Origin of the sequence: Zavarzinia marina (assembly GCF_021568905.1) — a bacterium.
In the GTDB taxonomy this organism is placed as follows: Bacteria; Pseudomonadota; Alphaproteobacteria; order Zavarziniales; family Zavarziniaceae; genus Zavarzinia; species Zavarzinia marina.
On the sequence record NZ_JAKGSB010000002.1, the window covers coordinates 1 to 57,671 of the forward strand.

A 57,671-nucleotide genomic window follows, 5' to 3' on the forward strand; every position below is an offset into this window, starting at 1 on the left:
CGGCAGCCGCTCGTCGAATTCCGCGTGATACTTGCTGTCGAGATAGTCCCGGTATTTCTCCGGCGGCAGGCCAGCATGCCCGTCACCCGATATCACAAGAAAGCGGTCCATCTCTTCCTCCGATTATCATTTGGCCGGCATGACCGGCTTTTCTGATCTGAAGCCTAGGCGCTCGGCCCGCCAGCGGGAAGGCGACAGGGGCGAATTGACCGTTCTCGACCGTGAACAATGGCGCCTTCGGAAACCTTAGGCGTTACTATTTCAGATAGCTCATGTTCATGGGCAGGATCAGGCCGCCGTCGACCACCAGTTCGGCCCCGGTGATCATGGCCGCCTTGTCGCTCATGAAGAACAGCACGGCCTCGGCGATGTCTTCGGCGCTGCACATGCGGCCAAGCGGCACGTCGCGGGTCATCGCTTCCTCCATCGCCTCGCGCCCGCCGAACAGCAGGGAGACGGGTTCCAGCATGGGCGTGCTGACATAGCCCGGAATGACCGTGTTGCAGCGGATCGGCGGGTCGAACAGCGCCCCTGACAGCGCCGCCGATTTCGACATCATGCGCACCGCCGCCTTGGTGGTGTTGTAGGCGAAGGAGGCGGCATGAGCATGCACGCCCTGAACCGACGAGACGTTGACGATGGCCCCGCCCCGCCCGGTCGCCGCGATCGCCTGGATGCCGTGCTTGCAGCCGAGGAAGGTGCCGGTCTGATTGACGCCGACGATGGTCTGCCAATCCTCCATCTCGAGGGCGGCGACACTGGCGGTATGGCTGATGCCGGCGGCGTTGAGGACGAAGTCGAGGCCGCCGAAGCGGGCGGTCGCAGCCGCCGTCGCGGCCGTCCAGTCCGCCTCATCCGCGACGTTGAGACGGACGTAGAGCGCCCCCTCCCCCAATTCGGCGGCGTAAGCCGGGCCCTTGGTCTCGTCCAGGTCGGCGATCACGACATGGGCGCCGCGATCATGGAAGCCCCGGACCACGGCCCGCCCGATGCCGGAAGCGCCACCCGTGACCAGGGCGACGCGGCCCGCGAAATCCTGTCCGCTCATGACGGCCTCACGGGACGAAATTGGCATGGCAGGTGCCGATGCCCTGGATCGAGACGCGGATGGCGTCGCCCGCCACCACCGGGATCAGTGCCGCCAGGGAGCCGGACAGGATCACCTCCCCCGCCTTCAGGGGAATGCCGCGCGCGCCCAGGGTATTGGCCAGCCAGGCCATGGCGTTGACCGGCGAATCCAGGGTGGCGGCCCCGGCCCCGGTGCCGACGATGCGGCCGTTCTTCTCGATGATCATGCCGGCGAGCGCGAGATCGAGGCGGCTCGGGTCGACCAGCCGGTCGCCCAGCACGAAGACCCCGCAGGAGGCATTGTCGGCGACCGTATCGGCGATCGCGATCTTCCAGTCGGTGATCCGGCTGTCGACGATCTCCAGGCAGGCGATCACCCCCTCGGTCGCGCGCAGCACGTCGGCATTGGTGACGCCCGGCCCCATCAGGTCGCGCTTCAGGACGAAGCCGATCTCGCCCTCGGCCCTTGGCTGGATCATGGTCGACATCGAAATGTCGCCCCGCTCCGGCACCGCCATGTCGGCCAGCAGCATGCCGAAATCGGGCTGGGTCACGCCCAGCATGCTCTGCACCGGGCGCGAGGTGACGCCGATCTTCTTGCCGATGACACGATTGCCGCCGGCGATCCGATGCGACAGAAACGCGGTCTGGATCGCATAGGCGTCGTCGACCGTGATCTCGAAGCCCCGGCCGGTCAGGGGCGAAACGGTGCGGCGCGCCACCAGGGCCTCGTGCAACTCGAGACCCAGCGCCGCGACTCTATCCTGGTCCATCGCTGCTGCTTTCAAGGAAACGCCGGCGGCCGGTGCGGCCGCCGGCGAAGGGAAACGATCAGACGCCGCGCCGCTTCAGTTCGGCCGGGGTGTAGTCGCCCGGATCGCGACCGCCCTCGTTGAACTTCGGCTTGTTGCGGATCTCGTTGGTCAGGCGATCGGCCATATAGGCGCCCGAGACCAGATCGTGATAGCAGCACACGCGGGTCATGAAGATCTGCGCCGCGTAATCGTAGGACACGGTATTGAGGGCGAAACGATAGAGCTCGCCCCGCGCGTCATACATGTCGGCCAGCAGCGGCAGATGGGTATCCTCGTCCGCATAGATGGTGCGCGCGCCGTAGATGTGACGGATGCCGTCCTTCAGCTTCGCCCGCAGTTCCCAGACGCGGTGCAGTTCCCAGCGCATGAAGTCCGGGTTGAGATGCGAGGTGCCGAGCATCTCCTTGTAGGACGCATTCGGATCCTCGACCTTGTAGTTGTTGTAGGGCACGAAGATTTCCTTCCGCCCCACCAGTTCCCAGGTATAGCGCTTGGGCGACTGGGTCCACAGGCGGGTGTCGTCGACCGTGTGGAAGCCGCCCGGGCCGAGCGGATAGTCGCCCGAGACTTCCGGCGCCTGCTTCACGCGCCGCGTGCCGGGGATGTACTGATAGGCGAGCGTCGGCGTGTTGTCGAAGTCCCAGGCCTCGATGACCAGGGCGATCGAACCGCGCTCGCGCTCCGGCTTGGTGGTTTCGCGGAACACGAAGGACGACTGGGGCGAGCCGTCGATGCGCGGCACGCTCGGGTCATAGGGCGGGGCATAGATGTCCCACTTCTGCGCGCCCCAGGCGATGTTGCCGTCGGGATAGACCACCGCCTCGTCATAGGTACCGGTCTCGGTGAAGGCCTTGGTGGCGGTGATGATGTTCCAGATCTGCTCGATGCCCGATTTCGGGAACGGGAAGGCGGCGCCGGCCTTCACGTTGGTCACGCCTTCCTGGCTCGGCGTCAGCGCCGAAAGCTGGGCGTTCTGCTTGATCTGCTCGTGGGTCCAGTCGTTGTAGCGGAAGTCGCGATGGCACGGATAGACGTGCATCTTGAAGGTTTCCGGATAGCGCTTGAACATTTCCTGCTGGCCAGCGGACAGCTTGTCGGCGTAATTCGCGACGTTCTGCGCCGTGATGGTGAACAGCGGCTGTTCCGAGGCATAGGGATCCGGCAGCGGATTGCCGGTGCCGGCGAAGGAAATGCCCGGCGGCGTGCCCAGCCATTTTCCCGACCAGGGTGCGATGGAACCGTCGGCGTTGCCTTCCTTGATCGCGCCCATGGGCGTCAGCGAGGCGCCGAGCTGGCCGATCTCGTCGGCCGTGGCCTTGCCGAAGGCGAATTTCGGCATCGCGGCGAGCAGGCCGGCGGTCCCGACACCCTTGACGAAGGTTCTGCGATCCATGGTGTCTCCTCCGTTGTCCGTTATTGGTCAGAACGTGTATTTGGCGGTCGCGATGACATAGTCGCGATCCACGAGCGGTGTATAGGTCGAATCGTAGTCGCCGAAGAAGGCATTGTAGACGACGCCGATTTCGAGATTGTTGAGGTAGCGGAACTTCACCCCCGCCGAAACCCGCACGTCGCCCGCGCCCGACAGCGAGCCGAGCGCGCCGCTGTAGGCCGGATCGCCGAAGGCGATGCCGAAGGTGACGGGAACATACATGTCCCAGCCGCCCGGGAAGACGTCGGTATAGGCGAATTCCGCGAGCCCCTGGAAGCCCCAGGACGTCTCGTCGCCCGAGAGCTTGTTGAAGGCGTTGATGTTGTTGCCGTTGCCGTCCTGCAGCGGCTGGCCGTCGCTGTCGTAGAGATAGAGCGTATCGTGCCGCACCACATGGTTCACGCTGACTTCGCCGAGCAGCGTGAGCGAGTCCCAATAGGGCGAGGAGCCGAGCACCGAGAGCGCGTTCAGATTGGCCTGCCAGATGTCGCCGCGCACCGGCTGCGGCGCCTTGATGCCCGAGATGTAGCCGTCCACCAGCAGCGGCGCATCCTGGCGATAGGCGAAGTCGAAGCCGAAGTTGATGGCGCCGACCGACGTCGAGGCGCTGAAGCCGTAGAGCTTCACGTCGTCGAAATAGGTGATGGTCGAACTGTAGGGCAGATAGAGCGGGGCGACGGTGCCGACGATGTCGTCGATCGACCCCGTGACCTGGTCCTCGATGCCGCCGCAATCCTGCCCCAGCAGGCCGCAGACGAGATCGGTGACGGCGCCGAACACGGTGCCGGGCCGGAACACGTCGGTCCGCGGCGTGTCGATATCGAGGACCGGCAGCGGGTTCTTCTCGTGATACTTGATGAAATAGACGCCGGTGTTGATGGCATCCGTCAGCAGATAGGTGAAGCCGATGCCCCATTGCGCCGAATTGTTCGGCTTCTTCTCGCCGATCACGGGCACGTCGAAGCGCTGGTCGTCGGGATTGCCGACCCCGAGCACGTTCTGGCTGAGGATGTTCGACAGAAGCTGCGCGACCTGCTGGGGAATGGCCAGCGTGTCGCAATTGGGGATCGACTGGCTGAGCGTGCAGGCCGAGGCATATTGCTGGATCACGCTGGGGAACGGATTGACCGAGCCGTAGGCGAACTGCGAGCCGGGGCCGACCAGATCGGCGCGGCTGAAGTAGGAGCCGACGCCGTCGAGCTGCGTATTCTCCCAGTCGAACTGATAGTAGCCGATCAGGCTGAGGCGGTCGGTCACGCCCCAGTTCAGGGAGACCTGCGGCGTGGGCAGCAGGATGTCCTTCACTTCCGCGGCCGGGCTGTTGGCGCGGGTGGCGTCGGCGACGCCCTGGGCAAAGGACGTGTTGCCGAAGAACAGGCTCTCGCCCCAGGAGACGACATGGCTGCCGACCTTCAGGCTGAGGCTGGTGTCGAAGACGTCGAAATTGCCGTAGGCGAAATAGTCGAGGGCGCGGAAACGGCCGCCATTGGCATAGCGCGTCTGGCCGGTGAACTCGTCCGGCGGGCCTTCGTACTTGTTGATGCCGTCCGGATAGGAGACGTCGTTGGAATTCTTGTCGTGATAGACGAAGTCGTAGAAGGCGTTGCCGCTCGCCTTGAAGCCGATGTTCTCGTAACGGAAATTGGCCTCCATCAGGGCGGAGAAGGCATTGGTGATCAGGTCGCCCTTTTTGAAGTTCCGGTTCGGATCGTCGAAATTATAGACCTTCGGGGTCTCCGTGCTGACCTGCAGCACGGGCAGCAGCGGCACCTGGGGCAGGATGAAGACCGTGGCGTATTCCGTCTCCGGATCCATGGTCTTCGGGCTCGGATCTTCCGCGCGCATGCCGATCGAATAGGCCGTCGTCATGTTCACCGACAGGGTGGCGCCATTGTCGAATTCATAGACTTCCGCGAGCGCGAAGCCGCTGGCGCCGAGCAGGCCCGTCAGAAGTGCCGTCTCCAGCACCGTCCGGGCCGCGGTCCGCCGCCTCATGTGTCTACCACCCTTTCGTATCATTCTGCGGTCCCCCCGAGCCTGCCATCCGCCGCCCCATTCGGGCGATCTTTCCGTTCCGTCGATTAGGTCGCGGCGCTCTCCGTCGCCCAACCCCCATTTGCACCCGAAGCGCAAAAATACCCCCGCCCCGGATCGAACTGCCGCGTCAGGCCCGCTCCCGTCCGAGGAAGGCGATGCATTCGGCGTTGAAATAGTCCCGGTCCTCGATCATCACCCAATGGCCGCACTGGTTGGAGATGATGACCTTGGCTTCCGGTACCCCGTCCGCCAGGATCTTGGCGTGGGCGACCGGCAGGAACTTGTCGTGGGTGCCCCAGAAGGCGAGCACCGGGCATTTGATCTCGTGCAGGCGATCGGCATAGACGCCGACCTGCATCGAGGCATAGACCGGGATCGGCTGTTGCAGTGCAACCGGGTAACGTTCGGCGACCGCCTCGTCGGTGACATGTTTCGGATCGTGCACCAGGTGACCGAGGAGATCCCGGAAATCCGGCTCGTTGAACGGCCGGTTGGAGACGAACTGCAGCATGCGCAGCACGCCCGGCATGGTGAAGGCATATTCCTGCGGTTCCTGCAGGCCGCCGGGCGCCATCAGGATCAGCTTCGGCACCAGTTCGGGAAAGGTCAGGGTGAACTGCAGGGAGATGGCGCCGCCCAGGGAATTGCCCAGCGGAACCACCTGGGTGACACCCAGGGCATCGACCAGGGCCTTCATGCAGGCGACGTGGAGATCGGTGGTGTATTCCGCGTCCTCGGGCATGGACGAGAGGCCGTAGCCCAGGTAGTCGGGCACCAGGACGTGATAGCCGGCCTCGGCGAAGACGCCCATGTTGCCCTTGAAATTCGAATAGCCGCTGGCGCCCGGGCCCGAGCCGTGCAGGCAGAGGATGGTCGGCTTCGCCGCCGAGGGCGTGCCCACCTCGTGATAGTGCAGCCGTCGCCCGCCTTCGAGGTCGAGGTATTTTCCGACGGGAATGGGGGTCTGCGCGCTCACGATGTCTCCTCCGCTCGATGCCGGCTCAACCCGACTTGGGTGCACCATCGCGCCGATGGCGAACCCCTGCATGGTCCGTACAGACTAGATCGCGGATCCGGCGGTAAACCGTTGGCAAAACAGTGTTTTCACGGCGCCACCAAAACGCCGAAGGGGCGCCGGAGCGCCCCTTCGAAACCTGCCGTCCGGCCGCCTTCAGCGCCCGGAGGCGACCGCCGCGTCGACCGCCGGCTCCTCCGCCGCCTCGGGCTCCAGGCCCTTCGCCGGCATCAGCCAGGCCGCCAGCGCGGGCAGGAGGAAGATCGCGCCGAAGACGTTCACCAGGAACATGAAGGACAGCAGGATGCCCATGTCGGCCTGGAACTTCAGGGCGGAGAAGGCCCAGGTGAAGACGCCGACCGACATGGTGATCGCCGTGAACAGGGCGGCGGTGCCGCGCTGCTTCATCGCCTCGTAGAAGGCATCGCGCAGGTTCCGCCCTTCGTGCCGCAGCTCGTGGATCAGGCGCTCGTAGATGTAGATGCCGTAATCGACACCGACGCCAACGCCGAGCGCGATGACCGGCAGGGTCGAGACCTTCAGTCCGATACCCAGATTGGCCATCAGGGCGTTGCAGAAGATCGAGACGATGGTCAGCGGCACGATGATGCAGATCACCGCCTGCCACGACCTGAAGGTCAGGAAGCACAGCAGCGAGATCGCCCCGAAGATCGAGAGCAGCATCTCGAGCTCCGCCTCCTCGACCGCCTCGTTGGTGGCGGCGGTCACGCCGACATTGCCCGACGCCAGCAGGAAGCGGACGTTCGGCGTGTTCTCGGTGGCGAGGTACTTCTGCACTTCCTCCATCACATGGGCGACCAGGGCGCCGTCGTGGTTCTTCAGGAAGACGTCCACCTTCATCGCCTGACAGCCCTCGGTATTGAGGCCTATGTCGGGGTTGTAGGCATAGCCGCCGACGGCGAGCCCGCGTTCGGTGCGCGGCAGGCCGGCCCAGCGCGGATTGCCCTCGTTCATGCCGGCGATCACCATCTTGCCGATGGCCGGCACCGACAGCACCGACTGCACGCCATTGATGCCGCGCGCGAAGAGATCGAAGCGGTCGACCGCCGACATCACGTCGTGGGACAGGCAGGCTTCGGTGAAGCCGTCCGTCTCGACGATCACGGTCAATATGTCGGTGCCGATGTCGTAGCGCGACAGGATCGCCGCATTGTCGACATTGTAGCGATCGCTGGGCCAGAGTTCCGGCGCGCCCTGGCCGACATCGCCGGTCTTCAGGTCGCGGGCATAGATCGCCGAAATGACGGCGAGCACGGCCCAGAGGACGAAGATCACCGCCGCCGGCTTTCGCGTCGCCAGGGTCGAGAGCGCCCACCACGACTTCCGCACCTCGACGCCGTCGTCGACCGCATGGGCGCTCTTCTTGGCCGAACTCTCGAGCCTCACCAGGGACAGCAGCACCGGCAGGATCAGCTTGTTGGTGACGATCATCAGCATGACGCCCATGGAGGCGGTCATGCCCAGCTCGCGCACGATGTCGATCTCGATGCGCATGATGACGAGGAAACCGAGGCCATTGGTGATGAGCGCCAGGGCCCCAGGCACGAACAGGGCCTGGAAGGCGAGGCGCGACGCGTCGACCGAGGATTTGCCGGCGATCACCGACTGTTTCCAGGCGTTCGTCATCTGCACGGCGTGGGAGACGCCGATCGAGAAGATCAGGAAGGGCACCAGGATCGAGATCGGGTCGATGCCCGCGCCGACCATGGGCAGCAGCCCGCCCAGCCAGATCACCGGCAGCAGGGCGACCACCAGCGACAGGCCGGTCAGCTTCCACGACCGGCAGTAGAGGTAGAGAAGCACCGTCGTGATCAGGAACGAGATGCCGAAGAAGGCCATGACCCCCAGCAGGCCGTCGACGATCGCGCCGACGATCATGACGAAACCGATGACGTTGACCTCGATATTCTCGTTCTCGTATTTGGCGCGCATCTCGTCGAGCTTGTGGGCGAGCTCGTAGTAGTTCACGCGCACGCGCTCGCCGCTCACGTTCTCCTGGATCTCGAACATGATCATGGCGTCGCGGCCGTCGTTGCCGACCAGGCGGCCGATGATGCCCGCGTCCTCGACGTTGCGGCGCACCTGTTCCAACTGTTCCGGCGTCTTGTTGAAGATTTCGGGAATGATCGGGGCGCCGACGAAACCTTCCTCGGTCACCTTGGTGTAGCGGACCGAGGGCGAGAACAGCGAAGTGACGCGGGTGCGGTCGACATTGGGCAGGAAGAAGACGTCGTTGGAGAGCTTCTCCATCTCCGTCATGAATTCCTCGTTGTACATGTCGCCGTCGCCCTTCCAGTGCAGGTTCAGCACCACCCGGTTGTGACCGGGGAAGATGAAGGCGTATTTGGCGAAAGCCTGCATGAACGGGTGATGGATCGGGATCAGCTTGGCGAACCCCGGATCGAGCTGGATGTTGCGCGCCTCATAGCCGAGGAAGCCGGTGATCGCGAGGGCCAGCACCAGGACGACGAAACGCATGCGCAGAAGGAGGTTGGAGGTCGCCTCGACCATGCGGCGGGTGAAGCTGGTCGACTGATGCGCGCCCGACTGATGGGCCTTGGTTGCCGCCATGATCATTGCCCCCCGGCGAGCGCCGCGACCGGGCGGCCCAGCGTGAATTGCGAGATACCCTTCTCGCCGCCGAACAGGAGGCGGTCGGGCGCGATTTCGAAGGCGGTGGTCAGGCTTTCGCGCCCGCCTTCCCGCTCCACGCGGAAACTGGCGCCGCCGTCCTCGGACAGCAGGATGGTGTTGCCCTGGCCGAACACGACGAGGCGCCCGTCGGCCAGCTTCAGCCCGCCGAAGAGCGAGGTCTCGACCCCGCTGTCGACAGCGGCCCAGGTCTCGCCGAAATCGTCGCTGCGGAACATGTGGCCGCGCATGCCGAACATCAGCCAGCGCCCGCCCGAAACCGCGAGCACGCCGTAGAGCGAACCATTGTAGGGAAGCTGCATGGGCTGCCAGGTCTCGCCGCCGTCGGCGCTGCGCAGGCCCTGGGCGAATTCGCCCGAGATCATGATGTGGCCGGCGCCGTCGCAGGCGATGTCGTTCAGATGCGGCCCGTCGGGCAGCAGTTCATCGAGGTCGACGAGATCGAAGCTCTCGCCCCGGTCGGTGGAGCGCAGCAGCTTGCCGAAGGAACCGACGGCGAAGATCGGGCCCCGGGCCGTGCGGCAGACGTCGAACAGCGGGTCGGAATATTCCGGATTGAAGCGGACCGTGCTCCAGGTCTCGCCCTTGTCGGAGGAGCGCAACACCAGCCCGTCGTGGCCGAGGGCGAGGCCGAGATCGTCGTCGATGAAACGGACGTTGGTCAGGGTGGAATCGACCCGCTTCCAGGCGTCGGGCGGCGCGACCTCGGCATCGCGCCACGAGGCGGCGCGATCGTCCGAGATGAGGATGTGGCCGCTCTCGCCGACCGCCACCAGACGCGTCCCCACTTCGGCGAGACCGTTGACGCGAAGGCGCGAGGCGTTGATCGCGGTCGCCGGAAACTCGGGCAGGCTGCGCGGATAGAAGGCATAGACGGCGACCACCGCGATGAACGCCGCCATGAGTATTCCCAGAGCTCGACCGGCCATATGACCCCATTCCTCCCTATCGCCCCGTTTTCGGGGCGCCGCCGTTTTGCGCAATGATCGGGCGCGCCCATGCCGGACGCCATAGGCCCGACGCGCCCAGGCCACAAATCCGCCCCGTAACGGTTAAACCCCCGCCCACCGTGGCGGAAACCCGGCGGCCCCGCCGGATACCGGGATCGGGGGGCGCCGCCGGACCGGCCGAGGCTCGGATGGCCACCCCGGCGGTGCCCCCCGTCCCTCGGACCGTCCGGCAGGCGGATCCGGCCGGTCCGATCTCGCCCTCAGCCGCCGAGGCGATGACCCCAATGACTGGTCGCCGTCGTCTCGAAGACCTGATGATGGGTCCAGTCCTTCACCAGCCCGCCCCAGCCGTATTCGAGCGCGAAGCCGCCGGGGGTCATGATGTAGAAGGAGATCATCTCGTCGTTCACATGCTTGCCGAGGCCCATGACCACCGGCACCTGATGCGAGGACACGCGGTCCAGCGCCTTGCCGACGTCGTCGAAATCCTCGACCTCGATCATCACGTGGATACAGCCCGACGGGCTCGGCATTTCGGCCAGGGCCAGGGAATGCTGGCGCGGGTTGCAGTGATAGAACTGGATGCGCATGGGCGGCATGCCCGGCACCATGGAGATCTTCAGGATGTCCGACAGGCCGAAGCCCACGGTCTCGGTCCAGAAGGCGTGGGTGTCGTCGAAGGTCTCGAAGGCCGGCAGCACGACATGGCCGAGGCCCATGCCCTCGGTGACGAAGCCGGCGACGCCGATCGGCGAGTGGAAGCGCGCGAAGTCGGAAATCGGCCCCCAATAGACTTCGTGGACATTGCCCGCCGGATCGGTGAAGGCGAAATATTCCTGCACGTGGCGCAGCTTGGCGCCGTCCTCGTCGCCGTCGGTCAGGGCGACGCCCTTGTCCGCCAGATAGGCGCGCATGGCGCGGAAGGCCGGCTGATCCTGCACCTCCCAGCCCGACGCGATCAGGCCGTCCATCTCCTTCGGCATGACCAGGAAGCGGAACTGCCGCCCGTCCATCTTCAGATGCAGGTTGCCGTCCGTGGTTTCCGCGACCATCAGACCGAGAACCTCGGTCGCGAACTGCCGCCACTGGCCGAGATCGCTCGAGCCGACGAGCACATAACCCAATTCACGGATGTACACGCTTCCCTCCCCACACCGTTTCAAGGTCCGCACCGTTTCCGGGACCGTTACTCTTGTCGTCTCGTCACCCTAGATGAACGGCGCAAGCGATCATCGTCTGCATGGACTACCATGCGGTTCGGTGCCCCTATTCGGGGAAGGAGACTTTCACCTTGGGGCTGAGCGGCAGCGACTGGCAGGCCAGGACCCAGCCCTCCTCGAGGTCTGTCTTGTCGAGGACGCTGTTCTTGGTCATCTTCACCTCGCCTTCCTCGAGCTTGCACATGCAGGCGCTGCAACTGCCCATCCGGCAGGAATAGGGCGCGCTCACCCCCGCCTCCAGCAGCACGTCGAGAAGATGGCGGTTGGCCGGCCAGGCCAGGGTATGGGTCTCGCCGTCCAGCACGACCTCGGCTTCCGCTTTCGGGCCGCTCTCGGCTTCGGCCGCGGCGGCGGCGGCTTCCGCCTCGATCGCGGCGACGGCGGCGATCGGATCGCCGTCGAGGGAGATGAATTTCTCGAGATGGATGCGCGGGCGCGCCACGCCCTCGGCCGTCAAGGCGGCGACGACGGCGTCCATATAGGGGCCGGGGCCGCAGATGAAGGCGTCGTGGCTCGGGGCATAGGGCCGGATCAGGGCCCCCAATTGCTCGACCGAAGGCAGCCCCTGCACCGTCTCGATCCAGTGCAGCACCGTCAGCCGGTCGGCGTGCAGCGCCGCCAGCTCGCGCAGCTCCGCGCCGAAGATCACCGATTTCTCGTCGCGATTGGCGTAGACGAGAACGATGTGCCCCTTTCCGCGCAGCAGCGCGGATTTCAGGATCGAAATCACTGGGGTTACGCCGCTGCCGCCGGCGAACAGCAGCAGATCCCTGTCGAGGCTCTTCGGCGTGAACACGCCCGCCGGCGGCAGCACCTCGACAGTGGCGCCCGGCACCAGATTGTCGCACACCCAGTTGGAGGCGCGGCCGCCCGCGACGCGCTTGATCGTGACCTTATGTGCCTCGCCGGTGAAGGGCGAGCTGGCCAGCGAATAGCAGCGCGCCACCATCGCCCCCTCGTCGCCGACCCTGAGCGTCAGGAACTGCCCGGGCTTGTAGGCGAAGCGATCGCGCAGCTCGACCGGAACCTCGAAGATCACGGATCTGGCATCCGCCGTCTCCTCGACGATCTCGGCGACCTTCAACGAATGATATTGCAGCGGCTGCATCACTTCCTACCCCGGAACCTCTTATGGCGGAACCCGGCGTCGAGGCCGGGTTCCCTTGTGCGCGATCAGCGCAGCATCAGATGAAGTAGTCGGTGTTGTCGAGCCCCAGCATCACGCCGCCCCAGTTGCGGCCGATGGAATCGACCTGGGCCGCCGCATGGGCGCGTCCGGTCTGCAGGTCGCCGAGGATGCGGCTGAACGGCAGGGCCTTGGTGAAGACGGCGGCGCCGCCGCCCGCCTTGAAGATGCGCTGGGCGATGTCCACCACCCGGTCCGGCGCCTGGGCGGCCTGGAAGCGGAACTTCATGCGATCCTCGATCGCGGTGAATTCGCCCCGTTCCGCCTGGTCGTACATCTGGTCGATGTTGCGCCTGAGGACGAGCTTCAATTCGTCGATCGCGGAGACCGCCTCGGCCAGGGTGAGCTGTGCGCTGCCGTCCTCGGCGGTCTTGGCGCCGGTCACGGTGACGCGCTTCGCCGCGTATTTGGTGAAGGATTCGACCATCGCCTGCAGGGCACCGATGCCCGAGGTGGTGACGGAGCGGATGAAGATCTGGGCGAACGGCATCCTGTAGAGGGGCGCCGTGTTGACGGCATTGCCCGGGCTCATGCACATCAGGGCGTCGGCCATCTTGTGGGTGCGGTATTCCGGCACGAAGACGTCGTTCACCTTGATGTCGTGACTGCCGGTTCCCTTGAGACCGTGGGTGTTCCAGGTATCCACGATCTCGTAGTCCTTGCGCGGCAGCAGGAAGGTGCGCGCGTCCATGTTGCCGGATTCGGGATCGACCATGCCGCCGAGGAAGATCCAGTCGCAATGTTCGCAGCCCGAGGAAAAGCGCCAATGGCCGGAGAAGCGGTAACCGCCCTCGACCGGCGTCGCCTTGCCGGTCATCATGTAGGTCGAGGAGATCAGGACCGAGCTGTCGTCGCCCCAGACGTCCTGGGCCGCCTGGTCCTCGAACAGTGCCATCTGCCAGTTGTGGCAGCCGATCACGCCATAGCACCAGGCCGCCGACATGTCGCCCTCGGCGAGCGTCATCAGGACGTCGTAGAAGACGTTCGGATGCATTTCGTAACCGCCCCAGCGCTTGGGCTGAAGCACGCGGAACAGGCCGGCCTTCTGGAAATCGGCGATGGTCTCCGCGGGCAGGCGGCGCGCCGCTTCGGTCGCGGCCGCGCGTTCCTTCAAGACCGGCACGATTTCGCGGGCCCGGCGGATGATCTCTTCCGCGTCGGGGGCGGTCAGGGTGACGTCGCTGCTGCCGTCCATGGGGTGTTCCTCGATCCAGGTTCCGGTTCGCGGCGGCCGCGAAAAACCGGCCGCCCTCAGTGGATGGGATCATGGGAGTCCCCCCGATGGGCGACATCGTCTGTCCGGACTAAGGGCCGATCCGGGCGCCGCGACGCGGGATTCGCGCGATTCCGCCGCCTTTCCGATCACCTACAAGCGGACGATGGCGGCCTTGCCTCGATGCGCGAACATCGGCTCTATTGATGCCCGGACGCGCCGAACCTCGGCGTGTCCGGCAAGCCGCGAGGAACAGTGCAGATGGCCGAAACGATCCCCTCTCCCGCGCCGACGGCGGCCCCGGCGCTCGACCTGGTCACCGCCTTCAAGGGCGCCATGCGCCGGCTGGCGGCGACGGTGACGGTGGTGACCACCGGCGCCGGCGGGGAACATCAGGGCATGACCGCCACCGCCGTGACGTCGGTCACCGCCGATCCGCCCGCCCTTCTCGTCTGCGTCAACCAGAGTGCGTCCATGCACCCGAGCCTGGAGACCGGCACCCGCTTCTGCGTCAACCTGCTGAACGAAAGCCATGCCGAGGTGGCGGGCGCGTTCGGCGGCAAGCTTCAGGGGCCGGAGCGCTTCACCGCCGGCCATTGGGCCGTGAACGACCATGGCGTGCCCTATCTGACCGATGCCCAGGCGAACATCTTCTGCCTTGTCGACGCGCTGATGATCTACGGCACCCATACGATCTTCGTCGGCAAGGTCGACGACGTCCGCCTGTTCGGCGACATCGCGCCCCTGATCTATCAGGACGGCCGCTTCGTGAAGGCGGGCTGACGCCGTTCCCCTTCTCCCATTCCCCTGCCCCCGGTTCCCCTTCCGGCGCGCGCCGTGCTAGCCTGAGGACCTGTGCGGCGTGAGGTTTCGATGGGCAGGATCAGGGGCATTGGGGTGGCGGCCGGCATCGCGCTCCGCGCCATCGCGTCGCCCCGGCCCGAAGCCCCGGACCTCGACCGCCGCCTCGCCATGTTCGTCGCCGACGCGCCACTGTCGGCGCCGGTCGCCATCCATTGGAACGAACACCAGATCCCCGTGATCGAGACGGCGGACGAGGGCGATCTCGCGGTCGGCGTCGGCCTCGTCCATGCCCATCTCCGCCTCGGCCAGATCGAATTGATCCGCCGCCTGGCGACCGGCCGGGCGGCGGAGATCGTCGGCCCCCTCGGTCTCTCGATGGATCTGCGCACGCGCCGCCACGGCTATGACCGGGCGGTCGATGCCATCGCCGCCGGCCTCTCGCCCGACAGCCGCCAGTGGATCGAGGGGTTCCTCGCCGGCTACAATCATTATCTGACCCATGGCCCCGAATTGCCGCCGGATCTCCGCATGCTCGGCATCGGGCGCGAGGCCTGGGGCCTCCGCGATTTCCTGACCCATGTCCGGGCGATGTCGGCCGACTGGTCCCTGAAGGCGACCGAACTTCTGCTCCGCGCCCGCGACCGGCTGGCGGCGCCCGAATGGCACGATCTCTGGCAGCGGCTGCTGGATGCGGGCGCCCCCGCCCCCGGCGGCGTCCGGGGCAGCAATGCCTTCGCGGTTTCGGGCGCGCGCAGCGCATCGGGTTCGGCCCTGATCGCCAGCGATCCCCATCTCGACCTGATGCTGCCCAACCTCTGCCTCGTCGTCGGGCTGCATGGGCCGCGCACCCGCGCCACCGGCCTGATGATGCCGGGCGTGCCCTTCATGCCGGTCGGGCGCAACATGGACATCGCCTGGGGCAGCACCAACCTCTATGCCCGCACCACCGACGTCTTCGACGCCCGCGGCCTGCCCATGACCGAGGCGACGGCAACCGTCGCGGTGCGCGGCGCGAAACCCGCCGTTCTGCGCTGGCGCGAATGCCCCCTCGGCCCGATCGTGAACGACGAGGGCGTCCGGCCCCACCCCGCCCCCGTCGCCATGCGCTGGATGGGCCACGCGCCGAGCGACGAGACCGGCGCCCTGCTCGCCGTCGCCCGCGCCCGCGACTGGGACGGTTTCCGCGCCGCCCTCGACGGTTTCGCCGTGCCGGGCCTCAACTTCGTCTTCGCCGACACCGGGGGCCGCGTCGGCCAGCTCCGCGCCGCCCATGTCCCGCGCGGCCGCGCCCGCCGGCCCGACGATCTGGTCCTGCCGGCCGCGGCGGCCTGGGATCCCCTGCGGCCGGCGACCGCCGCGGACCTGCCCCGGGTCTTCATGCCCGACACCGGCTTCGTCGTCTCCGCCAACGAGGCGCCGCCGGCGGAAGGCCCGGCCATCGGCCTGTTCTTCCCGCCGGACGATCGGGCACTGCGCCTTGGCGACCTGCTCGGCCGGGCGGCGCCGCTCGACATCGCCGGTCTGCGCGCCATCCAGGCCGACGTCTTCCATGCCCCCGCCCTGGCGGGCCGGGATTTCCTGCTGTCCCGCCTGGGGCCCGGACCGAAGCCCGCCGCGACGGCAGCCCTGATCGGGCGCATCGCCGCCTGGGACGGTCGCTACGACAGCGAATCCCTGGGTGCCACCGCCTATGAATTCACCCTGGCCCGGCTCGTCGGCCGGGTGCTGGCGAAACGCCCGCTCGCCGAATACGACGCGATCCGCCACAGCCGCACCCTGATCTTCCGCGATCTCGCCGCCCTGCCCGCGCCCGATCTGGAACGCGCCCTGGCCTGGGCGCTGGCCAAGGCGGCGAAGGCGATGCCGGCCGATGCCCGCTGGGGTGCCGTCCATGCCGTCGCGCCCAGGCATCCCCTCGCCGCCCTGCCTCGGATCGGCCGGCATTTCAGGGCACCGCGCGCTCTTGCCGGCGGCGCCAACGATACGGTCGCGAAAAGCGCGCAGGGCCTCGTCACCGGGCGCCACGACGTCGGCTTCGGCGTCGCCGCGCGCCATGTCTCCGACCTCGGCGATCCCGATGCCAATTGGTTCCGCCTGCTGGGCGGCCAGGACGGCTGGATCGGCAGCACCACCGCCACCGACCAGATCGCGGGCTGGCCGGCCGGCGCCGACATCCAGGTGCCGCTTCGGATCGAGACGGTGCGCCGCCTGTTCACCCGGCGCCTGGTGATCCGGCCGCGCCGAGCCGCCCTCAGTGAATGACGGTGCCGCCGGATCCCGCATCATCGTCGGGGAGATCGTCGTCCATCGGATCGTCTTCCTCCTCCGGGTCTTCCTCGTCGGGATCGAAATGGCCCGCCATGGGGCCGGCCTGATGGTGGGCGATCCGCCAATGGCCGTCTTCCAGCAGGAAGACGTTGGTCGCCGCCAGGGCCTGGCCGCCGATCACCTCGACCGCCAGCACGGTGGCGATGCCGGGACCGAGCACCTGCACCGTCTCCGCCCCGCAGGAGACGCGCGGACTGCCCGGATTGGACAGGATTTCGGCCCAGGACTTCAAGATCTGGCGGCGTTCGGTCATGGGCGGCCAGCCCGGATGGACGCAGGAGACGGGCCCCCGCAACACCCAGAGCGACAGCATGGCGGCGACGTCGCGCGCCCTGAACGCCGCGTAGAAATTTCGATTGGCGGCCGCGACGGCGGCCTCGACAGGATCGGTCATGCCAGTCACTCCCGGCGCGGCGGCGAGGTGCCGCGCCCTTTCCGGTCCTTCGGTCCAGGCCGTCTATCCTAGACCCAGGGGGAGCGACATAATAGACACGGCGCGCCGGACCATGGTCTGCTGGCGCCACGCACATCCGGACCGGGCACCATGAAGCGTCACCTAAATCTACCGTTGTTTCTGTTTCTCGCGGCCTTCGCCATCCTCGCCCCGGGCGGCGGCCTTCGCGCCGATTCGGCCCCGCTACGCAAATATCCGGGCGATGCCGCGCCGCTGCCCGGCACGGTGGACCCGCGCTACAAACCCTCGCCCGAGGCGCTGGAAGCCCTGAAGACCCTGCCGCCGCTGCCGCTCGCCGCGATCGGCGTGGTCGACACCGAGGGCGGCTTCTGCACCGGCACCATGGTCGGGCCCAAGCTGGTGCTGACCGCCGCCCATTGCGTCTTCAACTCCTTCGGCCGGGTGCGGCTGCCGAAGCGGTTCCTGGCCGGCCATTCGGAAGACAGCACGCTCGCCACCGCCAAGGTGGTGGAAGCCTATCTGCCGCCGGGCTTCAGCCCGGGCCGGTTCAAGAAGACGATCGAGATCGACGGCCTGGACTGGGCCCTGCTGGAACTGGATCAGGATATTTCGCGGCTGACCGGGATCGTCGACATCGCGGTCTTCGATCGCGGCCAGTACAAGCGCCTGATCGGCGGCGCACGCGGTTTCGTCCAGGTCGGCTACGGCCAGGAAAAGGGCGACCGGGTCACCATCAGGGCCGGCTGCGGCGTGATCGAGGCCTGGGACGACAATACCTTCGGCCATGTCTGCGGCACGGTCCACGGCGATTCGGGCGGTCCCGACCTGGTGTTTCTGGACGGGCGCTGGCAGATCATCGGCATCGAATCGGCCGAGGTGAACACGGATGCGATCGAGGGCCTGGACGTCGCCGTCTCGGCCCGCGCCTTCGCCGGCGAGGCCGCCCGCCTGCGCTGAACGCTTCGGCTCTGACAGGCAGACAACCGTCAGGAGCCGACAACCGTCAGGGGCCGACGACCGTCAGGGATTGCGCGCCATCAGCGCCTTGGTGCAGTCCGGCGCCCCGCTCAGGCTGGCGCGCATCGCCAGCTCGTCGTCCGACAGTTCGAGATCGAAGCCGATCATGGCATAGCCCGGCGGCCGCTCGATCCAGCCGAGTGGAACCATTGCCAGCCGGCGGTCGCCCTGCGCCGGCTGGATACCCACCACCTGGAAGCGCCCGGACGGCACGCCCGGATTGCTGGCGACGGCATAGAAGGAAACCTCGGCCGTGACCTCCCCGGCCGCCGGCGCCGCGAAGGTCAGGGTCAGGCCGGTCACGCCCTGGGCGCAGGTATAGGTGCCCTGCCAGACCCCGGTGAAGCCGCCCGCCGCCGGTGCAGGCGCAGGCGCAGGTGCCGGTGCCGGAGTCGGCGCCGGCTCGGGCGGCGGCGCCTCCGCGGGCTCCCTGCCCGATTTCCCCGCCAGCCCGCCGAGCAGGCTTCCCTGCGCCAGGGTGCTGCCCGGCGCGCCCGCCAGGACCGCCGCCGCCAGCATGGCGATTCCCGTCTTCCACGATGCCGCGCTCAAATGTCGTCCTCCCCCGACGTCGAAATCCGAAAGGCGGCCCCCGCGCCGCCGGGCGGGATCATAGCAGCCCGACGCGCGCCTGTGATATCCGCCCGTGCTTGACGTTCAAGCACCGCCATCAATAGTTTGCGGGTGCCGGCGGGGGCCGGCAGGCGTCCCGCCCGGCGAAATCGGGGGCGACACTGTGGTCCACATCATTGCGGGCCAGGGGGGACGGCGGCATCCTCCAGCCGTCGGGATCAATATTCAGGGAGAAGAAGCGGCATGAAAATCCGTTCCATCGCCGCCGCCGCCCTCGGAATGGGCATCGCCACCGTCGCCTTTTCGGCGCCCGCCCTGGCCGAGTATCAGGTCTGCAACAAGACGTCCAAGACCACCTCCGTCGCCGTCGGCTATTACGACGACCGCAGCAACGACGGTGTCGAGAACGGCGTCTGGACTTCCGAAGGGTGGTGGAACATCGAGCCGGGCGATTGCGCCACGCCGATCGAAGGCCCGCTGAAGGTGCGCTACGTCTATGTCTATGCCGAACATCCGGACGGCAGCAGTTGGCCGGGCGCGTCGGATTTCTGCACCAAGGATTCGATCTTCACGATCCGCAGCAAGATCAATTGCGAACGGCGCGGCTTCCGCACCCGCCAGTTCATCGAGGTCGACACCGGCCCGGACGCGAAGTCCTACACCACCAATCTGACCGACGACTGATCGCCGCCGTCGGCGCTCAGGTCGTGCCCGGCGGCAGGTGGCGCTTGGTCTTCGCCGTCGCCGGGGCGGTGGTCGGATCCTCCGGCCAGGGGTGTTTGGGATAGCGCCCGCGCAGGTCGGCGCGCACGTCGCGGTAGCCGCGATCCCAGAACCCCGCCAGATCGCTCGTGACCTGCACCGGGCGCCCGGCCGGGGACAGAAGATGCAGGGTGACCGGCACCCGCCCCCCCGCAACGGACGGGGTTTCGCGCGCGCCGAACATTTCCTGAAGCTTCACCGCGAGGACCGGCGCCCGGCCGTCGCCATAGTCGAGGGCGTGGCGATTGCCGGAGGGCACGCTTAGATGGCTCGGCGCCAGCCGGTCCAGGGCCTGGCGCCGCGGCCAGTCGAGAGCGGCCGCCAGGATCTCGTGGAAATCCAGCCGGCGCAGCCCGTCGAGGCGCGAGATCCCCTCGACATAGGGCCCGAGCCACTCCGCCAGCCCGTCGAGCAGGGCGCCGTCCGACCAGTCGGGCCAGCCCTCGCCCTCCACCCCGCGCAGGAAGGCGACCCGCGCCCGAAGCGCCCGCGCCGCCGGCGACAGGCCCAGCAGCGCCATGCCGCCGTCGCGGACCGCCTGCAGGAGGGCCGCCGTCACCCGCGCGCGGGGCGGATCGGGCCAGACCGCATCCTCGACCGTGATCGCGCCCAAGAGGCGCCGCCGCCTTGCGCGGACCTGGCCGCTGTCGGGATCGAAATCGACGCGTTCCTCGACCGTCATGCGCTCGCCGAACAGGGTCGCGACCTCGGTTTCGTCGAGACCGGCGGCCAGGAAGACCCTGCCGTCCCGGCGCTGGCCGTCGAGGCTGGCGATCGCCAGCCATTCCCGGCCCGCCAGCGGCTCGGCCGGGTCGAGGCGGGCGCCCTGGCCGGATGCCATCAGATAGACACCGCCGCCGCCGGGCCGGCGCCGCGCCACCCGCTCGGGATAGGCGAGCGCCACGAGTTCGCCGAGGCGGGCACGGTCGTCCGGCGCCTCGGCAATCTTGAGGCGTCGGGCCCATTGCCGCGCGGCCTGAGCGATCTGGCGGGCCTGGGCGCGGTCGATGCCGCCGCCGTCGCCCGCCAGTGCGTCGAGGCGAAGTGCCAGATCGGCGTCGCGCCGGCCGGGCTGGCGCTTCACCGGGTCGCGCCCCTCGATCAGGGCGGCCACGCGGGTGGCCATGGCGCCGAGGCCCAGGCGCCGCCCCTCGATCATCAGATGGCCGAGGCGCGGATGGGCGCCGAGGCGGGCGAGCGCGCGCCCGTGGTCCGTGATCCGCCCGGCCCCGTCCAGGGCGCCGAGATCGGCCAGCAGGCCGCGCGCCTGGGCGAAGGCGCCCGCGTTCGGCGCATCCAGGAGGCGCAATTGCCCGGGATCGGCGACGCCCCAGAGCGCGAGGTCGAGGGCGACCGGCGCCATGTCGGCGCGCTGGATCCGAGGGGGCGCATGGGCCGGCAGGGCGCGCTGTTCCGCCTCGGTCCAGAGGCGGATGCAGGTCCCGGGCCCGAGGCGCCCGGCCCGGCCCCGGCGCTGTTCGGCGGAGGCGGCCGAGATCGTGCCCGTGACCAGCCGGCCCATGCCGGTGCCGGGATCGAAGGCCGCGACCCGTTCGAGACCGCTGTCGATCACGACGGCCACGCCTTCGATGGTCAAGCTGGTCTCGGCGATATTGGTCGACAGCACCACCTTCCGCCCGCCGGCCGGCGCCGGCGCCAGGGCCCGGTCCTGGGTCGCGAGGTCGAGATCGCCGTGCAGCCGGTGCAGCGCCACGCCCGGCGGCAGGCCGCCTTCCTCGAGGCGGACCGCCACCCGCTCGATCTCGGCCCGGCCGGGCAGGAAGGCGAGGATGTCGCCCCCGTGATCGGTCAGGGCCCGGCGGATCGCGCGGGCCATGCGCGCCTCGACCGGATCATCGTCGCGCCGTTCGGCATAGGCGACGGCGACCGGAAACGCCCGCCCCTCGGAGCGGACGACGGGCGCCCCGCCGAGAAGGCCCGCGACCCGTTCCCCGTCGAGGGTCGCGGACATGACCAGCAGGCGCAGGTCGGGGCGCAGTGCCTCCTGCGCCTCGAGCGCCAGGGCAAGCCCGAGATCGGCGTCGAGGCTGCGCTCGTGGAATTCGTCGAAGATCACGGCGGCGACCCCCTCCAGCCCCGGATCGTCGACGATCATGCGGGTGAAGAGACCGTCCGTGACGACCTCGATCCGCGTCCCGGGACCGATGCGGCTGTCGAAACGCACGCGATAGCCGACGGTCTCGCCCACCGCCTCGCCCAGGAGGGCCGCCATGCGCCCGGCGGCGGCGCGCGCCGCCAGCCGGCGCGGTTCGAGCATGATGATGCGCCCGCCCGCGATCCAGGGCCGGTCGCGCAGCGCCAAGGGCACGCCGGTGGTCTTGCCGGCGCCGGTCGGCGCCTCCAGAACGGCCGCCGTCCCGCCGTCGAGAGCGGCGGCGAGCGCGGGCAGAACGGCATCGATGGGCAAGGGATCCATGGGGCGGAGACCATAATCCAGACAGCGCCGGGCACAAGGGGCGGGAAACGCGGTAGAAGGGGGACATGGCTTCTTCCAGCAACTCGTCCCCCACCCCCCGGCAGACCTGGCGCCTGGCGCTGGTGGCCATGATCGCGGCCGCCTGTCTCGCCCTCGGTGCTGTGCCCTTCCTGAGGCCGGATCGAATCGCCCCGCCCACCGACGGTGCCGTGGCCACCGCCGCCCTGCCGCGGGCCGATCTGGCGACGATCGCCGACCATCCGCCCGACCGCCTCACGCTCTATCGCGCCGCCCATAATCCACGGGTGCTGGTGCTCGACTTTCCCAGCCTCGCCGCCCAGGCGGCGGCGATGAACCGGATCGCCGCGCTGATCGAGAAGCGGGAAATGCCGCGCGACCGCGTGCTGTCGCATGACGAATTGCGCCGGGCCATCGCCGACGCGGGCCAGAGTTTCGAAACCTTCTACCTCGGCCACGACTACGAGGCGTCGGCCCTGGCGCGCTTCTTCAATCTGGCCCCGGCCGCCGGCCTGTCCGAGGCGGAGCACGACCTGCTGCGCCTTCTCTATCGCCATGCCGTCCTCCAGTCGACGGCCGACGGTTTCGTGCCCGGCGCCTCGGCCCAGGCCGTGGTGTCGCTGGCCGCGACCGGCGAGGGCGGCGACGCCGAAGCCGACCTTCGGCGCTTCGTCCTGCGTCACGAGCTGGCCCACGGCGAATTCTTCACCCGCGTCTTCTACCGCGCCCAATGCGACCGCTTCTGGCGGGAATTCATGTCGGCGGCCGAACGCGACGCGGTTCGCGGTTTTCTCGGCGCGCTCGACTACGACACGGGGAACGAGACCCTGATGATCAACGAAATGCAGGCCTACATCGGCTATGCCCCCGCGTCGATCTCATCCGCCGGCATCGGCGGCCTGGACGCGGCCACCTTCGAGACCCTGCGGGGCCGCTTTCACCGGCGCGTGACCGCCATGCCGGATTTCTGAGGGCGACCGGCGAAATCATTGTGCTAATGTCCCTTCGTTTCGGATTCCGGGGGGAAATGAAGTCGATGGTCGATGCCGGGGGGCATGTCCAGCCGGCTTCGAGCGCGAAGCCCCCGGGGCCGACGTGCATGACGCGAAATCCCGACGACGCCGGGTCCCGTCGCCGAGGGGGGCTGATGACGAGAAGCGTAGTGGGCCGCAAGGCCGAAGTGTCGCGTTGCCATTCCGATGCCGGCCCGGGCCGGCCGTGGTTCGGCATGTCCATGCTGGCGATCGCCCTGGCCCTTCCCGTGGCGGCGACGGCCCAGACCGTGCCCGATGCGGCGCGCCCGACGGTTTCGCCCGAGGTCCTGTCGCCGGCCCTGGCGCCGGCCGCCCCCGCCATCGACCTGGTGACCGCGCCCGCCGGCACGCCGCCCGCCGGCGCCGAGAGCTATCACTTCACCCTGACCGAAGTCGCGGTCGAGGGGGTCGGCGCCTATGATGCCGATACGATCGCCGCCTTCTTCGCCGATCGCATCGGCACCGACGTCTCCCTGGCCGACGTCTTCGCCATCGCCGCCGCGATCGAGACCTATTACCGCGCCGACGGCTATTTCCTGACCCGCGTCGTCGTTCCCGCCCAGCGGATCGAGAACGGCAGGGTCAAGCTGCTGGTGGTCGAAGGCTTCGTGAAGTCGGTCGCCGTGGTCGGCGAGGCCGGCGGTGCCCTGGGGCTCGTGCAGTCGATGGCCGACCGCATCGTCGAGACGCCGGGCCCGACCCGACTCGACACCATCGAGCGCCAGCTCCTGCTGATCAACGACCTGCCCGGCCTCGTCGCGCGCGGCACCCTCAGCCCGGCCGCCGGGGAACGGGGCGCCAGCATCCTGACCATCGAGGTCGTGCGCAAGAAGGTTGACGGCTTCTTCTCGGTCGACAACCGCAGCCCCGAATTCCTCGGCCCCTGGTCCGCCGCCCTCGGCGTCGGCGCCAACAGTTTCACCGGGCTTGCCGAACGGCTCGAATTCGTCGGCTATTCGTCACTGTTCAGCACCCGCCAGCAATTGTTCCAGCTTTCGGCCCAGGGCACGCTGTCGCCCGACGGCCTGCGCCTTCGCGCCTATGCCAGCCGCGCGCCGGGCAATCCGGGCGACCAGCTCGCGCCCCTGGCGCTGGAGACGGTGGCGGAGCGCTATGGCCTCTCCCTCTCCTATCCGCTGCTGCGGGGCCGGCGCCTGTCGCTCACCACCGACATCGCCTTCGACTGGACGGACGAGGACGACGAGAGTCTGGGCGTGCGCATCGTCGAGGATCACCTGCGGGTGCTGCGCCTCGGCCTGAACGGTGAATATCGCGACAGTCTGAACGGCATATCCGACGTCGAATTCGGCCTGCATGTCGGTCTCGACGCCTTCGGCGCCTCCGAGGCGGGCGACGCCAATTTGTCGCGTGCCGGTGCCGACGGCACCTTCGTCAAGGCGACGCTGGAGATCGGCCGCCTGCAGCGCCTGTTCACCCTCGGCGACGGCACCGTCGACCTCCAGATGCTGGCCGCCGGCCAGGTCAGCGACGGGCCCCTGCTGGCGGACGAGGAATTCCGCCTGGGCGGCTTCCGCCTCGGCCGGGGCTTCACCTCGGGCGAGATCAGCGGCGACAGCGCCCTCGCCGGCTCGCTGGAACTGCAATACACCAGCGTCCTCGACGAGGCGGTCGAGGGCGGGCGCTTCCATCTGCCGTTCCAGCTCTACGGCTTCTACGACGTCGGCAAGGTCTGGGACGACGGGCCGGGCGAGCCCGAATCGGCCGCCCTCACCTCGGCCGGCGGCGGCATCCGCCTCTTCGTCGCCGATGTCGCGCGGGCCGAAGTGGAAGTGGCGAAGCCCCTGACCCGCGACCGCGCCGACCGGGGCGAGGATCCGCGCCGCCCCGGGGTCTTCTTCCGCTTCGTCGGCAGTTTCTGATCGGGGACGCATCATGAGGGGTCTCGCCCATCCGAACACGCGCCGCGGCCTGAAGCTGGCGACCAGCGCGCTTGCCCTTCTCGCCGCCCAGGGCCTCTGGAACGCGGCGCTGGCCAATCCGACCGGCGGCACCGTCACCGGCGGCAGCGCCACCATCGCCACCAGGCCCGGCACGGTCACCGTCCGCCAGGGCAGCGACCGCGCCGTCATCGAATGGCAGGACTTCTCGGTCGACGCGGGCGAGACGACGCGCTTCGTCCAGCCCAGCGCCTCGTCCGTCACCCTGAACCGGGTGACCGGCGACAATGCCTCGGTCATCAACGGACGGGTGACCGCCAACGGCAACGTCTTCCTGGTCAACCGCAACGGCGTCCTGGTCGGCGCCGATGCCGTGGTGGACGTCGGCGGTCTCGTCGCCACCACGACCGACATCGACGACGGCGCCTTCATGGCCGGCAGCGGCCATTTCGACCGGCCGACCGGCAATCCGGGCGCGGTGATCGCCAACGAAGGCGCCATCACCGTCGCCGACAAGGGCATCGCCGCCCTGGTCGGGCCGACGGTCGAGAACCACGGCGTGATCGCGGCGCGTCTCGGCACCGTCGCCCTCGGCTCGGCCGAGACCTTCACCGTCGATCTGGCGGGCGACGGCCTGATCAGCTTCGACACCGGCCAGCCGGTGAACCGCGACGGCGGCACCGCCCAGGTCACCAACGCCGGCACGATCGCGGCCGAGGGCGGCACCGTGGTGCTCAGCGCCGGCCAGGCCGCCTCCGTGGTCGACAAGGCGATCGACATGACCGGCGTCGTCACCGCGTCCTCGGTCTCGTCCGAGGGCGGCGTGATCGTGCTCTCGGGCGGCGCGGGCGAGACATCGGTCAGCGGCACGCTCGACGTTTCGGGCACCAGGGGCGGCGCCATCGAGGTGACGGGCGACACCGTCGGTATCGAGGCCGGCGCGAGGCTGGATGCCAGCGGCGAGACGGGCGGCGGCACCATCAAGGTCGGTGGCGACCTGAAGGGCGGCGGCACCACTCCGCACGCCAGAAAGACCGCGGTCGCCGAAGGTGCCACGCTCGATGCCTCGGCGACCGAAAACGGCGACGGCGGCCTGATCGTCGTCTGGTCCGACGCCAGCACCTTCTTCGGCGCCGACGCCGTCGCCCGGGGTGGCGCCGAGGGCGGCGACGGCGGCCTGATCGAAACCTCCTCCGCGTCGGCGCTGAGTTTCGGCGATTTCTCCATCGACGCGAGCGCAAGCGCCGGCCAGGCCGGCGAATGGCTGATCGACCCGGCGGACGTCGTGATCGGCGACGGCGAAGCGCCGCCGCTGACCTCCAATCCCTTCGATCCGGTTTCCGCCCTCAACTTCATCCAGACCGCTTCCATCGTCTCGGTGCTGGCGACCGGAACCGACGTCACCATCAACACCGGCGCGACCGGCGACGGCATTGCGGGCGAGGGCGCCATCAATCAGACGGTGATCGACGCGCTCTTCCCCAATGCGGAAGATGCGGTGATCGAAACCGGCAGCATCGCCTTCCTGGGCAATCCCGAGGCCTTCGCCATCGGCGGCGACGGCAGCGCCAAACTGACCCTGAACGCGGTCGGCGGCATCGTCTGGCAGGGCTCGCTGGACGTCACCGGCGATTTCACCCTGGAAGCCAACGCGGGCAAGGCCATCGTCTTCTTCTCGGGCGGCGTGAAGGCCAACACGATCGATCTGCACGGTTGCATGACGGTGTCCAATTGCGGCATCCCCGAGTCCGAACTGGGGAACGCCCATTTCGGCATCGCGCTGATCCCCGTCGCCAGCGACCAGGATACGGTCCTGCTGTCGGGCGAGACGGTCAATATGTTCGGCGGGCTCGGCGGCGTCCTGATTTCGGAACGCGCGACGGTCGAGGCCGGCACCGCCCTGAACCTGCAGGGCCAGGGCGAATTCGCCTTTGTCTTCGATCCCCTCGCCACCATCGGCGCGGGCGACGGCGCGACCGCCAGCTTCCTGCCCGCCTTCGATGGCGGCGACCTGGAGATCGTGGCCCGCGACGGGGAGGATTCGTCGAACGCCGGTATCGACCAGTTCGACCTGGCGGCGCTTTCGGCCTTCGAGACCATCGCCCTGCGCACCGGCGCGGGCGTCGCCACCCTCGGCGGCACCGATCCGCTGGGCGGCGACGGCAGTATCCGGATCGGCGGCGCGTCGGGCGGCGCCACGGTGAAGGCCGCCGGCAATCTGGTGCTCGAAGCGGGCGACGGCGGCAGCGTCCGCATGGACGGCGGCGCCGCGCTGGAAACCGGCGGCGATCTCGACATCTCGAGCGGGAACGAGATCGATCTCGCGGGCGGCGTGACCGTCGGCGGCGACCTGCGCGCCGCGGCCGAAACCATCACCACCGACGGCAACATCGTCTCGACCGGCGGCGGCATCCGGCTGGACGGCGACGTCGTCGTCTTCGGCCCGACCACGCTGCGGGCCTCGGCCGACATCGACATCACCGGCAACGTGAACGCGGGCTTCTTCGATTTCGGCGAGTCGGCCGGCGCCTTCGCCGCCTTCGCCCTGGAACCCAGCGGGACCTCCCTCGTCGTCACCAGCGATCACGGCGCGGTCGATGTCGGGGGCGACATCGGCCTTTCCGAACCGCTCGACGATCTCGTCATCAGCGCGGCGACGACCATCGACGTCGGCTCGGTCGTCGTGAACGGCTTCGCCAGCCTGACGGCGCCGCTCACCCATCTGAGGGGCGATCGCTACGACATCGGCGCCTTCTTCGAAGTGATCGGCGCCACGCTGCTGTGCACCGACGTCGAGATCGACGCGGGCGGCGACGTCCTCTTCGCCGGCACGATCGACGCCGAGGCGGAAGCTCCCTCGACTGCGCTCGACGTGGACGCCTTCGGTTCCATCGCCATCAAGGACAGGGTGGGCGGCGACAACCCGATCACCGCCCTTGTTCTCGAGGCGGGCGACCGCATCTCGCTCGCCGGCGCCACCACCCTGCTCGATCAGGGCTACGACGCGACGGGCGGCGGCACGATCCACGGCATTTTCGACAGCGGCGGCGTCTTCGGCTTCCTCGGCGATCTCGAACTGGCCGGCGACACCACGATTTCGGCCGTGAGCAGCATCCTGTTCGACGGCACCATCGACAACGCGGAAGGCGAGGGCCGGGCCTCCCTGGTCCTCAACAACGAGACCGGCTCCGTGATCGCCATCGGGCCGATCGGCGCGATCAGCCCGCTCCAGGATCTCGACATCGCCGCGCCCGGGGGCGTCGTCAGCCTGGGCGACACCAAGGTCGCGGGCGACCTGCGGGTCGATGCCGCCACCATGGTCCCCTTCGGCACGCAGTACGAGGCCGGGGGCTTCATGCGTTTCGGCGCCAACATGATCCTGGCGGAAGAGGGCACCTATGGCTTCGAGGCCGGCGGCGACGTGACCTTCTCGGGCATCATCGACGCGGCCTCGACCGGGGACTATCACCTCGTCGTGCGCTCCACCGGTGGCGATGCCCGTCTGCTCGGCGCGATCGGCACCGTCATCGGCCCGCTCTCCTCGATCGAGGTCGAGGCGCGCGACCGCGTGATGACGCGCGACACCTTCAGAACCACCGGCGACCAGCGGTATTTCGGCGGCGAAATCATCCTCGGCACCGGGGCCATGACCAGCACCGAGGGCAACATCCTGATCCATGGCCCGGCGACCGTGACCGGCCCCGTCACCCTCGATGCGGCCGGCAATCTGAAGATGACCTCAACGGTCGACGGCACTTCCGGCGACGGCATCCTGAGCGGCGAATTGGACCTGATCGCGGGCGACCGTCTCGACGTGCTCGGCGAGGTCGGCATGGCCTCGCCCCTGCTCGGCTTCAGACTGACCGCCGGCACCGCCATCGATCCGCCGTCGGCCATCACCTTTGGCCCGCAAGTCTATTCCGCGCCGGTGATCGTCCTCTCCGGCTCGGAATACGCCACCCATGGCGGCGCTTTCACCACCATCGGCGAGCTCAGGCTCACGGCGCCGGCGGTGACGATCGATACGACCGACAGCCACGACTCGGCCTATGCCCTGGCTTCCGGCGACATCCTGCTCGACGGCCCGGTCCACGGTTTCGATGTGATCCTCAACGCCGGTTCCGCCGGCATCACCGCGGGCGACGTCGCCTTCGACAGCCTGAAGGTTCTCGGCACCATGGGCAGCGCCGACATGGGCGGCACCATCGGCGGCATCGCCGGCGAAGCCGCCGCGGGCGAGGTGATCCGCCCCGAAATCGTCGAGACCTATCTGTTCAACGGCTGCGTGATGGCGACCGACTGCGGCAACGGTGGCGGCGACGATTTCTTCCTGCCCGATCTCGAAGGCACGCTGACGGCGGGCCTGCCCCTGCCGCCGCCGGCCGGCGGGGACGAGCGGCTGTCACCGCCGAACCTCCTCTTCGCGCGGACCTTCGATTTCATCGACGATCCCCGCTTCACCTTCTCGAACACGGGCAAGGACGGGCTTTGGCGCCTCGACCTGAGTTTCCCGGGCGCCGGGGGAGATCTGCCATGATCCGGCCGTCGTCCCTCAACGCCGTCCTGCTGGCGGCCGCTCTCGGCCTTGGCGGCTGCGCCGTCATCGACACCGGCATCGGCGTCCCGCGCGAGGCCGGCGGCAATCTGGTGGGCGAGGCATGCAGCGCCACCCTCCAGCCGGCCGGCGGCGGCGATCGCCTGACGACCGTGCGGTGCGGCAGCTGGGAACAGCCGTCGGCGCGCGTGATCGAGCGGCCGGGAAGCGGCGATGCCGCCACCGCCATGGCCGATGCGGCGTGGCGCGCCACGATCGACAGCCGGATGCGCTGCGATGCGCCCCGTCCCACCGGCTTCGCCGGCGGGCTTTCGGGCCTGATCGCCGAATGCCGCCTGCTGAACGGCGGCTTCCCGATGGTGGCCCTGGCGATCGCGACCGAGGACCGCATGTTCCTGGCCGATACCATCCCGGCCGCCCTGCCCGTCGTGGAACGGGTCGTGCAGGCCTCGATCGGCCGGGGCGGGCTCGGCGCGGAAACGGTCGAATCCCGCGCCGTCGCCCTGATCCGCGCGGCGACCGGCCGCGACCTCACCGGTGCCGATACGCTGGACGCCTATTTCAACGCCATCGCCGGCGCGCAATATCAGGACACGGTACAGAATTTCGCGGCGGCCGAGGATCACTACCGCCGCGCCCTGATCGCGCAGGCCAACGCCGTCGGCCAGGACGATCCGGGCAGCGCCGATCCGCTGATGCATGTCGCCCTCGAACTGTCGAACCAGGGCCGCTTCGAGGAAGCCGCTCCCCTGTTCGACGAGGCGGAGCGTCTGGCCGCGCTCAGCGTGAATGCCGGCGACCTGCCCCGTCTCTATTCCTATCGCGCCATCGACGCCGCCAATCAGGACCGCCTGACCGATGCCCTCGCCATGGCCGAGCGGGCGACGGCGGCGCGCCGCGCCATCATCGAATCCGAGGGCGGCGGCGCGCTGGTCGCCGGCAATCTGATGGAAGGCACCGGCACCGGCGACCTGCTCGGCGCCGGCGGCGGTTCCGATTCGATCCAGGCGATCGAACTGGCGCAGAGCCTGCACACCGAGGCCGCCCTGCGGCTCCGCCTCGGCGATCCGGAAGGGGCGGAGCAGAAGGCGGACGAGGCGCTGGCCACCGTGCGCGCCTTCCGCGCCGCGCCGCCCTGGTGGCTGCCGCAATTCCTGGAGACGCGCGCCATGATCGCCGCCGCCCGGGGCGAGACCGGGAGTGCCGCCGCCATCCAGGGCGATGCCGTGGTGCTGTGGCGCGACGCCCTGCCGGGGGCCGCCCCCGAAGGCTTCGCCGATCTGGCGCTCGGGCAATATCTCCATGCCGCGGGGCGGACCGGGGCCGCGCTCGATGCCTATCGCGCCGGCTTCGCCATTCTCGATGCGCGGGGCGCCGAGATCCGCCCGCGCGAATTGATCGGCTTCCTCGACGTCGCCAGTGCCGTCGCCGAGGCGGTGCCGGAGCAGGCCGACGCCCTGCGTGTCGAAATGTTCCAGGCGATGCAGCTCATGCGCTCGGGCATCACCAGCCGCACCGTCAGCCTCGCGACCGCGCGCCTCGCCGCCGGCGATCAGGAGGTCGGCGCCCTGATCCGCGCCCAGCAGGAGAACGAGCGCAGGCGCTATGCCATCGTCGCCCGGATGAACAGCCTTCTTGCGGTGCCGGCCGAGATCCGCGACGTCCAGGCCGTGACGGCACTGCGCGGCGAACTGGCCGAGGCCGAGACCGAGGGCCAGACGCTGGACGCCACCCTCCAGGCCGCCTCCACCGGCTATCGCCAGCTCCTGGCGACGCCGGTCGAGGCGAAAGACCTGCAGGGCCAGATGAAGCCCGGAGAGGCGCTGGTCGCCTTCGCCAGTTCCGAGACCGCGACCTATGGCTTTCTGGTCATGGCCGACCGCCTGCGCAGCTGGCGCATCGATGCCGGCGACCGCGCCCTCGGCGATGTCGTCCTGAACCTGCGCCGGGGCATCACGCCCGGCCGCAAGGGCCTGCCGCGCTTCCCGGTCGATCTCTCGCATCAGCTCTATCAGGCGCTCTTCGGGCCGGTGGCGGAAGACCTCGCCGATGTGACCAGCCTGGTGACCACGGCCAACGGCCCGCTCGCCTCCATCCCCTTCGCGCTGCTGGTCGCGGGCGAGGTCGGGCCCGGCGCCCGGACCTATGCCGACGTCGACTGGATGGTACGCCATCAGGCACTGGCCATGGTGCCCTCGGTTCGCGCCTTCGCCGACCTGCGGAGCCTGGGGACGACTTCCGGCGGAACCGAGGCCCTGGTCGGCTTCGGCGACTATCGCCCGCCGCGCGATCTCGAAGCCCTGTTCTCGACCCTGCCCGACGATTGCGCCCGCGACCGCCGGGTGCTCGGCGCGCTCGGCGCCCTGCCGAATACCGCCGGCGAATTGCGCCGGGTCGCCGGCCTCGTCGGGACCGGACAGAGCCAGCTGGTGCTGGGCGAGGATTTCACCAAGCCGGCGGTGACCGGTCGGGACCTGTCGGATTACCGCATCGTCTATTTCGCCACCCATGCCGTTCTCGCCAGCGAGATCCGCTGCTTCGCCGAGCCGGCGCTGCTGGTCACGCCCGCCCCCGGCGAGGATGCCGACAGCGCCCTCCTCAAGCTGAGCGACATCCTGAACCTGCATCTCGACGCCGATCTCGTCGTGCTGTCCGCCTGCAACACCGGCGGCACCGACGGCAAGAGCGGCGGCGAAGCCCTGTCGGGGCTGGCGCGGGCCTTCTTCTATGCCGGGGCCCGGCGCCTCGTCGTCTCCCACTGGCAGGTGCCCGATACCTCCACCGCCAATCTGATGGTCGGCCTGTTCGACGGCAGCGTGGCCGAAGTCGGCGGTGCGGCGGCCCTGCAACGGGCCCAGGTCGCCGTGATCGACGGTGCCGGCAAGGGCCTGCCGGCGGACTGGTCGCACCCTCTGTTCTGGGCCGGTTTCAGCGCCATCGGCGACGGCACCGGCATTTCCCCGCGCTGACCGCGGTCATGGTCCGTTCCCTGCACCACCCGTCGATCCACGACTATGGCCGGACGGTTCCCAGCTGGTGGGCCGCCTCCGCCGGCAAGGGACCCGACGCGCCACCGCTGAAGGGTACCGTGCAGGCTGAAGTCGCGGTCATCGGCGCCGGCGTCACCGGCCTCAATGCCGCCCTCGCCCTGGCGCGGGCCGGCGTCTCCGCCGTGGTCGTCGACGCGGCCCCCCTCGGCTGGGGCGCATCCGGACGGAACGGCGGCTTCTGCTGCCTCGGATCGTCGAAACGGTCCTGGCAACAGATCATCCGGCAGTTCGGCCTGGCCGAGGCCCGGCGCTTCTTCAACCTCCAGGCGGCGGCGATCGACCATGTCCGCGACGTCATCGCGGAACACGCCATCGCCTGCGACAAGGGCCCGCCGGGCGAGCTGATCTTCGCCCATCATCGCCATGCCAGGGCCCGCCTCGAGGCCGAAGCGGAAATGATGCGCGACGTGTTCCGGGTGGATGCCCTGATGATGTCGCGGGCGGACCTGCGCGAGTTCGGCCTCGTCACCGGGGAGAACCGGCCCGGCCTGATGGTGCCCCACGGCTTTCCCCTGCACCCGCTGAAGTATCTTCACGGCCTGGCACGGGCGGTGCTGGCGGCGGGGGTGCCGGTGCATGGCGAAAGCCCGGTGACCGCCTGGACGCGGGAAGGCGCGCGACACCGCCTGGTCACGCCGGGGGGCGAAGTCCTCGCGGATCGGGTGGCGGTGGCGACCGCCGGCTTCACCCGCGAGGATCTCTCGCCCGCCTTCGCCGGCCGCCTGCTGCCCGTGCTGTCGAACATCATCGTCACGAAACCGATCGACAGGGCCGCGCGCATTGCCCAGGGCTTCACCAGCCGGACCATGTGCGCCGACAGCCGGCGCCTGCTGCACTACTTCCGCCTGCTGCCGGACGGGCGGCTGCTGTTCGGGGCGCGCGGCGGCATTTCGGCGGCGCCGGGGGCGGAACCCGCCATGAAGGCGCGCCTGGAAGGCGATCTGGCGCGGATGTTCCCCGCCTTCGCCGGGGTCGGGGTCGACTACTTCTGGCGCGGCCTGACCGACATCACCTTCGACCGCCTGCCCCATCTCGGCACCGTGGAGGACGGCAGCGTCCATTATCTGCTGGGGTTCCACGGCAACGGCCTCGCCATGGGCAGCCTGGGCGGGGCCATGATGGGGGCGCGGCTGGCCGGCCTGCCGGTCGATCTGCCGGCGGCGATCAGCCGGCCGCTGCCGCGCTTTCCCCTGTCCGCGCTGCGCCAGACCTATCTGCGCGCGGCCTATGCCGCCTATGGTCTAGGCGACCGCCTGGGCCGCTGAGGCGGCGGCACGGCGCAGGTGCGCGACGATCAGCGGATTGACCACCTCGGGCTTCTCGAGGTGTAGGAAATGGCCCGCATCCTCGATGATCTCGAGGGCGACGCCGCCCGGGTAGTCCTCCGCCCTTATGCCGATGCGGAAGGCATCGACCGAGAAGCAGCCGTCGCGCGTGCCGGCCAGGATCAGGCTCGGCTTCTCGATCCGGCGCGAGGCGCGGCGCACCCCTTCCTTGAAGCGCCCGGTGAAGGGCGAGGCGAGACAGCGGTAGTAGCCGAGCGCGGCCTTCTTCACGCCGGGCCGCGCCAGGGTCTGCTTCACATGATCCAGCATGCCGTCGGGCGGCGTCCATTTCGGCGACCAGCGCCGCCACAGGAGGTCGATGAAGGCCCAGTCGTCCCGCGCCACCAGCCAGTCGGCGACGCCGCGTGCCTGAAAGACGCCGATGTACCAGAACGGCAGCGCCAGCCAGGGGGCGCGGGCCGCGATCGCCGTCAGCCGGCCGGTCGGCGGGATCGCGATGGCGGTCCAGCTGGCCAGGAGGTCCGGCCGGTCGGCGGCGACGACATGGCCCATGACGGCCCCCCAATCGTGCCCGATCAGATGCACGGCGCCGCCGTCCGCCAGCTTCTCCATCAGACGGCCCAGGACGTCGGCCACGCCCGCGATCGTGTAGTCGCCATTCGCCTGGATCGAGGACGGCTCATAGCCCGGCATCAGGGGGGCGATGGCGCGAAAGCCCGCCGCCGCCAGGTCGGCGCCCAGGCCGTCGAAGGTCCGATTGTCGTCGGGAAAGCCGTGCAGGCAGAGGGCGAGGGGCGCACCGGCACCACCGCCCGCCGGAAGGAATTCCAAGGCCGAGACGGTTTCCGGCCCCAGTTCGATCGAAATCTCGCGAATCTCGCCCGTCATGTCGCCCTCTCCCTTCCGGTTTTCGGCAGTCTGGCGACAGGCGCGGGTCCGGACAACCACGTCCTATGGGGGGGGCGCCACCTCGTAGAGGCCACGGCGATCCTTCACCGGGCGGAAGCGGTTGGAGAGGCCGAGCACGGTCTCGGCCGCGCCGAGGAACAGCATGCCGTCGTCCGCCATGCCCTGGGCCAGGCGGTCCAGCACCTTGGCCTTGGTCGGCTGGTCGAAATAGATCAGCACGTTGCGGCAGAAGACGACGTCGAATCGCCCGAGCGCGGCGAAATTGTCGAGCAGGTTGAATTCGCGGTACTGCACCATGGCCCGGATCTCGGGCGCGATGCGCCACTGCTCGCCTTCCTTCTTGAAGTATTTGACCAGAAGCTGAATGGGCAGGCCGCGCTGGACCTCGAACTGGGTGTAGAGGCCGGCGCGGGCCCGCGTCAGTACCTCGGACGAGATATCGGTGCCCAGAATCTCGACCCGCCAGCCGGCCAGCGCCGCCTTCTGCTCCGCCAGGATCATGGCCAGCGAATAGGGCTCCTGCCCGGTCGAGGCGGCGGCGGACCAGATTCGGATGCGCTTGGACGTGGCCCGCGTCGCCAGGAGATGCGGCAGGACATGGGCCTTGAACGTGTCGAACGGCGTGTTGTCGCGGAAGAAGAACGACTCGTTGGTCGTCATCGCCTCGACCACCTCGCTGGTGAGCGCCATGTCGCGCCCCCTGAGCGCCGCGATCAGCCCGTCGAGGGAGCCGAGACCGCGCTTCCGCGCGATCGGCAGCAGCCGCGATTCGACCAGATAGCCCTTGTCCGAGGTCAGCACGAGGCCGGACTTGGCCTTCAACAGGTCGCTGAGAAACTGGAAATCCTGCGGGCTCATTGCAGCCCCCCCGCCAGAAGCGGGCCCCGGACGAAGGCCTCGACGCGGGCGCCGATCTCGCCGAGCGGCAGGATGGCGCTGCAGATGCCCGCGGTCGCCACGGCGCCGGGCATGCCCCAGACGACGCTGCTCGCCTCGTCCTGGGCGATGATGCGGCCGCCCGCCTCGACCACGGCACGGCTGCCGGCGAGGCCGTCGTGGCCCATGCCGGTCAGAATCACCACCAGCGAGGCGGCGCCATAGACGGCGGCGACGGAACGCAGCATGGGATCGACCGCCGGGCGGCAGAAATTCTCGGGCGGGTCGTCGGTCAGGCGCAGCACCCGGCGGTCGCCGTCGCGCGCCACGATCATGTGGCGGTTGCCGGGCGCGACATAGATGCGACCGGCGCGGACCGCCTCCCCGTCGATACCCTCGGCGGTCTCGACGCCGGTGGTCTTGCCCAGGTGGTCGGCGAAGATCGCGGTGAAGGTCGCGGGCATGTGCTGGGTGACGAGGATCGGCACGCCGAGGCGCGCCGCGATCGGACCGAGCATGGCGGCAACCGCCTGCGGCCCGCCTGTCGAGCTGCCGATGGCGAGGATCTGCGGGCGGATCGGCACGCTGCGGCGCAGGCGGATCTCGCGTCCGGGCACGGCATTGGTCGCGGCCGGCGCCGGGGCGCCGGCGCCCGCGCGGATGCTCGCCGCGGTGGCCTGGCGAATCGCCTGGGTCCGCCGCCGCGCCGCGCCCAGGGCGCGCGCCTTCTGCAGCAGTTCGGTGCGGAAGGCGTCGACGGCGCCGCTCTCGCGGGTCGAACTCGGCTTGGTCAGATAGTCGGCGGCGCCGAGGGTCAGGGCCTTGATGCTGACCTCCGCCCCCGCGCGGGTCAGGGTCGAGGACATGAGCACACGGACGCCGCGCGCCACGCGCAGGATCTCGGGCAGGGCCGTCAGCCCGTCCATTTCGGGCATCTCGATGTCGAGAACGACGACCTCCGGCTGGGTCTTCTCGGCCTGACGCAGGGCCTGGGCGCCGTTCGGTGCCGTCGCCACCACCTCCATGTCGGGCTCGGCGCCGATCCAGCGCGACACGAGGCCCCGGATGACCGCGGAATCATCGACCACCATGACCCGGATCGGCCCGCCCGCGGCCGGGGTCACGGTCTTTTCCGGCGCCGTCATGTCAAAGTACACCGACGGAGACCAGCTTCGCTTCCAGGATCTCGCGGTCGAAGGGTTTCATGATGTATTCGCTGGCGCCGGCTTCGAGCGCGGCCTGGATGTGCTCTATGTCGTTCTCGGTGGTGCAGAAGACGACGATGGGCGCGTCGCCCCCCGGGGTCTCGCGCAGGGCGCGCAGGAATTCGATGCCGTTCATCACCGGCATGTTCCAGTCCAGCAGGATGAAGTCGGGCATGGCGGCCGCGCAGCGCTCCAGCGCCTCCTTGCCGTCGCCGGCCTCCTCGACCGAAAAGCCGATTTCCTCGAGCATCCGGCGCGCGACCTTGCGGATCACACGGGAATCGTCAACGACCAAGCAGGACTTCATCAGGATTGCCTCGTTTCCACCCTCGTCGCCCCCACCCTTGTCGACCCCATCATTGTTGTCAGGCGGCGCATCGTCCGTCGAGCGTCGCGCGGAGGGATGCCAGCAGGCCCTCCCGATCGCCCTTTGCCACATAATCCGTGAATCCGACCCGGCGTCCACGCTCGAAATCCGACGGCGCGGTGCGCGACGACAGGGCGATCACCGGCACGTCGCGCCAGGCCCCCTCGCGGCGGATGGTCTCGGTGAAGGCGAAACCGTCCATGCCGGGCATTTCGATGTCGGACACGATGATGTCGAAGGTCGCCCCCTGCTCCCGCAGCCTCAGCGCCTGCTGCGCCTCTTCCGCGAAGGTGACGTCATAGCCCGCGACCGACAGCACGGGCTTGATCATGTTGCGGAAGAACGGGCTGTCGTCCACCAGCAGCACCGTGCGCTGGCTGCGGGTCTGGCCCTGTTCCTCGGTCGAGCGGCGGAACCAGTCGTCATAGGCCATGGTCAGGTAATGGGCGACGTCGACCACGCCGGTCGCCTGCCCGGCGACCACGGCGGTGCCGATCAGGCCGGGACGGCCCGACTGCAGTTCGACGTCCAGCCGGTCCTCGACGATGTCGATGATCTCGTCGACGGCAAGGCCCATGGCGCGTTCGCCGTCGGCGAAGACGATCACCGGCTGGCCGCCTTCGGTCTTCAGGCGATGCTCGGCATCGGCGCAGACGATCGGCATCAGGTGGCCGCGATACTGGACCACCGGCTTGCCGTTCGAGCGTTCGATGCGCTTCAGCTCGATTTCCTCGAGGCGGGCAACCAGCGCCAGCGGCACGGCTTTCAATTCGTCGCCGCCCGCGCGGAACACCAGGAGCGACGAAGAGGACGCGCCGAAGCCGGCCTCGGCCACGGTTTCCTGACCGATTTCCTGGTTCTCGCGCAGGGCCTCGCCGGTCTGCATGGCGAGACCGTTGGGGTCGAGAATCATGATCACGCTGCCGTCGCCGAGGATGGTGTTGCCCGAGAACAGCGCATTCTCGCGCAGGATCGAGGCGACGGGCTTCACCACGATTTCCTCGGTGTCGAAGACACGGTCGACGACGATGCCGAAGGTCTGGGTGCCGACCTGGGCGACGATGACGAAGGCGTCCTCGGGGCGCGGCGTCTCCGCCGGCACGAGGTTCAGCGTCTCCGCCAGGAACACCAGGGGCAGCAGGCGGTTGCGCAGGCGCACCACCGGGGTGTGGTTGATCTCTTCGATCCGGTGCTCGGAATCGGGCGTGGCCCGCACCAGTTCGACGACGCCGATCTGGGGTACGGCGAAACGCTCGCCCGCGCATTCGACGATCAGGGCCGAGACGATGGCGAGGGTCAGCGGTATCTTGATCTGAAAGGTCGTGCCGCGGCCCGGCGCGGTCTTCAGGTCGATGGTGCCGCCGATCTTCTCGATGTTGGTCTTGACGACATCCATGCCGACGCCGCGGCCCGAGACGCTGGTGACCTTGTCGGCCGTCGACAGGCCGGGATGGAAGATGTAGCGCCCGACCTGGGCATCGGACATGCCGGCGAGATCGCTTTCCGAGACGAGGCCGTTGGCGAGCGCCTTCGCCTTGATGCGCTCGAGGTCGAGGCCCCGGCCGTCGTCGGCGATCTGGATGATGATGTGGCCACCCTCGTGATAGGCGTTCAGGGTGATGCGCCCGGTCTCGGGCTTGCCCGCCGCGCGCCGATCCGCGGGGCCCTCGAGGCCGTGATCGGCCGAATTCCGCACCATATGGGTCAGCGGATCCTTGATCAGGTCCAGGACCTGGCGGTCGAGTTCGGTCTCGGCGCCATGCATCTGGAGATCGATCTTCTTGTTCAGTTCGTGCGACAGGTCGCGCACGATGCGCGGCAGCTTGGACCAGGCGTTGCCGATCGGCTGCATGCGCGTCTTCATGACGCCTTCCTGCAGCTCGCTGGTGCAGTGGGACAGGCGCTGGAGCGGCGCGGCGAATTCCGAATCGCCCATGCGCCTGACCATCTGCAGGAGCTGGTTCCGCGTCAGCACCAGTTCCGAGACCATGGTCATCAGGTTTTCGAGGAGATCGACCGAGACCCGCAGGGTCTGATTGGCGATCTGCCCTTCCGCCTTCGTCTCCTGACTGGGCTGGGCGTCGCCGGCGCGCGCCGGCGGGGCGGCCGTCGCGGCGGTATGTTCGACCAGGGCGGTGGCCGCCGCCTCGGCATCGCTCAGCAGGGGCGCGGCGCCGGCGGCGATTGCCTCCGGCCCGGGGGCCATCTGGAAAGCGGCCTCGAGTTCGTCCAGGGAGACTTCGCCGGGCTTCAGCGCCCGTTCCATCTCGATCACGGGCGCCGGCGGCACCGCTTCCGCGACAGGCGCGGCGGGCGGCTGGGGCTGGGCCGGGGGCGCCGCGGCCAGGCCGCCGCCTTCCGCCAATTCGTCGAGGCGGGCGATGATGTCGGCGTCGTCGCCCGGCGGTTCCTGTTCGGTCGCTTCGAGAACGGCCAGGATCGACTTGATGCCGTCGAGGGATTCGAGGATCAGGCTGACGGCATTGCCGGTCACCGTCATCTCGCCGGTGCGGAACTTGCCGAGCACGTTTTCGCCGGCATGGGCCAGCGCCTCGAGGCGGGGCAGGCCCAGGAAGCCGCAGGTGCCCTTGATGGTGTGCACCAGCCGGAAGATGTTCGACAGGACTTCGCGGTTGTTCGGGTCCTGCTCCAGCTTGACGATCTCGACGTCCACGACGTCGAGATTTTCCGCCGTCTCGGTCAGGAATTCACGGAGCAGATCGTCCACGGTCGGGCACCCTCGGCGTCTGGCGCACCAGGATACCAGAGGGCCGGCGCGCGAACAGCATTGCGTTGCGCGCCATGGTCGGCCAAGGCTCGTAAAAATTCGATGAACGAAACCGATCGCCGGCCGAGGCGGTCACCGGCGCCGCCGGACGTCAGGCCAGCGCCAGGGTGACCGAATCCTCGTCGCTGGCGACCGTCAGGGCGCGTCCGGCCGCCCGCGCCAGGGCGAGCACGAAGGCGGTGGGCGCGGTCCGCGCCTCGACCTCGGCGTCCTTGCCGGCCAGGAGGTCGCCATGGGCTTCCGGCAGCCCGCAGCGCAGGCCCGACATCTCGATCTCCCACCCGCCGCCGGCGCCCCCGCGCCCGTCGGACCGCAGCACCATGCGGCCGCCGCGCGGCAGGCAGTCGACACCGATCAGGACCATCAGATAGGCGAAACGCGCCTCGCTGCGGACGACATCCGCCAGTTCGCCCTGAATCTCGGCGGCGATCCGCCGGCCCCGCACCATGGTGTTCAGGGTGGTGAAGAACTCCTCGCGCCCGATGGTCGTCTCGTCCGAGACGGCGCCGAAGGCGATGCGGAAGAAGCGCAGGCGCCCCGACAGTTCCTCGGCGCTTTCGCCGAGAAGATCGACCGACTGCTCCCGCAGCTCCTCGTCGTCGCCGGCGTCGGACAGGAGTTCCGCGCCATTGACCACGGCCCCGACCGGCCCGACCAGATCGTGACAGAGACGGGAACAGAGATACCCGGCGAGGAGAAGCGGATCGACCATGTCTCGAACATTCACCAGTTGAAGGACGCAACGAAGGGAACACGCGGCGGCGGTCCGGCGCGGCACGAGGCAAGACCATAATCCGCACGTTCCGTCCGCGCCAGAATCCAGGACGGGTATCGCTCGACAGCTATTCCCGTGCCATGGCACGATCCCTCCGTCGCCCAGCCGTCTGGGGACATAAGCCCCCGGGATTTCCCGCCGCCGGAGGAGCCCTCATGAGCCGTGACGCCTTCGCAAGCCTTCTCGCGCCCGGCAGTTTCGTCCGCCACCCGGACGAGCCGGACTGGGGCATCGGCCAGGTGCAGAGCGTGGTCGGCAGCCGCGTCACGGTCAATTTCGAGCATGCCGGCAAGCGCACCATCAATATCGCCGTGATCGACCTCGACATGGTCGACGCCGCCGCCCTTAGTCGCTAATAAGGCATCGTCTTTAGTCACGCACCGGATTGCCATGCCCCATCTCGACGACGACGCCCGCGCCGAACTGATCGTCGCGATCACCGACCTCGCCCGCGAAGCGGGCGCGGAGATCATGAAGATCTACGAGAGCGACTTCGAAGTCCGCGCCAAGGGCGAGAACGACCCGGTCACCGAAGCCGACGTCGCGGCCGAGGCCGTGATCGTCGCCGGCCTCGAGAAACTGACCCCGGATATTCCGATCGTCGCCGAGGAACTGGCGGCCGCCGGCAAGCTGCCGCCCGGCAATCCCGCCGAATGGTCGCGCTTCTGGCTGGTCGATCCCCTGGACGGGACCAAGGAATTCATCAAGAAGAACGGCGAATTCACGGTGAACATCGCCCTGATCGAGGACGGCATTCCCGTGCTCGGCGTCGTTCACACCCCGGCCAAGGGCTGGACCTACAGGGGCCATGGCACCGGTACCGCCGCCGTGAAGAAGGACGGCCTGCCGCCGCAGTCGATCAAGGTCCGCCCGGTGCCGCCGGACGGCCTGACCGTGGTCGCCAGCCGCAGCCATCGGGGCAAGGAAACCGACGAATTTCTCGCCGATCTGCAGGTCGCGCAGATCTCGCCCGCCGGATCGTCTCTGAAATTCTGCCTGGTAGCGGAAGGCGTCGCCGATCTTTATCCCCGCCTGGGGCCGACCATGGAATGGGACACGGCCGCCGGCCATGCCGTCGTGCTGGCCGCCGGCGGCACGGTGAATACCCTCGAAGGGGCCGCCCTCTCCTACGGCAAGCCCGACTTCCGCAACCCGAAGTTCATCGTCAAGGGCGGCTGAGCCGACCGCTCGGGGTCCAAGGGCGGCTGGGCCGACCGCTCGGGGGTCAAGGGCGGCTGGGCCGACCGCGCTCAGGAACCTCTCTCGCGCTCAGGCGCCGACCGGCAGCAGGATCGCCTCGCCGGCCGCGAACAGGCGATCCTTCTCGCCCTCCAGGGCGCCGAGGGTCGCCTTGGCGAAGATCTGCTGGCGGCCCTGGCGTTCGATCGTGCCCCGGGCGACGAAAATGTCCGCGACCGCCGGGCGCAGGCACCGCACCGAGAATTGCGACATGATGACGTTGCCGGCGACGCTGGCGGCGGCGAAGCCCGATGCGATCTCGATCAGCCCGGCGACCACGGCGGCGTGAAGAAAGCCGCTGTACTGGCCGAATTCCGGCCGGTTGGCGAGATGGATCTCGACCTCGCCCGCCGTGGCGGTGGCCACCTTCACCTCCAGCCATCGATTGAAACCGGCAAGCTCGGAGACGGTGCGCAGGCGCTCGACCAGGGGAATTGCATCGTCCATGTCGCTCTCCCGTCCGAAATATCTAGACCAGTCTATATAGTTCAATGCCGAATTCAATCCCGTCGACCGGCTTTCGCACATGGTTCCGCCTCAGGCGGCGCGCAGGAGGGCGACGATCTCCGCCGTGGCATCGAGAATGGGATCGGGGCTGCCGCTGACCCGGCACTGGATCAGCGCCCCCTCCATCACCGCGACGACGAGGCCGGCGAGGCGCCGGGCCCGGGCCGGCGTTTCGCCGTCGGCGACGAAGACATCCTCGAACGCGCGGTTCCAGTCCTCGAAGACGGCGCGCGCGGCTTCGGTCAGCCGGGGGGACTCCGGCACGGTCTCGAGGATGGTGGTGGCGATGGGGCATCCGTCGCGAAAGCCGGAGTCCGCCATCCAGCCCGCCAGCATGCGGCCATAGGCCTCGACCATGGCGATGCCGTTGCCGTGCCGTTCCCGCAAGTGGCGCAGGGTCGCGGTCACCACGTCGCCCGACAGGCGCAGCGCCTCTTCCGCCAATTGCTCCTTGCCGTCCGGGAAATAGTGATAGAGCGAGCCCTTGGGCGCGCCGCTTTCCGCCAGGATGTCGTTCAGCCCGGTGGCGGCATAGCCGCGCTTGCGGAACAGGCGTGACGCCGCCCGCACGATTTCGTCCCGATGCCTCGGCGCCGCCATTTCCCGTCCGCTCCTCCCGGCCGTTTCATGACGACCAGTCTATATAGGCGCGCGATCACTTGAACAGCGGATGATCCCAGAGACTGGCGAGGGCCCAGATGCCGAAGCCGGCGATGGCGATCCCGGAGATGCGATTGATGAGCTGGAGGCCGCGCGCCTCGAGCTTGCCGCGCAGGAGGCCGACCAGGAAGGCGAGGGTCAGCCACCACGCCACCGAACCGCCGAAGACGCCGGCGACGGTGATGCTGGCCTGGGTGAAGGAACCGTCGCCGGCAAGGCCCGTCGACGCGAAGACGGTGGCGAAGCCGAAGATCGTCACCGGATTGGTCACCGTCAGCAGGAAGGTGCCGCCCATGGCATGGGGAATGGAACCTTCGTCCGCCTCCATGTGGCGGTCGCGCGGAATGGTGAAGAAGGTCCTGGCGCCCAGCGCCAGCAGGAAGATGCCGCCGAACAGGCGCATCCAGCCGTCATGGGCCTGCACCCAGTCCGACACGGTGGTCAGGCCGAAGGCCGCGACCACCGCGAAGAGGCCGTCGGCGATCGCGCCGCCGACCCCTGCCAGAAATCCGTTGATGCGCCCCGAATGGAGCGTCCGGTGGATGCATACGAGGTTGACCGGACCGACCGGTGCCGCGACCACATAGCCGACGACAAGGGCCCGGACGAACAATTCGATATCCATGGCTCCCCGGACGCTGCACCTCAGATCACGATCACGTCGTTGCCCGGCGGATCGGCATAGAGCTTTTCAACGAGATCGGCCCTGCGGGTCAAGGCCGCTTTCTGGTTGACGTAGCCCTTGTCGGTGATTTCGCCACCATCCATGCTCGGCGGCTCGGCCATGAAGAGCACGCGGCGGATCACCGTGGACGAGCCCGGATTGGCCTGATTGTGCCCCTTGACCGCCTTGCGCACATGATCCGACAACTGGCCCGAGGCGAGCATCGTGTCGAGGGACGCCTGCGCGGCGGGATCGGTCACCACCTTCGGCATGCCGACCCAATTGGGCCAGGCCAGGGCCGCGACATATTTCCGGTCGTGGCCGCAGATCACCGCGTCCTGGATCACCGGTGCCGCCGCGGTGACCAGATGGACCCTGAGGTTGCCGGCCTGGACCCAGGTGCCGGTGTCGAGCTTGAAATCCTCCGCCACGCGGCCGTCGAAGACCAGGCCCTGATCCGGATGGTCGGGATCGAGGAACTTGGCCGCGTCGCCGATCATGTAGAAGCCTTCCTCGTCGAAGGATTCGGCGGTCTTCTTCGGATCCCGGTAGTAGCCCGGCGTGACCAGGTCGCCGCGCACGCGGACCTCATAGGTGCTGCCGACGGGTACCAGCTTCAGTTCGACGCCCGGCAGCGGCAGGCCGATCATGCCGACGCGCTCGGCCTCGCGGAACACGCTGGTCGCGGCCGGCGCCGTCTCGGTGGCGCCCCAGCCGGTGGTGAAGACCACCCGTTCGCCGGTGGTCGCGACCGCCAGCTTCTGGAACCGCTCCCACAGATCCTGGCTCAGCGCGGCGCCGCCATAGGCGCAGAACTTCAACTTCTTGAAAAAGGTTTGGGCCATCTCCGGGTCCTTCTCCATGGCCGAGAGCAGCATGGAGAAGGCGACGGGCACGTTCATGTAGGTGGTCGGCGAGATTTCCCTCAGGGTCGCGATGGTCTCGTCGAACAGGCCGGGCAAGGGCCGGCCGTCGTCGATGTAGAAGCTGGAACCCGAGACCAGCGCGCCGTGCAGATTGGCGTTGCCGCCGAAGGTATGGCTCCACGGCAGCCAGTCGACCACCACCGCCGGGCCTTCGGCCGCCCGCACCGCCTCGCGGTCGACGACGATCGACTGCAGCATCGCGGCATTGGCGCAGAGCATCTTGTGGGTGTTGATCACCGCCTTGGGCATGCCGGTGGAGCCGGAGGTGAAGAGATATTTGCACACCGTGTCGGGCCCCAGCGCCTCGAAGGCGGCCTCGACCTCGGGCCCGACCGGGGTCTTCACCAGGTCCATGAAATCGGTCGAGGGAATGGCGCCCGGCGCATCGGTGACATGCACCACCTCGACCCCGTCGAGGTCGAGGGCGGCGAGCGCCGCCTCGAAGAAGCGCCCGTTCTGCACCATGATGACCCTGGGCTTCACCATGTCGACGACATAGCGCAGCTTGGCATGGTCCATGGACATCAGCGAATAGGCCTGGCTGATCGAACTGACCGGGACGCCGGCGGCGATCGCGCCATACATGAACAGCGCGTGCTCGATCGAATTGCCCGACAGCACCATGACCGACGAATCCTGGCCGAGCCCGCGCTTCAGCAGCGCGGCCGCGATGGCGTCGACATGGGCGCGCCCCTCGCCATAGGTGACCTTGCGCCACGCCCGATCCGGGCCGCGCTGGGCCAGCCACAGGGTATCGGGCTCGGCCGCCGCCCATTTGCGCAGCGGCGCGATCATGTTGCGATCGTAGTCGCCAAGGCCATGGGCAAGGCGCAGGATCATGCTGCCGTCGTCGCGCCGCTCCACCTCGAGGTCGTTCGAGAGGTAGTTCACCTTGCGGAACGGTGGTTTCATCGGCTCTCTCCCCCAGAATTCGTCTTGCGTTTGATTATTGGTCCGGCCGGCGCATGACGGCCCTTGGTCCCGGGCATCTTCGGCCCACGGTACCTTGGGGCGCGAGTTTGCAAACCTCCACCCGCTTTGCAACCGACAATCTCGAAAGTGACGAAAAATCGTCCGGATCGGCGACAGGCGCCGCCGGACAATCCGGCCTTCATCGCGGCCTCGCACTCCTTTATGGTAAACGGCGATTCCCGCGCAGGAAGGACAAGCCGATGTTCCGCCGACCGCTCCTCGCCCGCCACATGTTCGCCCGTTCCATGTTCGCCCGCTTCATGCCCGTGGCGCTGATCGCCACCCTGGCCGCGACGGGTGCCGGAACGGCGAACATTGCCCAGGCCGCCGGCGAAGGGCCTTTCGGTCCCCAGGTGATCGCGCGCGACGGCGCCGCCGTCACCTTCCCCGAGGCGACGCTGGCCGCCTTCGACCTGGCGATCGCCCAGGGCGCCGACATGCTGCGCGTCGACGTCTATCAGACCTTCGACGGCGTTCAGGTGATCCGCACCCGCCGCAATCTGGCCGAGACGACGGACATCGCCAGCCTCATCTCCTCTCCCGCCGCCATCAAGGGCGAGCCGCCGCCCACCGGCTATCCGGTCGACTACACGCTCTACGGCGACTACGCCCGCCTGACCTCGCGCCAGCCGATCCCGGGCCGCCGGGCCGAATTCGACGGCATCTTCTCCGCCCCCATCCTCGAGGATCTCTTCGTCCTGGTCGAACGCCGGCGCATGGACAAGCGCCGGCGCATCGGCCTCCTCCTCGTCCTTCACGACGCCGAGATCCACGCCGCGCGCGGCAAGCCGATGGAACCGCGCGTTCTCGCCACCCTGCAGAAATACGGTCTCGCCGGCTCGCCCGACGTGATGATCGGCACCGGCGATCCATCGGGCTTCGCGCGCCTGGGGTCGACCGGCGGCAATCCCCGGATCTTCGTCCTCGGCGCCTCGACCGCGCTTCCGTCGGATGCCGCGCGCACCGGCGACCGCCGCACCTATGGCGACTTCCAGACGCCCCGGGGGCTGCGCGCGATCCGCGAATTCGCCGATGCCATCCTGGTCGATGCGGCCGACGTCCAGGGCACCTATGCCGATGGCGGCGCCATGCCGCCGACCACATTGGTCGGCGACGCCAAGGCCGCCGGCCTCGCGGTCTATGTCGGCGGCTTCGCCGACGAGGGCGATCAGATCCTGCCGCGCCCGGCCGCGCTCGCCATGTATCGCCGGATCTTCGCCCTCGGCGTCGACGGCATCGTGACCGACGAGCCGGCCCGCGCCGTCGCCGCCCGGCCCTGACCTAGGCTTTCAGGATCAGGTCGAGGGGACGGAGCCCCGCCGCCTCGGGAAACACCCGGCGCGCGACCTCCGCCGCCGGCAGGCCCATGTGGCCGGTCAGCACGGCCATGAACAAGGCACGCAGATCCGTCGTCGGCGCGAGGTCCCGGCCCTGGTAGAGCCGGTCGCGCGCAAGGCCCGGCCACTGGCCGTGGACCTTGGCCGCCGACAGGGCGCCGCCGCAGGCGAAGGCGACGCCAGCCGTGCCATGATCGGTGCCGCCTGTCCCGTTGGGTGCGACCGTGCGGCCGAATTCCGTGATCGCCAAGACCAGGGTACGGCCCCAGACCGCCGCGCCCAATTCGTCCCGGCATTGCATGATCGCCGCGCCGAGCGGCGCCAGCGCCCGCGCCAGCCGGCCATTGCCCGTGCCCTGATAGGTATGAGTGTCGAAGCCCTGGACATCGATGGTCGCGACGCGGGGGCCGTCCGCCGCCTTCATCAGGCGCGCGACGCCGCCGACCAGCGGCGCCAGGCTGGCGGCCCCCTTGCCCATGCCCATGGCCCCGCCGCCGGTCACGGCCGTCGCCGCCCGCGCCGCCTCGAGGGCGGGCGCCAGCAGGGCGTCGCCGCCATAGAGCACGGCCAGTTGATCGAGCAGGGTGACGTCCGGCAGCGGCATGACCTGCGGCGCCCAGGTGGTCACCGGCGCCGATCCCGACAGCACCAGGGGCACGGCGAGTCCGCCGGCCAGCCCCGATCCGCCGGCCAGCGCGACCGCCCGGTTCAGCCAGCCGTCGGCCGATCCGGACGGTGTATCGCCGCCGGTCTCCAGCACGTTCTGGGCATCGAAATGGGAGCGTTCGCGGTAAGGCGTCGCGGTGGCGTGGAGGATCTGCATCTCGCCCGCGCGCCACAGGTCCATCAGCGGCGAGAGGGCCGGATGCAGGCCATGGAAACCGTCGAGGTCCAGCATGCCGCCGTCGCGTCCCGGCGCCGCCAGGGCGAGATCGCCGCGCACGCGGGCATAGTCGCGATCGCCGTGAGGCGGCACCGCCGACAGCCCGTCCAGCGCCCCGCGCAGGACGAAGACGATCAGCCGGCGGTCGCCCGGCACGAGCGCCAGCGCCACCCGGCCGCCGAGGCCGAGGGCAAGCGCGGCGCCGCCCGCCCCGGCCAGCAGGCGGCGGCGGTCGGTCTCGAGGCTCTGAGCGCGTTCGGCCATGGCTACCTCCGCTGGAATTCGGCGCTGGCCAGCACCAGGGCGACCGAGGTGGTGCGGTCGCCCGCGCGCCGCACCGCCGCCGCGAGATCCGCCGTGGCCCCGGCGCCGAGCCCGGCGTCGAGCAGTACCGCGCCGTCGGCATAGCGGCCGAGGCGCGCCGCCGCCTTCTGCGCCATCTCGATCCGGCGCAGCAGGGCATCCGGCGTGATCCAATCCGTGGCCCGGTCGGACCAGCCCTTGGGCGAGGGTGCGGAGAAGGGTTGCTGCCCCAGGATCTTCAGGGCGCCGATCATCAAGGTTCCTTCGGGCACCGTGCGGATCAGGCGGAAGATCGACTGCACCAGGTCGTTCGGCGTCTTCACCTTGGAGAGGGGCTGACGCCAGATCGCCTCCTCGTCCACCAGGGCGCCACTGACCGCGCGAAGATCGCCGTCGGTATCGCGGAAGACCCGGGCCAGACGTTCGACCGTGGCCGGCGGCGGATCGTCGGCGACGAAATGGCGGGCGAGGCGCGCCGCCACGTTGCGCGCGGTCGACGGATGGGCCGCCAGCATCCGGAACGCCGCCTCCGCCTCGTCCGGGCCCGCCTCGGCGATGCGCTGGCCCAGGAGACGCTTGTCGCCCGGTTCGTGCAGCACGGACATGAATCGGCCCGCGTTCCCGGCCCCTTCCCGGTCGACCGTCCAGCCGGTCAGGATGCGCGCCAGTTGCACCACGTCGTCCTGCCCGTAACCACCGTCGACGCCGAGCGTGTGCAGTTCCAGCATCTCCCGCGCCAGATTCTCGTTGAGGCCGAGATCGCGGCGCCGCCCGGCCCGCGAATTGGGCCCGATCGACGTCGCCTGATCGAGATAGATCATCATGGCGGGATGCAGCGACGCGGCGCGCAGCAGATCGACGAAGCGACCGGTGACATGGGGCAGGATCGCCTCGCGCTCGAAGGCGCCGAGCAGGGGGGCCGCGATCGGCTTCGCCAGCGAGACGGTGAAATGGTTGGACCAGTGCTGGACCAGGCGCTCGTGAAACGGACGGTCGGTCTCGACCGCGCGGCGCGTCCGGGCCGCGACCTCGGCGACCAATATGTCCTTGGCGTCGTTCTTCAGGAAATTCACCACGTCGCGCTCGCGCCCCCGGCGCGTGGCCTCGCGGATGGCGGCGACGATGGCGCCGGTCGCCGGCACGCCCTTCGGCCTGGGCGCCGCCGGCTGGGGCGCGAGATCCGCCTTCAGCGCGGCGCGGTCGCGCCCGGCGCGCAATTCCCCCGGTTTCGGCCCCAGGCCGAAACGAACCGCCGCCACCAGGGATTCGACAGTCATGAAGGATCCTTCCGTCCCGGCCACCGCTGCACGGCGAAAATTTATGCCGCATCGCCGCATTCCAAGTCTTCACGACGATGAAAGACGTGTTACGCTTCCTTTACGTATTCGGTTCCAAATGAATCTCGCCGGCTTCGACGTCGCCTTGCCGGTGTTAGCAGTCGATCACAGGGAGTGCCAATACCCGAGAGTTGCCCAGAGTCTATTGGTCAGCAGAAAAGGAGTCTTGCATGAGCGATCTCGCGCGTATGCTAGCCGACTACCGCATCACCACGGCGGAAATTCTGTACCACATGCCGGATCATCCGAGCCTTCTGCAAAGTTATACATGGCAAGAGCTCGATCTGGCACCGAAGTTTCCGGAACTGCGAAGATTCCTGGACTTCTGGGAGGCCAACCTCGACGGCAAGCTCCATTCGGTCAAGGTGATGAGCAACCGGATCATCCGGCCCGGTGAATTCTCCCACACGGAGAATTACTTTACGCTGCATTGACGTACCCGGCCAGCCGGCCGGAAACCGGAACGAAGGGGCTTGGCCCCGCCTTCCCGACCGCCGATCATGCGGTCGGGGAGGGTTTCATGACGAACGATCTTTCATTCGATACGGACGTCGCCGTGGTCGGCGCCGGTTTCGCCGGGCTGGAGACGGCCCGCATGGTCGGACGCGCCGGCCATCGGGTCCAGGTGATCGAAGCCCGCGACCGGGTCGGCGGGCGGACCAAGCCGGGGCTTCTGGCCGGCGCCACGGTCGATCTCGGCGGGCAATGGGTCGGGCCCGCCCACCGCCGCCTGCTGGCGCTGGCCGCGAGACACGGCATCGCGACCGAGCCCCAGTTCGAGGCGGGCGGCAAGCTGATCGAATTCGGCGGCCGGGTCCGGCGCTACGAGGGGCTGATTCCCGCCCTGCCCTTCCTCGCCCTGATCGAGACCGACCGGGTGATGAAGCGGATCGAGCGGATGGCGGCCACCATCGCCGTCAGCCGTCCCTGGGCGGCACCGGATGCCGGCACGCTCGACCGCATGACGGTGGCGAGCTGGCTCGATCGCCATGTGCGCACCAGGGGCGCCCGCGCCCTGATGGAGATCGCGGTGCGCGCCGTCTTCAGCGCCGAGCCGGCCGAGATTTCCATGCTCTTCTTCCTCACCTATCTCCGTGCGTCCGACGGGCTGGAGCCCATGATCTCGGTCGCCGGCGGGGCGCAGCAGGACCGCTTCAAGGGCGGGCTGCACCAATTGTCGGATCGTCTGGCGGACGAGGTCGGGCGCGAGACCCTGCGCCTTTCCACCGCCGTCCTCGGCATCGAGCAGGATGACCGTGGCGTCACCCTTCGCCTCGACGGCGGCGGAACGATCCGGTGCCGGCGGGCGGTGATCGCCGTTCCCCTGGCCCTGCTGCCCCGGATCGGATCGGTCCCGCCCTGGCCGGCATTGCGCGCGGGCCTCGCCCAGCGCAGCCCCATGGGCAGCGTGATCAAATGCCATGTCGCCTATGGGACGGCGTTCTGGCGCGCGCGCGGCCTGTCCGGCGAAATCGTCTCGGATGCCGGGCCCTTCTCCCCGATCTTCGACGGCACGCCCGAAGGCGCCGCCCACGGCGTCCTGACCGGCTTCCTGGAGGGGGAAGCGGCGCGGACCTGGACCGGCCGCACGCCCGACGCACGGCGAAAGGCCGTCGTCGACACGCTGGTCCGCATCCTCGGTCCCGAGGCGGCCGAGCCCATCGACTATGCCGAGAACGACTGGCTGGCGGAGGAATGGTCGGGCGGCTGCTATGCCGGCCTGATGCCCCCCGCGACCCTGACCGCCTTCGGCCCAGCGATCCGCGAGAGCGCCGGCCGCGTCCATTTCGCCGGCACCGAAAGTGCCATCGAAGCGACGGGCTATGTCGAAGGCGCCCTCGAGTCCGGCGAGCGGGCGGCGCGCGAGGTGATCGCCGCCCTGGCCTGAGTGCCTAGGCCTGAGTGGTGATGACCTAGGTCAGGCGATCGCCCGCCGTAGCGCGTCGAGGAAACGGTCGACGTCGTCCTCGTCGTTGTAATGGGCGAGACTGGCGCGCACGACGGTGTCGAGGCCCAGGGCCTCGACACAGCGCCGGGCATAGAAATCGCCGAGGCCGACGGCGATACCCCGATCCCACAGTGCCTCCGCGATCTCCGCCGAGGGACGGCCGTCGACCGTGAAGGCGAAGGTCGGCGCGCGCTTGCCGTCCATCGCCTTTCGCCCGATCAGACGCACGCCGGGCAGCACGGCCAGCCCCGCCAGCAGGCGCCGGCCGAGCGCGTCCTCATGCGCCGCGAAGAGGGCATAGAGCCGTTCCATCCGCGCGCGCAGGCCATTGGCCGGCAGGGCGAAGTGATGGTCGTCCAGCACGCCGAAATAATCGGCGATGCCGTTCAGGGCGGCGGTGAACTCATGGGACGGGCCGCCGGGGTTCAGGCTCTTCGGCGGCTCGGTCAGGAAGTAATGGTTCTGCGGCGCGAGTCGCCGCGCCACCGACCGGCGCACATAGGCGGCGCCGACATGGGGCCCGAAGGTCTTGTAGAGACTGAAATAATAGAAATCGACGTCCAGTGCCTTCACGTCGGGCAGGCGGTGCGGGGCATAGGCGACGCCGTCGACCGCGATCAGGGCGCCCGCCTCATGGGCGATGGCGGCGGCCGTCGCGACATCGTTGAAACTGCCGACGACATTGGAGCAATGGGGCATCACCACCAGCCGCGTCCGCGGCCCGACCAGCGTGCGCAGATCGTCGAGGTCCAGTTCGGCCGTCGCCGGGTCGATCGCCCATTCGCGCACCGTCACCCCCTCTTGGGCGAGGCGGCGCCAGGGCGTCGAATTGGCTTCGTGGTCCTGATTAGTGACGACGATCTCGTCCCCCGGCGCCAGCAGCGGGCGCGCCGCTTGGGCGAGAACCAGCACGTTGACGGTGGTGGAGGGGCCGACCAGCACCTCGTCCGGCTCGGCGTTCAGAAAGGCGGCGGCGATGGCGACGCCGTCGGCGATCAGGTCCGTCGCCTCGATCGAGGCCGGGAAGCCATAGGCCGGCTGCACCTGCACCCGGCTCATGTAATGGCCGACGCGGTCGATCACCTGTCGCGGCACATAGGTGCCGCCGGCGTTTTCGAGAAAGGCGATGCCGTTTTCGGCCGGCGGGAACTGGGCCCGCGCGAATCCGGCGTCGAGATCGACGCCGGTCCTGTTGTCACTGTCCAATTGTTCCCCCGGTCCGCACTGGAAACCGGGAGGCAGCTTAGTTGGTGGCGACGTCGCCTGTCACGTCGCCAGCGGGGCTTTCGCCGGCGCTGACTTCGCGCGGGGCCTGCTGGCCTTCGCGGCTGTCGGTGGCGCGCGAGCCGGTCGAGGCGGTGGCGCGGCTGGCCGGCTCCTCGAGGATTTCGAGCTTCACCTTGCCCACACCCTGGTGGCGCAGCCCGATGGCCGAGGCGGCGGCGGCCGAGAGATCGATGATGCGGTTGCCGACATAGGGCCCGCGATCGTTGATCTTCACGACGACCGAACGGCCGGTCGACAGCGCCGTCACGCGCACGCGCGTATTGAACGGCAGCGACTTATGGGCGGCGGTCAGGGAATTCTGGTTGTAGATCTCGCCATTGGCCGTCAGCCGGCCGTGGAAGCCCGGGCCGTACCAGGAGGCGACGCCCGAAATTTCCTTCACGACCCGGTCGCTGGTGGCGTGGGTGATCTTGGTGCGGACCGCGATCGGGCCGCTCGCACGCGCCTCGCCGGCGCCTTCGGGGGCATCGGGCTTCACGGCGACATAGCCGAGGGGCGAGGCCGCCCCTTCGCGATCGGACGAAACCTTCGGCGCCGACACGGCGGCGTCACGCAGGCTGGTGGCGGGGTAGGCGGAATCCTCGCTCGCACGGGCAGTGGAGGCGACCCCGAAAGCAATGGCCAGGGCAGCCATGGCCGCCAGACCGCGATCGAACGTAAGCACACGCTTCGCCGACATGTCTCCTCCTCTCCTTCATCGGCTTGCGCGCACGGAGGCAGTGGCGCAGGCGAACTGGATAGACCCCTTCGAAAAAGGCCATCGACACAAAGGCGGCGCGGCTTGTTCAGCCGCAGCCCGCCGGCTCATTTCCGGAAGCGTCCGCTCAGCGGTGCTGACGACGTGTGGTGACCGCCTTCAGGCGCCACCGCATTCCGACGAGGCACATGGCAAGGCCAAGCACCACGACATAGAATTCAGGACTCAAACGTCCTCAACCTTCTGGGCCGGCGACAACCATGCCGGGCTTTTCTGGACGTGCGGGCGGCCGATTTCGGCGGGCTGGCACGGGTCATCACGCCGACAATGTGGCGAAAAAAAGAGGGTTTGGCAAGCCTCCCATGTTGCAGCGCAACAAGAAATGCCCCGCGGGCGACCGCCGAGAGGCCGTATGAAAGCGCGATAGATCATGTGATTCAAACGCTTGTATCCACCGGTCGACGGCCTTCGCAGCCGCGCTCCGGCGCATCGGGCGGCAAGGATTTGCATTCGGGGCCGAGGCAGGCAAACTGAAAAAACAGAACGAAGGGGAGAGAAAATGCGCCTGGCGACGACGGTCACCCTGGCACTCGCCATGGTGGTATTTCAGGCGCCGATCGGCCCCGCCCCTGCCCAGCCGGTTCCCGGCTCTCAGACCGGCGACCGGGTGGCACCCGAGGCGGCGAGTCCGGCCAGCGTGAACGAGGGCGGCGCGGACGGCGACGGTGTCGTCCGCCATGGCACGGCGCGGCACCACATGGTGGTCGCGGCCCATCCGCTGGCCGCCGCCGCGGGCGATCAGGTCCTGGCGGACGGCGGCACCGCCGTCGATGCCCTGATCGCGGTGCAGCTCGTCCTCGGCCTCGTCGAGCCGCAGTCGTCGGGTCTCGGCGGCGGCGGCTTCCTGGTCCATTGGTCGGCCGCGGACGAGGCGGTCACCACCCTCGACGGGCGGGAGACCGCGCCCAGGACGGCCGGTCCCGACCTCTTCCTGCAGGCGGACGGCAATCCCATGTCCTTCTTCGGCGCCGTGGTCGGCGGCCGTTCGGTCGGCACGCCCGCCACGCTCCGCCTGCTCGAGGCCGCGCACGAGCGATTCGGCCGCCTGCCCCTGCCGCGCCTGCTGGCCCCCGCCATCGCCCTCGCCGAGGACGGCTTTCCGGTCTCGCCGCGCCTCGCCCATCTGATCGCGTCGGAAGGGCCGCGCCTGCGCCACGATCCTGTCGCCGCCGCCTATTTCTTCGATGCCGAGGGCAAGCCGCTGGCCGAGGGCAGCCGCCTGCGCAATCCCGCCTATGCCGAGACCCTGCGCCGCATCGCCACCGACGGCGTCGACGCCTTCTACGAGGGCGAGATCGCGCGCGACATCGTCGCCAAGGTGACGGGCGATGCCGCCAATCCCGGCCTTCTGTCGGAAGACGATCTCGCCACCTATGAAGTGCTGGAGCGCGATCCGGTGTGCGGCCCCGCCTTCGGCTACGAGATCTGCGGCATGGGCCCGCCGTCCTCCGGTCCGCTGGCGATTCTCCAGATCATGGCGCTGATCGAGGCCAATGGCTTCGCCGCCCTGCCGCCCGGCTCCGCCACCGCCTGGCGCCTGATCGGCGACGCCTCGCGCCTCGCCTTCGCCGACCGGGAACGCTGGCTGGGCGATCCCGATCGGGTCGACGTGCCGACCGACGGCCTGATCGCCCCCGGCTATCTGGCGCGTCGCGCCCGCCTGCTGGACGGGCCGGTGCTGCCCGGCCCCGTGCCCTCGGGCACCCCCGCCTTCGACCACGGCAGCCTGATGCCCCCGCCGGGCCTGGGCATCACGCCGGAACTGCCGTCCACCACCCACATCGTGATCCGCGACGCGGCGGGCAATCTGCTGTCCTATACCGGCACGATCGAGAACGGTTTCGGCTCGCGCCTCATGGTGCGCGGCTTCCTGCTCAACAACGAATTGACCGATTTCTCCTTCCTGCCCGTCGATATTTCGGGCCAGGCGGTCGCCAACCGGGTGGAGGGCGGCAAGCGGCCCCGGTCCTCCATGTCGCCGGTGATCGTGCTGAAGGACGGCAAGCCCGTGCTCGCCGTCGGCAGCCCGGGCGGCAGCCGCATCATCGGCTTCGTCGCTCAGGCCCTGATCGGCCGCCTCGCCTGGAAGATGCCGCTGGGCGAGGCGCTGGCCGCGCCCCATCTGCTGAACCGTTTCGGCCCCTTCGAGATCGAGGCCGGCACCGCCGCCGCCGACCTTGCGCCCGCCCTCGAGGCGCTCGGTTACAGGGTCGAGACGCTGGACCTCAATTCGGGCCTCGCCGCGATCGAGATCGGCGCCGACGGCCTGCTGACCGGCGCCGCCGATCCGCGGCGCGAAGGCACGGTCGCCGGGGACTAGAGCCCCAGCGCCGCCTCCAGTTCCGCCAGCGCCTCGCCGGTATAGACGGCGATGCGCTGCATGTGGGGCAGGCTGTCGCGGTCGCCGGTGAAGCCCAGGTTGAACTGGCCGGCATAGGACAGCACGGTGATGTTCAGGGCCTGACCGTCGAACAGCAGGGAGACGGGATAGATCTGATCGAGGCGCGCGCCGTTGAAATAGAGCGTCTGCGGCGGGCCCGGCACGTTGGAGATCACGAGGTTGTTCATCGGCCGGGTCATGGTGCCGAGACCCAGCATGAGCTGGATCATATAGGGCGCCATCAGGATCAGGGTGTAATTGTCGATCGCCCCGCGCGACATGGTCTGCAGCCGTTCCTTGGCCGGCGCCGACGAGGCGGCGATCGCCTTCACGCGCTCGATCGGATCGGCGATGTCGGAATGCAGGCTGACGATCATCACGGTGATGGCGTTGCCGACGCTGGAATCATCCGCCGGACGGACCGAGACCGGGACCGAGGCGGTCATCGCCTTGTCGGGCAATTCGCCCATCTCGTCCAGATAGCGCCGCAGCGAGGCGGAACAGATGCCGAGGAAGACGTCGTTCACCGTCACCCCGGCGGCCTTGGCGACGCGCTTTACCCGGTCCAGCTCGTAATATTGGGTGGCGAAGCGCCGCTTGCCGCGGATCTTGCCGTTCAGGATGGTATTGGGCGCGCCATAGGGAATGGCCGGCCCGTCGTCCCCGCCCCTGCGCGCGTCGAGCGCCAGCCGGCCCAGCGCCTTGGCCGCCGCGACGCCGGAGCGGAACTGCTCCTTGCCCAGCGTCACCAGCTTCTCGATCAGGCTGCCCTGGTCGACCGCCTCGTCGTCGACCTTCTTGCTGCCGCCCGCCATGCCCACTTCCCAAGGCGGCGGCAGGTCGCGGGCCTCCGGATCGGTCGACAGGAAGCGCGACAGCAGGCGCATGCCGCCCATGCCGTCGATCTGCGAATGATGGACCTTGGTGTAGATGGCGATGCGGCCGTTCTCCAGCCCCTCGATGACATGGCATTCCCAGAGCGGCCGGGTGCGGTCCAGGGGGTTGGAATGGAGGCGCGAGACGAGGATGCCCAACTCCCTTTCCCCGCCGGGCTTCGGCAGGGCGGAATGGCGGAAGTGATAGTCGAGGTCGATCTCGTCCGGCTTCATTTCCTGCCAGGCCGGGATCACGGTCGAGGTCAGGCCGGGACGGAGGCGCAGGTTGAACGGCGGGGCGAAGCGCGGCCGCGCCCGCCATTCGGCGACGAGATCGTGAACGAAGGTCGGTCCCGCATCCGGCGGCAGGGAGAAGATCGCCAGGGAGGCGACATGGACCGGCCGCTCCCGCTTCTCGATGAACAGCCACGCCGCGTCCGAAGGCTTCAGCGCCCGAGTCGCCATTCTCTGTCTCCCCCCCCTGTTTGGCTACATGCGACAGGGGGCGGCCCCCGGCGTCAAGTACCGCGAACCGGATTTCGCCGTCAAACCGGGGCGAGAGCGCCCGGAAGCCGGCGGCCGGCGATCAGGGCAGGACGATTTCGACCCGGCGGTTCTGGGCTTCGCGGACACCGTCGGGCGTCGGCACCAGGGGCGCGCTCTCGCCCTTGCCGATGGTGACGATCTCGCTCTCGGCGATGCCGATGGCGATGAGTTCCGCCTTCACCGCCGCGGCCCGACGCAGGGACAGGGCCTGGTTGTAGGTCTCGGACCCCGAACGGTCGGCATGGCCGGTCAGTTCGATGCGGCTGACGCCGAGGTTCATGGCCGATTGCGCCGCGTCCTTGATGATGGCCGAGGCATCCTCGGTCACGATCGAGGAATCCCAG

44 protein-coding genes (1 of these 44 running past the window's edge) are annotated in these 57,671 nt (G+C 68.9%); 15 read left to right on the forward strand and 29 right to left on the reverse strand.

Features of this window, described 5'->3' with window-relative positions:
- Positions 1 to 256: 256 nt before the first annotated feature.
- The 10 genes from L2U69_RS05860 to L2U69_RS05905 form a co-directional block, all read right to left on the reverse strand.
- Positions 257 to 1,048 carry an SDR family NAD(P)-dependent oxidoreductase gene (locus tag L2U69_RS05860; protein ID WP_236105819.1) on the reverse strand — a complete coding sequence of 264 codons (792 nt, stop codon included), beginning with the start codon at positions 1,046 to 1,048 and terminating at the stop codon, positions 257 to 259.
- A 7-nt stretch (positions 1,049 to 1,055) separates the two neighbouring features.
- Complete coding sequence (gene dmpE / locus L2U69_RS05865) at positions 1,056 to 1,841, reverse strand: 2-oxopent-4-enoate hydratase (RefSeq protein WP_236105822.1); 786 nt, start codon at positions 1,839 to 1,841, stop codon at positions 1,056 to 1,058.
- 58 nt (positions 1,842 to 1,899) lie between these two features.
- Positions 1,900 to 3,276 carry a DUF1329 domain-containing protein gene (locus tag L2U69_RS05870; protein WP_236105824.1) on the reverse strand — a complete coding sequence of 459 codons (1,377 nt, stop codon included), beginning with the start codon at positions 3,274 to 3,276 and terminating at the stop codon, positions 1,900 to 1,902.
- 27 nt (positions 3,277 to 3,303) lie between these two features.
- Complete coding sequence (locus L2U69_RS05875) at positions 3,304 to 5,310, reverse strand: DUF1302 domain-containing protein (protein ID WP_236105827.1); 2,007 nt, start codon at positions 5,308 to 5,310, stop codon at positions 3,304 to 3,306.
- A 169-nt stretch (positions 5,311 to 5,479) separates the two neighbouring features.
- The gene (locus L2U69_RS05880; RefSeq protein ID WP_236105829.1) at positions 5,480 to 6,328 is read right to left on the reverse strand and encodes an alpha/beta fold hydrolase; all 849 of its coding nucleotides are present in this window, start codon (positions 6,326 to 6,328) and stop codon (positions 5,480 to 5,482) included.
- Positions 6,329 to 6,523: 195 nt separating this feature from the next.
- Complete coding sequence (locus L2U69_RS05885) at positions 6,524 to 8,959, reverse strand: efflux RND transporter permease subunit (RefSeq protein ID WP_236105831.1); 2,436 nt, start codon at positions 8,957 to 8,959, stop codon at positions 6,524 to 6,526.
- 2 nt (positions 8,960 to 8,961) lie between these two features.
- A complete protein-coding gene (locus tag L2U69_RS05890) occupies positions 8,962 to 9,942 on the reverse strand; it encodes a WD40/YVTN/BNR-like repeat-containing protein (RefSeq protein WP_236105833.1) in 981 nt (326 codons plus the stop codon).
- 308 nt (positions 9,943 to 10,250) lie between these two features.
- Positions 10,251 to 11,129 (reverse strand): VOC family protein, encoded by an 879-nt coding sequence (locus L2U69_RS19230; protein WP_236105834.1) that lies wholly within the window; start codon positions 11,127 to 11,129, stop codon positions 10,251 to 10,253.
- Between the two features lie 127 nt (positions 11,130 to 11,256).
- Positions 11,257 to 12,318, reverse strand: coding sequence for a ferredoxin--NADP reductase (locus L2U69_RS05900; RefSeq protein ID WP_236105835.1), 1,062 nt, complete (start codon positions 12,316 to 12,318; stop codon positions 11,257 to 11,259).
- Positions 12,319 to 12,394: 76 nt separating this feature from the next.
- Complete coding sequence (locus L2U69_RS05905) at positions 12,395 to 13,591, reverse strand: acyl-CoA dehydrogenase family protein (RefSeq protein ID WP_236105836.1); 1,197 nt, start codon at positions 13,589 to 13,591, stop codon at positions 12,395 to 12,397.
- A 279-nt stretch (positions 13,592 to 13,870) separates the two neighbouring features.
- On the opposite strand from L2U69_RS05905, the gene L2U69_RS05910 reads away from it, so the two are divergent.
- Complete coding sequence (locus L2U69_RS05910; RefSeq protein WP_236105837.1) at positions 13,871 to 14,392, forward strand: flavin reductase family protein; 522 nt, start codon at positions 13,871 to 13,873, stop codon at positions 14,390 to 14,392.
- 90 nt (positions 14,393 to 14,482) lie between these two features.
- The gene (locus L2U69_RS05915; protein ID WP_236105838.1) at positions 14,483 to 16,675 is read left to right on the forward strand and encodes a penicillin acylase family protein; all 2,193 of its coding nucleotides are present in this window, start codon (positions 14,483 to 14,485) and stop codon (positions 16,673 to 16,675) included.
- On the opposite strand, the gene L2U69_RS05920 is transcribed toward L2U69_RS05915, so the two are convergent.
- Positions 16,665 to 17,135 (reverse strand): nuclear transport factor 2 family protein, encoded by a 471-nt coding sequence (locus L2U69_RS05920; protein WP_236105839.1) that lies wholly within the window; start codon positions 17,133 to 17,135, stop codon positions 16,665 to 16,667. The two genes, L2U69_RS05915 and L2U69_RS05920, sit on opposite strands and share 11 nt — an antisense overlap.
- 174 nt (positions 17,136 to 17,309) lie before the next feature.
- Here L2U69_RS05920 and L2U69_RS05925 point away from each other — a divergent pair, with 174 nt between their 5' ends.
- Positions 17,310 to 18,113: a trypsin-like serine peptidase gene (locus tag L2U69_RS05925; protein ID WP_236105841.1), complete on the forward strand. Its 804-nt coding sequence runs from the start codon at positions 17,310 to 17,312 to the stop codon at positions 18,111 to 18,113.
- Positions 18,114 to 18,176: 63 nt separating this feature from the next.
- On the opposite strand, the gene L2U69_RS05930 is transcribed toward L2U69_RS05925, so the two are convergent.
- Positions 18,177 to 18,725 (reverse strand): hypothetical protein, encoded by a 549-nt coding sequence (locus L2U69_RS05930; protein ID WP_236105844.1) that lies wholly within the window; start codon positions 18,723 to 18,725, stop codon positions 18,177 to 18,179.
- A gap of 264 nt (positions 18,726 to 18,989) precedes the next feature.
- On the opposite strand from L2U69_RS05930, the gene L2U69_RS05935 reads away from it, so the two are divergent.
- On the forward strand, positions 18,990 to 19,430 hold the full coding sequence (locus L2U69_RS05935; RefSeq protein WP_236105846.1) for a DUF1036 domain-containing protein: 441 nt from the start codon (positions 18,990 to 18,992) through the stop codon (positions 19,428 to 19,430).
- 16 nt (positions 19,431 to 19,446) lie between these two features.
- Here L2U69_RS05935 and hrpB read toward each other — a convergent pair whose 3' ends face one another.
- Positions 19,447 to 21,945: an ATP-dependent helicase HrpB gene (gene hrpB, locus L2U69_RS05940; RefSeq protein ID WP_236105849.1), complete on the reverse strand. Its 2,499-nt coding sequence runs from the start codon at positions 21,943 to 21,945 to the stop codon at positions 19,447 to 19,449.
- Positions 21,946 to 22,010: 65 nt separating this feature from the next.
- On the opposite strand from hrpB, the gene L2U69_RS05945 reads away from it, so the two are divergent.
- From L2U69_RS05945 to L2U69_RS05965, 5 genes are all read left to right on the forward strand, one after another.
- Positions 22,011 to 22,934: a hypothetical protein gene (locus L2U69_RS05945; RefSeq protein WP_236105852.1), complete on the forward strand. Its 924-nt coding sequence runs from the start codon at positions 22,011 to 22,013 to the stop codon at positions 22,932 to 22,934.
- Positions 22,935 to 23,110: 176 nt separating this feature from the next.
- Positions 23,111 to 24,877: a ShlB/FhaC/HecB family hemolysin secretion/activation protein gene (locus tag L2U69_RS05950; RefSeq protein ID WP_236105854.1), complete on the forward strand. Its 1,767-nt coding sequence runs from the start codon at positions 23,111 to 23,113 to the stop codon at positions 24,875 to 24,877.
- A gap of 13 nt (positions 24,878 to 24,890) precedes the next feature.
- Positions 24,891 to 29,432: a two-partner secretion domain-containing protein gene (locus L2U69_RS05955; RefSeq protein ID WP_236105856.1), complete on the forward strand. Its 4,542-nt coding sequence runs from the start codon at positions 24,891 to 24,893 to the stop codon at positions 29,430 to 29,432.
- On the forward strand, positions 29,429 to 32,419 hold the full coding sequence (locus tag L2U69_RS05960) for a CHAT domain-containing protein (RefSeq protein ID WP_236105858.1): 2,991 nt from the start codon (positions 29,429 to 29,431) through the stop codon (positions 32,417 to 32,419). The genes L2U69_RS05955 and L2U69_RS05960 overlap by 4 nt, the downstream gene beginning before the upstream one ends.
- 8 nt (positions 32,420 to 32,427) lie before the next feature.
- On the forward strand, positions 32,428 to 33,765 hold the full coding sequence (locus L2U69_RS05965) for an NAD(P)/FAD-dependent oxidoreductase (RefSeq protein WP_236105860.1): 1,338 nt from the start codon (positions 32,428 to 32,430) through the stop codon (positions 33,763 to 33,765).
- On the opposite strand, the gene L2U69_RS05970 is transcribed toward L2U69_RS05965, so the two are convergent.
- The 6 genes from L2U69_RS05970 to L2U69_RS05995 form a co-directional block, all read right to left on the reverse strand.
- Positions 33,742 to 34,674 carry an alpha/beta fold hydrolase gene (locus L2U69_RS05970; protein ID WP_236105863.1) on the reverse strand — a complete coding sequence of 311 codons (933 nt, stop codon included), beginning with the start codon at positions 34,672 to 34,674 and terminating at the stop codon, positions 33,742 to 33,744. The two genes, L2U69_RS05965 and L2U69_RS05970, sit on opposite strands and share 24 nt — an antisense overlap.
- Positions 34,675 to 34,737: 63 nt before the next feature.
- Entirely contained in the window at positions 34,738 to 35,553 is an 816-nt protein-coding gene (locus tag L2U69_RS05975) for a CheR family methyltransferase (RefSeq protein ID WP_236105866.1), read from the reverse strand.
- The gene (locus L2U69_RS05980; protein WP_236105869.1) at positions 35,550 to 36,716 is read right to left on the reverse strand and encodes a protein-glutamate methylesterase/protein-glutamine glutaminase; all 1,167 of its coding nucleotides are present in this window, start codon (positions 36,714 to 36,716) and stop codon (positions 35,550 to 35,552) included. Before L2U69_RS05980 ends, L2U69_RS05975 begins: the two co-directional genes overlap by 4 nt.
- 1 nt (position 36,717) lies before the next feature.
- A complete protein-coding gene (locus L2U69_RS05985; RefSeq protein ID WP_236105872.1) occupies positions 36,718 to 37,083 on the reverse strand; it encodes a response regulator in 366 nt (121 codons plus the stop codon).
- 58 nt (positions 37,084 to 37,141) lie between these two features.
- Positions 37,142 to 39,871, reverse strand: a complete 2,730-nt coding sequence (locus tag L2U69_RS05990) for a hybrid sensor histidine kinase/response regulator (protein WP_236105874.1) — start codon at positions 39,869 to 39,871, stop codon at positions 37,142 to 37,144.
- 151 nt (positions 39,872 to 40,022) lie between these two features.
- On the reverse strand, positions 40,023 to 40,643 hold the full coding sequence (locus L2U69_RS05995; RefSeq protein WP_236105877.1) for a histidine phosphotransferase family protein: 621 nt from the start codon (positions 40,641 to 40,643) through the stop codon (positions 40,023 to 40,025).
- A gap of 218 nt (positions 40,644 to 40,861) precedes the next feature.
- Here L2U69_RS05995 and L2U69_RS06000 point away from each other — a divergent pair, with 218 nt between their 5' ends.
- A complete protein-coding gene (locus L2U69_RS06000) occupies positions 40,862 to 41,062 on the forward strand; it encodes a DUF3553 domain-containing protein (protein WP_236105880.1) in 201 nt (66 codons plus the stop codon).
- 34 nt (positions 41,063 to 41,096) lie between these two features.
- Positions 41,097 to 41,885: a 3'(2'),5'-bisphosphate nucleotidase CysQ gene (gene cysQ / locus L2U69_RS06005; RefSeq protein ID WP_236105882.1), complete on the forward strand. Its 789-nt coding sequence runs from the start codon at positions 41,097 to 41,099 to the stop codon at positions 41,883 to 41,885.
- A gap of 90 nt (positions 41,886 to 41,975) precedes the next feature.
- Here the strand turns inward: cysQ and L2U69_RS06010 are convergent, their stop codons facing one another.
- The 4 genes from L2U69_RS06010 to L2U69_RS06025 form a co-directional block, all read right to left on the reverse strand.
- Complete coding sequence (locus L2U69_RS06010) at positions 41,976 to 42,392, reverse strand: PaaI family thioesterase (RefSeq protein ID WP_236105885.1); 417 nt, start codon at positions 42,390 to 42,392, stop codon at positions 41,976 to 41,978.
- A gap of 90 nt (positions 42,393 to 42,482) precedes the next feature.
- Positions 42,483 to 43,052 (reverse strand): TetR/AcrR family transcriptional regulator, encoded by a 570-nt coding sequence (locus L2U69_RS06015; RefSeq protein ID WP_236105888.1) that lies wholly within the window; start codon positions 43,050 to 43,052, stop codon positions 42,483 to 42,485.
- A gap of 55 nt (positions 43,053 to 43,107) precedes the next feature.
- Positions 43,108 to 43,737, reverse strand: a complete 630-nt coding sequence (locus L2U69_RS06020) for a LysE family translocator (protein ID WP_236105890.1) — start codon at positions 43,735 to 43,737, stop codon at positions 43,108 to 43,110.
- 20 nt (positions 43,738 to 43,757) lie between these two features.
- On the reverse strand, positions 43,758 to 45,614 hold the full coding sequence (locus tag L2U69_RS06025; protein WP_236105892.1) for an AMP-binding protein: 1,857 nt from the start codon (positions 45,612 to 45,614) through the stop codon (positions 43,758 to 43,760).
- A 260-nt stretch (positions 45,615 to 45,874) separates the two neighbouring features.
- Here L2U69_RS06025 and L2U69_RS06030 point away from each other — a divergent pair, with 260 nt between their 5' ends.
- Complete coding sequence (locus L2U69_RS06030; RefSeq protein ID WP_236105893.1) at positions 45,875 to 46,954, forward strand: glycerophosphodiester phosphodiesterase family protein; 1,080 nt, start codon at positions 45,875 to 45,877, stop codon at positions 46,952 to 46,954.
- A 1-nt stretch (position 46,955) separates the two neighbouring features.
- On the opposite strand, the gene L2U69_RS06035 is transcribed toward L2U69_RS06030, so the two are convergent.
- Positions 46,956 to 48,158 (reverse strand): DUF1501 domain-containing protein, encoded by a 1,203-nt coding sequence (locus L2U69_RS06035; RefSeq protein ID WP_236105894.1) that lies wholly within the window; start codon positions 48,156 to 48,158, stop codon positions 46,956 to 46,958.
- A gap of 2 nt (positions 48,159 to 48,160) precedes the next feature.
- Positions 48,161 to 49,474: a DUF1800 domain-containing protein gene (locus L2U69_RS06040; RefSeq protein WP_236105895.1), complete on the reverse strand. Its 1,314-nt coding sequence runs from the start codon at positions 49,472 to 49,474 to the stop codon at positions 48,161 to 48,163.
- Positions 49,475 to 49,704: 230 nt separating this feature from the next.
- Between L2U69_RS06040 and L2U69_RS06045 the strand changes: the two genes are divergently transcribed.
- Both L2U69_RS06045 and L2U69_RS06050 read left to right on the forward strand, forming a co-directional pair.
- On the forward strand, positions 49,705 to 49,968 hold the full coding sequence (locus tag L2U69_RS06045; protein ID WP_236105896.1) for an usg protein: 264 nt from the start codon (positions 49,705 to 49,707) through the stop codon (positions 49,966 to 49,968).
- Positions 49,969 to 50,054: 86 nt separating this feature from the next.
- The gene (locus L2U69_RS06050; RefSeq protein WP_236105897.1) at positions 50,055 to 51,422 is read left to right on the forward strand and encodes a flavin monoamine oxidase family protein; all 1,368 of its coding nucleotides are present in this window, start codon (positions 50,055 to 50,057) and stop codon (positions 51,420 to 51,422) included.
- A 30-nt stretch (positions 51,423 to 51,452) separates the two neighbouring features.
- Here the strand turns inward: L2U69_RS06050 and L2U69_RS06055 are convergent, their stop codons facing one another.
- Together L2U69_RS06055 and L2U69_RS06060 are read right to left on the reverse strand one after the other, a co-directional pair.
- Positions 51,453 to 52,688, reverse strand: coding sequence for an aminotransferase class V-fold PLP-dependent enzyme (locus tag L2U69_RS06055; RefSeq protein ID WP_236105898.1), 1,236 nt, complete (start codon positions 52,686 to 52,688; stop codon positions 51,453 to 51,455).
- Positions 52,689 to 52,725: 37 nt separating this feature from the next.
- Complete coding sequence (locus L2U69_RS06060) at positions 52,726 to 53,448, reverse strand: septal ring lytic transglycosylase RlpA family protein (RefSeq protein WP_236105899.1); 723 nt, start codon at positions 53,446 to 53,448, stop codon at positions 52,726 to 52,728.
- Positions 53,449 to 54,025: 577 nt separating this feature from the next.
- Here L2U69_RS06060 and ggt point away from each other — a divergent pair.
- Positions 54,026 to 55,846 (forward strand): gamma-glutamyltransferase, encoded by a 1,821-nt coding sequence (ggt, locus tag L2U69_RS06065; RefSeq protein WP_236105900.1) that lies wholly within the window; start codon positions 54,026 to 54,028, stop codon positions 55,844 to 55,846.
- On the opposite strand, the gene L2U69_RS06070 is transcribed toward ggt, so the two are convergent.
- Positions 55,843 to 57,246 carry a WS/DGAT/MGAT family O-acyltransferase gene (locus tag L2U69_RS06070; protein ID WP_236105901.1) on the reverse strand — a complete coding sequence of 468 codons (1,404 nt, stop codon included), beginning with the start codon at positions 57,244 to 57,246 and terminating at the stop codon, positions 55,843 to 55,845. The genes ggt and L2U69_RS06070 overlap by 4 nt on opposite strands.
- Positions 57,247 to 57,367: 121 nt before the next feature.
- Positions 57,368 to 57,671, reverse strand: partial view of an OmpA family protein gene (locus tag L2U69_RS06075; RefSeq protein ID WP_236105902.1) — the 3' end only. The gene runs 758 nt beyond the window's last position; 304 of the gene's 1,062 nt are visible here — the last part of the coding sequence; the start codon falls outside the window, past its right edge; it ends in the stop codon at positions 57,368 to 57,370.

Bases quoted from the DNA above. Each gene is read 5' to 3' on its own strand.
- L2U69_RS05910 (WP_236105837.1), top strand. From the start codon at position 13,871: ATGGCCGAAACGATCCCCTCTCCCGCGCCGACGGCGGCCCCGGCGCTC.
- L2U69_RS06070 (WP_236105901.1), bottom strand. From the start codon at position 57,246: ATGGCGACTCGGGCGCTGAAGCCTTCGGACGCGGCGTGGCTGTTCATC.
- hrpB (WP_236105849.1), bottom strand. From the start codon at position 21,945: ATGGATCCCTTGCCCATCGATGCCGTTCTGCCCGCGCTCGCCGCCGCT.
- L2U69_RS06000 (WP_236105880.1), top strand. From the start codon at position 40,862: ATGAGCCGTGACGCCTTCGCAAGCCTTCTCGCGCCCGGCAGTTTCGTC.
- L2U69_RS05885 (WP_236105831.1), bottom strand. From the start codon at position 8,959: ATGGCGGCAACCAAGGCCCATCAGTCGGGCGCGCATCAGTCGACCAGC.
- ggt (WP_236105900.1), top strand. From the start codon at position 54,026: ATGCGCCTGGCGACGACGGTCACCCTGGCACTCGCCATGGTGGTATTT.
- L2U69_RS06025 (WP_236105892.1), bottom strand. From the start codon at position 45,614: ATGAAACCACCGTTCCGCAAGGTGAACTACCTCTCGAACGACCTCGAG.
- dmpE (WP_236105822.1), bottom strand. From the start codon at position 1,841: ATGGACCAGGATAGAGTCGCGGCGCTGGGTCTCGAGTTGCACGAGGCC.
- L2U69_RS05905 (WP_236105836.1), bottom strand. From the start codon at position 13,591: ATGGACGGCAGCAGCGACGTCACCCTGACCGCCCCCGACGCGGAAGAG.
- L2U69_RS05960 (WP_236105858.1), top strand. From the start codon at position 29,429: ATGATCCGGCCGTCGTCCCTCAACGCCGTCCTGCTGGCGGCCGCTCTC.
- L2U69_RS05975 (WP_236105866.1), bottom strand. From the start codon at position 35,553: ATGAGCCCGCAGGATTTCCAGTTTCTCAGCGACCTGTTGAAGGCCAAG.
- L2U69_RS05900 (WP_236105835.1), bottom strand. From the start codon at position 12,318: ATGCAGCCGCTGCAATATCATTCGTTGAAGGTCGCCGAGATCGTCGAG.
- cysQ (WP_236105882.1), top strand. From the start codon at position 41,097: ATGCCCCATCTCGACGACGACGCCCGCGCCGAACTGATCGTCGCGATC.
- L2U69_RS06020 (WP_236105890.1), bottom strand. From the start codon at position 43,737: ATGGATATCGAATTGTTCGTCCGGGCCCTTGTCGTCGGCTATGTGGTC.
- L2U69_RS05945 (WP_236105852.1), top strand. From the start codon at position 22,011: ATGGCTTCTTCCAGCAACTCGTCCCCCACCCCCCGGCAGACCTGGCGC.
- L2U69_RS05920 (WP_236105839.1), bottom strand. From the start codon at position 17,135: ATGACCGATCCTGTCGAGGCCGCCGTCGCGGCCGCCAATCGAAATTTC.
- L2U69_RS05860 (WP_236105819.1), bottom strand. From the start codon at position 1,048: ATGAGCGGACAGGATTTCGCGGGCCGCGTCGCCCTGGTCACGGGTGGC.
- L2U69_RS06030 (WP_236105893.1), top strand. From the start codon at position 45,875: ATGTTCCGCCGACCGCTCCTCGCCCGCCACATGTTCGCCCGTTCCATG.
- L2U69_RS06040 (WP_236105895.1), bottom strand. From the start codon at position 49,474: ATGACTGTCGAATCCCTGGTGGCGGCGGTTCGTTTCGGCCTGGGGCCG.
- L2U69_RS06045 (WP_236105896.1), top strand. From the start codon at position 49,705: ATGAGCGATCTCGCGCGTATGCTAGCCGACTACCGCATCACCACGGCG.
- L2U69_RS05980 (WP_236105869.1), bottom strand. From the start codon at position 36,716: ATGACGGCGCCGGAAAAGACCGTGACCCCGGCCGCGGGCGGGCCGATC.
- L2U69_RS06035 (WP_236105894.1), bottom strand. From the start codon at position 48,158: ATGGCCGAACGCGCTCAGAGCCTCGAGACCGACCGCCGCCGCCTGCTG.
- L2U69_RS06050 (WP_236105897.1), top strand. From the start codon at position 50,055: ATGACGAACGATCTTTCATTCGATACGGACGTCGCCGTGGTCGGCGCC.
- L2U69_RS05870 (WP_236105824.1), bottom strand. From the start codon at position 3,276: ATGGATCGCAGAACCTTCGTCAAGGGTGTCGGGACCGCCGGCCTGCTC.
- L2U69_RS06060 (WP_236105899.1), bottom strand. From the start codon at position 53,448: ATGTCGGCGAAGCGTGTGCTTACGTTCGATCGCGGTCTGGCGGCCATG.
- L2U69_RS05950 (WP_236105854.1), top strand. From the start codon at position 23,111: ATGACGAGAAGCGTAGTGGGCCGCAAGGCCGAAGTGTCGCGTTGCCAT.
- L2U69_RS06010 (WP_236105885.1), bottom strand. From the start codon at position 42,392: ATGGACGATGCAATTCCCCTGGTCGAGCGCCTGCGCACCGTCTCCGAG.
- L2U69_RS06015 (WP_236105888.1), bottom strand. From the start codon at position 43,052: ATGGCGGCGCCGAGGCATCGGGACGAAATCGTGCGGGCGGCGTCACGC.
- L2U69_RS05955 (WP_236105856.1), top strand. From the start codon at position 24,891: ATGAGGGGTCTCGCCCATCCGAACACGCGCCGCGGCCTGAAGCTGGCG.
- L2U69_RS05985 (WP_236105872.1), bottom strand. From the start codon at position 37,083: ATGAAGTCCTGCTTGGTCGTTGACGATTCCCGTGTGATCCGCAAGGTC.
- L2U69_RS05965 (WP_236105860.1), top strand. From the start codon at position 32,428: ATGGTCCGTTCCCTGCACCACCCGTCGATCCACGACTATGGCCGGACG.
- L2U69_RS05890 (WP_236105833.1), bottom strand. From the start codon at position 9,942: ATGGCGGCGTTCATCGCGGTGGTCGCCGTCTATGCCTTCTATCCGCGC.
- L2U69_RS05915 (WP_236105838.1), top strand. From the start codon at position 14,483: ATGGGCAGGATCAGGGGCATTGGGGTGGCGGCCGGCATCGCGCTCCGC.
- L2U69_RS05995 (WP_236105877.1), bottom strand. From the start codon at position 40,643: ATGGTCGATCCGCTTCTCCTCGCCGGGTATCTCTGTTCCCGTCTCTGT.
- L2U69_RS05970 (WP_236105863.1), bottom strand. From the start codon at position 34,674: ATGACGGGCGAGATTCGCGAGATTTCGATCGAACTGGGGCCGGAAACC.
- L2U69_RS05875 (WP_236105827.1), bottom strand. From the start codon at position 5,310: ATGAGGCGGCGGACCGCGGCCCGGACGGTGCTGGAGACGGCACTTCTG.
- L2U69_RS05935 (WP_236105846.1), top strand. From the start codon at position 18,990: ATGAAAATCCGTTCCATCGCCGCCGCCGCCCTCGGAATGGGCATCGCC.